Origin of the sequence: Nocardioides sp. NBC_00850, assembly GCF_045207335.1 — a bacterium.
Classification (GTDB): Bacteria; Actinomycetota; Actinomycetes; order Propionibacteriales; family Nocardioidaceae; genus Nocardioides.
Genome location: NZ_CP108845.1, coordinates 6046743 through 6104413 on the forward strand (window position 1 = coordinate 6046743; position 57671 = coordinate 6104413).

General features: G+C 69.2%; 45 protein-coding genes and 1 riboswitch (2 of these 46 cut by a window edge). Of the genes, 21 read left to right on the forward strand and 24 right to left on the reverse strand.

Features of this window, described 5'->3' with window-relative positions; translation table 11 throughout:
• Positions 1–2279, reverse strand: partial view of an ATP-binding cassette domain-containing protein gene (locus OH802_RS29285; RefSeq protein ID WP_406023862.1) — the 5' portion only. The gene continues 1282 nt to the left of window position 1, outside the view; only the first 2279 of its 3561 coding nucleotides appear in the window; it begins with the start codon at positions 2277–2279; its stop codon lies off the left edge, out of view.
• Between the two features lie 198 nt (positions 2280–2477).
• A complete protein-coding gene (locus OH802_RS29290; protein WP_406023863.1) occupies positions 2478–4670 on the reverse strand; it encodes an NADP-dependent isocitrate dehydrogenase in 2193 nt (730 codons plus the stop codon).
• 261 nt (positions 4671–4931) lie between these two features.
• Here OH802_RS29290 and OH802_RS29295 point away from each other — a divergent pair, with 261 nt between their 5' ends.
• On the forward strand, positions 4932–6011 hold the full coding sequence (locus OH802_RS29295; RefSeq protein ID WP_406023864.1) for an MIP/aquaporin family protein: 1080 nt from the start codon (positions 4932–4934) through the stop codon (positions 6009–6011).
• A 54-nt stretch (positions 6012–6065) separates the two neighbouring features.
• Here OH802_RS29295 and OH802_RS29300 read toward each other — a convergent pair whose 3' ends face one another.
• From OH802_RS29300 to OH802_RS29330, 7 genes are all read right to left on the reverse strand, one after another.
• A complete protein-coding gene (locus tag OH802_RS29300) occupies positions 6066–6428 on the reverse strand; it encodes a DUF3017 domain-containing protein (RefSeq protein WP_378831446.1) in 363 nt (120 codons plus the stop codon).
• A 4-nt stretch (positions 6429–6432) separates the two neighbouring features.
• On the reverse strand, positions 6433–7284 hold the full coding sequence (locus OH802_RS29305) for a bifunctional methylenetetrahydrofolate dehydrogenase/methenyltetrahydrofolate cyclohydrolase (RefSeq protein ID WP_406023865.1): 852 nt from the start codon (positions 7282–7284) through the stop codon (positions 6433–6435).
• Positions 7285–7438: 154 nt separating this feature from the next.
• Positions 7439–9016: a bifunctional phosphoribosylaminoimidazolecarboxamide formyltransferase/IMP cyclohydrolase gene (gene purH / locus OH802_RS29310; RefSeq protein WP_406023866.1), complete on the reverse strand. Its 1578-nt coding sequence runs from the start codon at positions 9014–9016 to the stop codon at positions 7439–7441.
• A gap of 30 nt (positions 9017–9046) precedes the next feature.
• Positions 9047–9124, reverse strand: a riboswitch (ZMP/ZTP riboswitch).
• 10 nt (positions 9125–9134) lie between these two features.
• Positions 9135–9746: a phosphoribosylglycinamide formyltransferase gene (gene purN / locus OH802_RS29315; RefSeq protein ID WP_406023867.1), complete on the reverse strand. Its 612-nt coding sequence runs from the start codon at positions 9744–9746 to the stop codon at positions 9135–9137.
• A gap of 86 nt (positions 9747–9832) precedes the next feature.
• A complete protein-coding gene (locus OH802_RS29320; RefSeq protein ID WP_406023868.1) occupies positions 9833–10294 on the reverse strand; it encodes a barstar family protein in 462 nt (153 codons plus the stop codon).
• Positions 10295–10357: 63 nt separating this feature from the next.
• The gene (locus tag OH802_RS29325; RefSeq protein ID WP_406023869.1) at positions 10358–10765 is read right to left on the reverse strand and encodes a hypothetical protein; all 408 of its coding nucleotides are present in this window, start codon (positions 10763–10765) and stop codon (positions 10358–10360) included.
• A 400-nt stretch (positions 10766–11165) separates the two neighbouring features.
• On the reverse strand, positions 11166–12422 hold the full coding sequence (locus OH802_RS29330; RefSeq protein ID WP_406023870.1) for a DUF6350 family protein: 1257 nt from the start codon (positions 12420–12422) through the stop codon (positions 11166–11168).
• A 156-nt stretch (positions 12423–12578) separates the two neighbouring features.
• Between OH802_RS29330 and OH802_RS29335 the strand changes: the two genes are divergently transcribed.
• The 6 genes from OH802_RS29335 (at position 12579) to OH802_RS29360 (ending at position 20188) form a co-directional block, all read left to right on the forward strand.
• Entirely contained in the window at positions 12579–14411 is a 1833-nt protein-coding gene (locus OH802_RS29335; RefSeq protein WP_406023871.1) for a hypothetical protein, read from the forward strand.
• A gap of 104 nt (positions 14412–14515) precedes the next feature.
• A complete protein-coding gene (locus OH802_RS29340; protein WP_406023872.1) occupies positions 14516–15019 on the forward strand; it encodes a SigE family RNA polymerase sigma factor in 504 nt (167 codons plus the stop codon).
• A 1-nt stretch (position 15020) separates the two neighbouring features.
• On the forward strand, positions 15021–16544 hold the full coding sequence (locus OH802_RS29345) for a hypothetical protein (RefSeq protein WP_406023873.1): 1524 nt from the start codon (positions 15021–15023) through the stop codon (positions 16542–16544).
• 97 nt (positions 16545–16641) lie between these two features.
• Positions 16642–17145 (forward strand): SigE family RNA polymerase sigma factor, encoded by a 504-nt coding sequence (locus tag OH802_RS29350; protein ID WP_406023874.1) that lies wholly within the window; start codon positions 16642–16644, stop codon positions 17143–17145.
• A 1-nt stretch (position 17146) separates the two neighbouring features.
• Positions 17147–18649 carry a hypothetical protein gene (locus OH802_RS29355; protein WP_406023875.1) on the forward strand — a complete coding sequence of 501 codons (1503 nt, stop codon included), beginning with the start codon at positions 17147–17149 and terminating at the stop codon, positions 18647–18649.
• 156 nt (positions 18650–18805) lie between these two features.
• Positions 18806–20188 carry a dicarboxylate/amino acid:cation symporter gene (locus tag OH802_RS29360; protein WP_406023876.1) on the forward strand — a complete coding sequence of 461 codons (1383 nt, stop codon included), beginning with the start codon at positions 18806–18808 and terminating at the stop codon, positions 20186–20188.
• Positions 20189–20251: 63 nt separating this feature from the next.
• Here the strand turns inward: OH802_RS29360 and OH802_RS29365 are convergent, their stop codons facing one another.
• Positions 20252–20848: an NADPH-dependent FMN reductase gene (locus OH802_RS29365; protein ID WP_406023877.1), complete on the reverse strand. Its 597-nt coding sequence runs from the start codon at positions 20846–20848 to the stop codon at positions 20252–20254.
• Between the two features lie 102 nt (positions 20849–20950).
• Between OH802_RS29365 and OH802_RS29370 the strand changes: the two genes are divergently transcribed.
• On the forward strand, positions 20951–21787 hold the full coding sequence (locus OH802_RS29370) for a helix-turn-helix domain-containing protein (protein ID WP_406023878.1): 837 nt from the start codon (positions 20951–20953) through the stop codon (positions 21785–21787).
• 1 nt (position 21788) lies between these two features.
• Here the strand turns inward: OH802_RS29370 and OH802_RS29375 are convergent, their stop codons facing one another.
• The 3 genes from OH802_RS29375 to sucC all read right to left on the reverse strand — a co-directional run bounded on the left by OH802_RS29375 (position 21789) and on the right by sucC (position 24759).
• Positions 21789–22565 carry a LysM peptidoglycan-binding domain-containing protein gene (locus OH802_RS29375; protein WP_406023879.1) on the reverse strand — a complete coding sequence of 259 codons (777 nt, stop codon included), beginning with the start codon at positions 22563–22565 and terminating at the stop codon, positions 21789–21791.
• A gap of 116 nt (positions 22566–22681) precedes the next feature.
• Entirely contained in the window at positions 22682–23578 is an 897-nt protein-coding gene (gene sucD, locus OH802_RS29380) for a succinate--CoA ligase subunit alpha (protein WP_008364062.1), read from the reverse strand.
• 17 nt (positions 23579–23595) lie between these two features.
• Entirely contained in the window at positions 23596–24759 is a 1164-nt protein-coding gene (gene sucC, locus OH802_RS29385; protein WP_091052902.1) for an ADP-forming succinate--CoA ligase subunit beta, read from the reverse strand.
• Between the two features lie 783 nt (positions 24760–25542).
• Between sucC and OH802_RS29390 the strand changes: the two genes are divergently transcribed.
• Positions 25543–27294 (forward strand): M23 family metallopeptidase, encoded by a 1752-nt coding sequence (locus OH802_RS29390; protein ID WP_406023880.1) that lies wholly within the window; start codon positions 25543–25545, stop codon positions 27292–27294.
• A gap of 139 nt (positions 27295–27433) precedes the next feature.
• Here OH802_RS29390 and pcrA read toward each other — a convergent pair whose 3' ends face one another.
• Together pcrA and OH802_RS29400 are read right to left on the reverse strand one after the other, a co-directional pair.
• Positions 27434–29893, reverse strand: coding sequence for a DNA helicase PcrA (pcrA, locus tag OH802_RS29395; protein ID WP_406023881.1), 2460 nt, complete (start codon positions 29891–29893; stop codon positions 27434–27436).
• Positions 29894–29955: 62 nt separating this feature from the next.
• Positions 29956–30318, reverse strand: coding sequence for a hypothetical protein (locus OH802_RS29400; protein ID WP_350719670.1), 363 nt, complete (start codon positions 30316–30318; stop codon positions 29956–29958).
• 171 nt (positions 30319–30489) lie between these two features.
• Here OH802_RS29400 and OH802_RS29405 point away from each other — a divergent pair, with 171 nt between their 5' ends.
• Positions 30490–32760: a SulP family inorganic anion transporter gene (locus OH802_RS29405; protein WP_406023882.1), complete on the forward strand. Its 2271-nt coding sequence runs from the start codon at positions 30490–30492 to the stop codon at positions 32758–32760.
• Between the two features lie 5 nt (positions 32761–32765).
• Here OH802_RS29405 and OH802_RS29410 read toward each other — a convergent pair whose 3' ends face one another.
• Positions 32766–33413, reverse strand: coding sequence for a response regulator transcription factor (locus OH802_RS29410; protein WP_091052906.1), 648 nt, complete (start codon positions 33411–33413; stop codon positions 32766–32768).
• Positions 33410–34750: a PspC domain-containing protein gene (locus OH802_RS29415; protein WP_406023883.1), complete on the reverse strand. Its 1341-nt coding sequence runs from the start codon at positions 34748–34750 to the stop codon at positions 33410–33412. Before OH802_RS29415 ends, OH802_RS29410 begins: the two co-directional genes overlap by 4 nt.
• A gap of 124 nt (positions 34751–34874) precedes the next feature.
• On the opposite strand from OH802_RS29415, the gene OH802_RS29420 reads away from it, so the two are divergent.
• The 3 genes from OH802_RS29420 (at position 34875) to OH802_RS29430 (ending at position 38103) form a co-directional block, all read left to right on the forward strand.
• Positions 34875–36173, forward strand: a complete 1299-nt coding sequence (locus OH802_RS29420; RefSeq protein WP_406023884.1) for a PspC domain-containing protein — start codon at positions 34875–34877, stop codon at positions 36171–36173.
• Positions 36170–36424 carry a hypothetical protein gene (locus OH802_RS29425; RefSeq protein ID WP_378840554.1) on the forward strand — a complete coding sequence of 85 codons (255 nt, stop codon included), beginning with the start codon at positions 36170–36172 and terminating at the stop codon, positions 36422–36424. Before OH802_RS29420 ends, OH802_RS29425 begins: the two co-directional genes overlap by 4 nt.
• Positions 36425–36831: 407 nt before the next feature.
• On the forward strand, positions 36832–38103 hold the full coding sequence (locus OH802_RS29430; protein WP_406023885.1) for a DUF222 domain-containing protein: 1272 nt from the start codon (positions 36832–36834) through the stop codon (positions 38101–38103).
• A gap of 678 nt (positions 38104–38781) precedes the next feature.
• On the opposite strand, the gene OH802_RS29435 is transcribed toward OH802_RS29430, so the two are convergent.
• The 6 genes from OH802_RS29435 to fgd form a co-directional block, all read right to left on the reverse strand.
• Positions 38782–39402: a TetR/AcrR family transcriptional regulator gene (locus OH802_RS29435; protein WP_406023886.1), complete on the reverse strand. Its 621-nt coding sequence runs from the start codon at positions 39400–39402 to the stop codon at positions 38782–38784.
• Between the two features lie 29 nt (positions 39403–39431).
• Complete coding sequence (locus tag OH802_RS29440; protein WP_406023887.1) at positions 39432–40310, reverse strand: glycerophosphodiester phosphodiesterase family protein; 879 nt, start codon at positions 40308–40310, stop codon at positions 39432–39434.
• A gap of 101 nt (positions 40311–40411) precedes the next feature.
• On the reverse strand, positions 40412–41137 hold the full coding sequence (locus tag OH802_RS29445) for an acyltransferase (RefSeq protein ID WP_406023888.1): 726 nt from the start codon (positions 41135–41137) through the stop codon (positions 40412–40414).
• Between the two features lie 20 nt (positions 41138–41157).
• Positions 41158–41940, reverse strand: a complete 783-nt coding sequence (locus OH802_RS29450; protein ID WP_406023889.1) for an SDR family NAD(P)-dependent oxidoreductase — start codon at positions 41938–41940, stop codon at positions 41158–41160.
• Positions 41941–42048: 108 nt separating this feature from the next.
• Positions 42049–43011, reverse strand: a complete 963-nt coding sequence (locus OH802_RS29455) for an RNA polymerase subunit sigma-70 (protein ID WP_406023890.1) — start codon at positions 43009–43011, stop codon at positions 42049–42051.
• A gap of 159 nt (positions 43012–43170) precedes the next feature.
• Entirely contained in the window at positions 43171–44175 is a 1005-nt protein-coding gene (gene fgd / locus OH802_RS29460) for a glucose-6-phosphate dehydrogenase (coenzyme-F420) (protein WP_406023891.1), read from the reverse strand.
• A 23-nt stretch (positions 44176–44198) separates the two neighbouring features.
• Here fgd and OH802_RS29465 point away from each other — a divergent pair, with 23 nt between their 5' ends.
• From OH802_RS29465 to OH802_RS29500, 8 genes are all read left to right on the forward strand, one after another.
• Positions 44199–45239: an LLM class F420-dependent oxidoreductase gene (locus tag OH802_RS29465; RefSeq protein ID WP_406023892.1), complete on the forward strand. Its 1041-nt coding sequence runs from the start codon at positions 44199–44201 to the stop codon at positions 45237–45239.
• Between the two features lie 93 nt (positions 45240–45332).
• On the forward strand, positions 45333–47645 hold the full coding sequence (locus tag OH802_RS29470; protein WP_406023893.1) for an MMPL family transporter: 2313 nt from the start codon (positions 45333–45335) through the stop codon (positions 47643–47645).
• A gap of 347 nt (positions 47646–47992) precedes the next feature.
• The gene (locus OH802_RS29475) at positions 47993–49177 is read left to right on the forward strand and encodes a hypothetical protein (protein ID WP_406023894.1); all 1185 of its coding nucleotides are present in this window, start codon (positions 47993–47995) and stop codon (positions 49175–49177) included.
• A gap of 127 nt (positions 49178–49304) precedes the next feature.
• Positions 49305–51581 carry a serine/threonine protein kinase gene (locus OH802_RS29480; protein WP_406023895.1) on the forward strand — a complete coding sequence of 759 codons (2277 nt, stop codon included), beginning with the start codon at positions 49305–49307 and terminating at the stop codon, positions 51579–51581.
• 37 nt (positions 51582–51618) lie between these two features.
• Positions 51619–54144, forward strand: a complete 2526-nt coding sequence (locus OH802_RS29485; RefSeq protein ID WP_406023896.1) for a bifunctional FO biosynthesis protein CofGH — start codon at positions 51619–51621, stop codon at positions 54142–54144.
• A gap of 4 nt (positions 54145–54148) precedes the next feature.
• Positions 54149–54685, forward strand: coding sequence for a DUF1697 domain-containing protein (locus OH802_RS29490; RefSeq protein WP_406023897.1), 537 nt, complete (start codon positions 54149–54151; stop codon positions 54683–54685).
• A 97-nt stretch (positions 54686–54782) separates the two neighbouring features.
• Complete coding sequence (locus tag OH802_RS29495; RefSeq protein ID WP_406023898.1) at positions 54783–55997, forward strand: hypothetical protein; 1215 nt, start codon at positions 54783–54785, stop codon at positions 55995–55997.
• Positions 55998–56040: 43 nt separating this feature from the next.
• Entirely contained in the window at positions 56041–57006 is a 966-nt protein-coding gene (locus OH802_RS29500) for a formylglycine-generating enzyme family protein (RefSeq protein WP_406023899.1), read from the forward strand.
• On the opposite strand, the gene OH802_RS29505 is transcribed toward OH802_RS29500, so the two are convergent.
• Positions 56991–57671: the end of a sulfatase-like hydrolase/transferase gene (locus tag OH802_RS29505; protein WP_406023900.1), read on the reverse strand. The gene runs 861 nt beyond the window's last position; 681 of the gene's 1542 nt are visible here — the last part of the coding sequence; the start codon falls outside the window, past its right edge; the stop codon is at positions 56991–56993. The genes OH802_RS29500 and OH802_RS29505 overlap by 16 nt on opposite strands.

The window sequence follows — 57671 nt, forward strand, 5'->3', positions numbered from 1 at the left end:
TCGACCCAGCGGTCGGCGTAGCGGGCGTAACGGTCCGCGTCCATCGAGCGGGCGACGACCTCGCCCGGCGGCGTACGCGTCAGGCGGTGCTGGCGGGTCTGACCGTAGAGAACGGCCATCCGGGCCCGCAGCATGACCTCGATCCACCAGCGCGGGTAGCGGTAGAAGGCGTCGGCGAGCATCAGCGGCGCGGCCAGCAGGCTGACCACCAGCAGCCCCGACATCACCGTCGGCCTGCCGCCGTCCTGCAGCGACTCGACGATCCGGCCCCACAGGAGCCCGGTGAAGGCACCCTGCGCACCGGTCATCGAGGCGAACAGGAAGAGCAGCGCACCCGCGACACCCCACTCGGGGCGCAGGAACAGGACGTGCAGCATCCCGCGGGCGAGCGACGGTCCGGTGCCGACCTCGGGGACGTCCGGCGGAGCGCCCGAGCGGCGCTTACCGCCCACGTTGCCCTCCGCGACATGGTCGAGGGTGGAGTGGTCGACAGGCTTGACGGCCGGTGAGGGTGAGTCGTGGTGATCGGTGCGGCTGGCCTCGAGCAGGTCATGGAACGGCCCCGGCGTGGTCGCCAGCGAGGCCCGCAGGCCGTGCTGGATCACCCGGCCGTGGTCGAGCACGGCCACGTGAGGCGCCCGCTCGATCGTGGAGAGCCGGTGGGCGATCAGGATCCCGGTACGCCCGGTCAGCAGCCGGTCGGCGGCCGCGACCACCCGGCGCTCGGTGAGCGGGTCCATCCGCGCGGTCGCCTCGTCGAGGACGACCACCCGTACGTCACGCACCAGCAGCCGCGCGAAGGCGACCAACTGCTCCTCCCCCGCCGACAGCGAGGTGCCGCCGGGACCGAGCAGCGTGTCGAGGCCGTCGGGCAGGCCGGCGACCCACTCCGAGAGCCCCAGGCGGGCGACCGCCCGCTCGATGTCCTCGCGCGGACGCAGGTCGTCGAAGAGCGCGATGTTCTCCGCGAGCGTGCCGGCCAGGATCTCGGTGCGCTGAGTCACCACGCCCACAGAGGCGCGCAGCTGCTGCAGGTCGAGGTCGCGTACGTCCACGCCGCCCAGGAACACCGACCCACGCGGCGGCTCGACGGCCCGGGAGAGCAGCGAGGCGAGCGTCGACTTGCCGGAGCCGGTGCGGCCGACGAGGGCGATGGTGTCGCCCGCCGGCACCGTGAGCGAGATGCCTTGGAGGGCGAAGGTGCCCTCGGCGTAGGAGAAGGTCAGGTCGCGCAGGTCGACCTCGAGTGCTCCCCCGTCGGGCACGGGCGCGCCGCCTTCGGGCTCCGGCTCGGAGCCCATCATCTGGCGCAGTCGGATGACCGCGCCCAGGCCCGCCTGGATGTCGGGCAGGTGGTTGGCGAGCATCGCGATCTGGCCCACGAACGTGCTCGTGACCAGGAACAACGTCACCAGCGCGCTGATCTCGAGGCGGTCGTTCGCGGCGAGCGCAACGCCGGCCAGACCGATGCCGGCCAGCAGGGAGTGCAGGAGCAGGCCGGCACGGCGGCCGACCTTCGCCTCGACCGTGACGACCGCACGGAACTTCTCGTGGACCGTCGCCGACAGCCGCGCCACCCGGGCGACCACGTGGTCCTGGCCCAGGCTCGTACGCAGGTCGTCACGCCCCGCGATGCCCTCCTCGAGCACGGCGGCGTGGTCGGTCCAGGAGGCCTCCTCGATGACCTTGAGCTCGGAGATCTTGCCCAGCAGGCGGCGGATGACGAACCAGGTCACCGCGGCGAGCAGCGGGAACAGGATCGCCGCCGGCCACCAGGTGAAGCTGGCCACGATCCACATCGGCAGCGCCGCGAAGACCGAGCGGAACAGCATCCACAGCTGCCAGCGCAGCAGGTTGCCGACCTCGTGGGAGTCGTCGTCGACCCGGTCGAGGATCTCGCCGACGGCCTGCTCGCTCAGCTCGGAGAGCGGCTGTCGCATGGCAGCCTGGAGCACGTCCTCGCGCAGCTTGCCCTCTGCCCGGTCGGAGACCCCGACCCAGGCGATCTTCGCCGTCGAGTCGATCAGTGAAGCGCCGATCACGCACAGCGCCAGCCAGCCGACCAGGCTCGCGGTCGGGTTCTCCGCCAGCCGTCCGGCCACGACTGTGCCGATCGACTGGGCCACCATGGCCACCGCCAGCGCGATCAGCGCGGCGCCCGTCACCGGCCCCTTCAGGCGTCGCCAATCGACCTGCCGGCTCGGGTCGGCAGGGTCGGCGGGGACTCCGAGAGCCTTGCCTGAGGTCGGCACGGGCGGAGTCGAGAGCGTCGCAGTCATCAGAAGATCACGGTATGCGCGACCACCGACACTCGCCTAAAGGTTTTCCGCCCTCACCCGACGACAAACACCATGCTGACCTGCATCTATAGGAATCAGAAGAAAGATCTGGAGAGCAAAGTCACGTACGCCGGGAAGGTGTCCCGAAATGGGACGACGGCCCGGCACGGAGTCCGTGCCGGGCCGTCGTGAGGTGGACTAGAGAGAGTCGATCGCCTCGTTGAGCGTCGCGGAGGGACGCATCACGGCGGTGACCTTCTCGGGGTCGGGCAGGTAGTACCCGCCGATGTCGGCGGGCTTGCCCTGGACCGCGAGGAGCTCCTCGACGATCTTGGCCTCGTTGGCGGCGAGGGTCTCGGCGAGGCCCTTGAAGGCCGCGGCGAGCTCGGCGTCCTCGGTCTGCGCGGCGAGCTCCTGGGCCCAGTAGAGACCCAGGTAGAAGTGCGAGCCGCGGTTGTCGGTGGTGCCGAGCTTGCGACCCGGGGAGCGGTCGTTCTCGAGGAAGGTCGCGGTCGCGCGGTCGAGCGCACCGGCGAGCACCTTCGCGGCCGGGGCGGACGCCTGCTCTGCGTACTTCTCGAAGGAGGGCACCAGCGCGAAGAACTCGCCCAGCGAGTCCCAGCGGAGGTAGTCCTGCTCGACCAGCTGCTGCACGTGCTTCGGCGCCGAGCCGCCCGCACCGGTCTCGAACAGACCGCCACCGGCGATCAGCGGGACGATGGAGAGCATCTTCGCCGACGTACCGACCTCGAGGATCGGGAACAGGTCGGTGTTGTAGTCACGCAGCACGTTGCCGGTGACGGAGATGGTGTCCTCCCCGTTGCGCAGGCGCTCGAGCGAGTAGGCGGTGGCCAGATCGGGCGAGAGGATCTTGATCTCGAGACCCTCTGTGTCGTGCTCGGTCAGGTAGGTGGTGACCTTCTTGATCAGCTCGGCGTCGTGGGCACGCGACTCGTCGAGCCAGAAGATGGCCGGGGTCTTGGAGTCGCGGGCGCGGTTGACGGCCAGCTTCACCCAGTCGCGGACCGGGATGTCCTTGGTCTGGCAGGCGCGCCAGATGTCACCGGCCTCGACGTCGTGCTCGATGAGCACCTCGCCGGCCTTGTTGAGGACGCGTACGGTGCCGGCTGCGGCGATCTCGAAGGTCTTGTCGTGGGAGCCGTACTCCTCGGCCTTCTGCGCCATCAGACCGACGTTGGGGACGGTACCGATCGTGGCCGGGTCGAGCGGGCCGTTCTTCTTCACGTCCTCGACGACGGTCTCGTAGACGCCCGCGTAGGAGGAGTCCGGGATGACCGCGAGGGTGTCGTCCTCGCCGCCGTCGGCGCCCCACAGCTTGCCACCGTTGCGGATCAGTGCCGGGATCGAGGCGTCGATGATCACGTCGGAGGGGACGTGCAGGTTGGTGATTCCCTTGTCGGAGTTGACGTAGGACAGCCTCGGGCCGTTCGCCAGCGCCGACTCGAACGCCGCCTTGATCTCGGCGCCGTTGGGCAGCGCGTCGAGGCCTGGCAGGATGGAGCCGAGGCCGTCGTTGGCGGAGAGACCGGCCTTGGCCAGGTCCTCGCCGTACTTGTCGAAGACGTCCTTGAAGAAGGCCTTCACGACGTGGCCGAAGATGATCGGGTCGGAGACCTTCATCATGGTCGCCTTGAGGTGCAGCGAGAACAGCACGTCCTCCGACTTCGCCTTCGCGATCGCGTTGGCGAGGAAGGCGTGCAGGTGAGCGGCCTCCATCTTGGTGGCGTCGACGATCTCACCAGCGAGCACGGGCAGCTCGGCGAGCAGCGTCTCGGTCGAGCCGTCGGCCTTCTCGAGGACGATCGAGAGGGTGTCGTCGGCAGCGAGCGTCACGGACTTCTCGTTGGACTTGAAGTCGTGCTCGCCCATGGTGGCGACAGCGGTCTTCGAGCCCTCACCGAACGGCTTGTTGGTGTGCGGGTGGGCCTTGGCGTACGCCTTGACCGAGCCCGGCGCACGACGGTCGGAGTTGCCCTCACGCAGGACCGGGTTCACCGCGGAGCCCTTGACCTTGTCGTACTTGGCCCGGATCTCCTCCTCCTCGGGCGTGCTGGGCGCCTCGGGGTAGTCGGGGATCTGGTAGCCCTGAGTCTGCAGCTCCTTGATCGCGGCCTTCAGCTGCGGGATGGAGGCGGAGATGTTGGGCAGCTTGACGATGTTGGCTTCCGGCGTCTTCGCCAGGTCACCGAGCTCGCCGAGCGCGTCGTCGGCCAGGCCGAACTGGGCCAGGATGCGCGAGGCCACGGAGATGTCACGCGTCTCGACCTCGACCCCCGCCTTGGCCGCGTAGGCCGAGACGATCGGAAGGAAGGAGTACGTCGCCAGCAGCGGCGCCTCGTCGGTGTGGGTATAGATGATTCGTGCGGCCATTGCTGTGGCTACTCCTGACAAGTTGCGATCTGCGTATGACTGAGGCCGGGGACCCGGACGAAGGAAAGTGTCTTGACATCAAGATAACAGAAAGGGTGATGAGACACCGCCCCGCCCCACCTAAGCACCACGATGTGCCGTCGCAAAAGAGTTACTGTGTGTCAACACCTCATGTTGTTCAGGTGACTGCTGATACCTGAGTGCTTCTCGGGTGTCGATGGGTCTGACCGACGTCAACAGACATTGAAGGGTTAAGGGGACATGACTGAGGAATCACTGTCGGCGGCTGAGCCGACCTTCATCCAGAAACTCGCAGCCGAGGTCATCGGGACGTTCGTCCTGGTGTTCATCGGGTGCGGCTCGGTCGTCGCAATCGTCGCCGGCGCCACCCACGCTGGACCCGAGAACGCGATCTGGGGCCTCGAGGTCGCCGCTGTCGGCCTGGCGTTCGGTATCGCCGTCGTGATCGGCGCCTACACCTTCGGCCGCATCTCCGGCGGCCACTTCAACCCGGCGGTGACGCTTGGTGTGGCCACCGCAGGCCGGATCAGCTGGAAGGACGCGGGCGCCTACATCGGCGCACAGTTCGTCGGCGCGACCCTCGGTGCGATCGTGCTGTTCCTCGTCGCGCTCTCCTCGGACTACAACTCGTGGAACGACGGCGGCCTCGCCGCCAACCGCTTCGGCGACGGAGCCGGCACCGGCCTCATCGGCGCAATCCTGGTCGAGCTGGTCCTCACCTTCATCTTCGTCTTCATCATTCTCGGCGTCACCGACGTCCGGGCCGGAACCAACGCCACCGCTGCGCCGCTCGCCATCGGCCTTTCGCTGGCCGCGATCCACTTCGTCGGCATCCCGCTGACCGGCACCTCGGTCAACCCCGCCCGTTCGTTCGGCCCCGCTCTCTTCTCGGGCACCGACGCACTGGCCAACCTCCCGGTCTTCCTGATCGTCCCCGCTCTCGGCGGTGCCGTCGCCGGTTTCGTCTACCCGCTGCTCTTCAACAAGGACGGCTCCGAGATCGCGGGGGCAGGCCTCGCCTTCGGCGGCGACAACATGGCCCCGGCCCAGAGCGTTCCGTCCTGGGACTCCCAGGCCGCCGCTCCCGCAGCCCCGGCCGCCGCGACTCCGGCCGCTGCTCCGGCGGCACCGGCCGCACCGGCGGCTCCTGCCGCGCCGGCCGCGCCCGAGACGAGCGACCGCACCATCGTCTCCGGCGGCGGCGGTCAGCCGGCCTGGCAGCAGCCGACCCCGGCCGCCGAGGGCGACCTGCCGGTCTACGAGCAGGACGGCTGGCGCTGGGACTACGCCAAGCAGGAATGGGTCCCGATCGAGCAGTAGTCTCGAGAAGCACGAAGGCCGCCCCTCGGGGCGGCCTTCGTCAATTTGTACGTCTCATTCGCCTGGAACGGTCACCGCGAGGATCCACAGCGCGCCCGCGGTCAGCGCCAGCAGGGCGACGTCGAACCAGCGGTTGCGCACCGCCAGCATGCCGGCGTCCTTCGTACGCAGCACCGCACGCCCCAGCGACGCGGCCCCCACCCCGGCGGCGAGGACGATGATCCCCACCCGCCAGTGGCCGAAGCCGACCAGCCCTAGACCGACGATCGCCGCCGTCAGCACCCCGAGGTAGACGAAGCCGCCGATGGTCGAGGGGAAGCCGCGTACGTCCTGGAGGTCCGTCTTCTCGTGCTCAGGCGCCGCCGCCACCGGTGCGGGAGCTGCCGGTGTGGGACTGAGCGGGGGGTGGACGGACACGGTGTCAGAGCCTTTCGAGAGCCTTCTCGGCGCTGAGGACGATATTGGAGAGCAGCATGGCGCGTGTCATCGGACCCACCCCACCCGGGTTCGGCGACACCCAGCCAGCCACGTCCCATACGTCCTCAGCCAGGTCTCCTGCGATCTTACCGTCGACCCGGGAGACGCCGACGTCGAGCAGGGCCGCGCCGGGCTTGATCATGTCCTTGGTGATGATCCCGGGCACGCCCGCGGCAGCGACCACGATGTCGGCGTTGCGGGTGTGGGCGGCGAGGTCGCGGGTGCCGGTGTGGCACAGGGTGACCGTGGCGTTCTCGCTACGACGGGTGAGCAGCAGGCCCAGCGGACGCCCGACAGTCAGGCCACGACCGACCACGACCACCTCGGCGCCCTTGATCTCGACCCCGTGGCGACGCAGCAGCTCGATGCAGCCCACCGGGGTGCACGGCAGCGGCCCGTCCTCACCGAGGACCAGCTTGCCGAGGTTGTAGGGGTGCAGCCCGTCGACGTCCTTATCCGGAGCGACCCGGGAGAGCAGCGCGAACTCGTCCAGACCGGTCGGCTGCTGCACCAGGAAGCCGGTGCACGCCGGGTCGGCGTTGAGGCGGTCGATCTCCGCCTCGACCTCTTCCTGGGTCGACGTCCCCGGCAGGTCCACCCGGATCGACTCGATGCCGATCTCGGCGCAGTCCTTGTGCTTGGCGTTGACGTACCACCGGGAGCCGGGGTCGTCGCCGACCAGCACGGTGCCCAGGCCCGGGGTGATGCCCTGGGCCTTCAGCTTCTCGACCCGCTCGGCGAGCTCTGCCTTGATCGCCTTCAGCGTCGCGGTGCCATCCAGCTTCTGTGCTGTCACGATGTCAATCCTGTCACTCGAGTCTCTGTATTCCTTGTACGCGACGCCGACCCGGCGCATCTTGACCAGATCAAGACCCGAGTCGGCGCGTTCTGACACGATCTCCCGCCGAGTCGGCTCGTCTTGACGAGCCGACTCGGCGGGGTTTTCTGGATCAGTGCGCGAAGTGGCGCGTGCCGGTGAAGTACATCGTCACGCCCGCAGCCTCGCAGGCCTTGATGGTGAGCTCGTCGCGGATCGAGCCGCCGGGCTGGACGATCGCCTTGACGCCGGCGTCGATGAGGATCTGCGGGCCGTCCTCGAAGGGGAAGAAGGCGTCGGAGGCGGCGACGGCGCCGCGGGCGCGCTCGGAGCCCTCGGCGAGGGTGTTGGCGCGCTCGACGGCGAGCTTGCAGGAGTCGACGCGGTTGACCTGGCCCATGCCGATGCCGACCGAGGCACCGTCGGAGGCCAGCAGGATCGCGTTGGACTTGGCCGAGCGGCAGGCCTTCCAGGCGAAGGCCAGGTCGGCGAGGGTGGCCTCGTCGGCGGCCTCACCTGTGGCCAACGTCCACGAAGCCGGGTCGTCGCCCTCGGCGTCGACGTGGTCGACCTGCTGCATCAGCAGACCACCGGAGATCGGGCGGGTCTCGACCGCGGCGCGCTCATCGGCGGCGGCGATCAGGATGCGGATGTTCTTCTTGCCCTGCAGGATCTCGACGGCGCCGTCCTCGTAGCCCGGAGCCACGATGACCTCGGTGAACACCTCGGCGACCTGCTTGGCCATCTCGACGCTTACCGGGCGGTTGGAGGCGATCACGCCGCCGAAGGCGGAGACCGGGTCGCAGGCGTGCGCCCGGCGGTGCGCCTCGGCGATGTCGGCGCCGACGGCCAAGCCGCACGGGTTGGCGTGCTTGATGATCGCTACCGCCGGCTCGGCGAAGTCGTTGGCGGCACGACGCGCGGCGTCGGTGTCGGTGTAGTTGTTGTAGGACATCTCCTTGCCGTGCAGCTGCTCGGCACGGGCGAGCCCGGCGGGTCCGAACCCGTTGAGGTAGAGCGCCGCCTTCTGGTGCGGGTTCTCGCCGTAGCGCAGGACGTTCGCCTTCTCGTACGTCCCACCGACCCACGCCGGGAACCCGGTGCCCTCGGAGGTGTCGGTGAGCACGGAGCCCATCCAGGAGGCGACGGCCACGTCGTACGTCGCGGTGTGGACGAACGCGGCCGCGGCGAGGGCCTTGCGCTGGTCGTAGGTGAACCCACCGGCAGCGACGGCAGCGAGGGTGTCGGCGTACTGCTCCGGCGAGGTCACGATCGCGACGGAGGGGTGGTTCTTGGCGGCGGCGCGGACCATCGAGGGGCCGCCGATGTCGATCTGCTCGACGACCTCGTCAGGCCCGGCGCCGGAGGCGACGGTCTGCACGAACGGGTAGAGGTTGGAGACGACGAGGTCGAACGGCTCCACCTCCAGCTCCTTGAGCTGCTCGACGTGGGACTCGAGGCGGCGGTCGGCGAGGATGCCGGCGTGCACGCGCGGGTGCAGGGTCTTCACGCGGCCGTCGAGGCACTCGGGGAAGCCGGTCAGGTCCTCGACCTTGGTCACCGGGAGGCCCAGCTTCTCGATCAGCGCCGCAGAGCCGCCGGTCGAGACGAGCTCGACGCCGGCGTCGTGGAGCCCGCGGACCAGGTCCTCGAGACCGGTCTTGTCGTAGACGGACACCAGGGCCCTCTTGATGGTGATCTGATCGAGCACAGCAATCTCCTCATCGGTCAACGATTTCGATGAGGGCACCCAGGCGGTCGATGCCGTCTCTTTACACTCCCCGGTGGTCCCCCACCTGCGCCAGTCGTGTGCTCGTCACTCTAACCGCTCAGGCAGGCCCGAATCGAACTCGCCTGCCGTCGACGGTGTAGCCCTCGCGGGCGATCCGCCCGACCGTCTCGACGAGCATCGAACGCTCGACGACCTTGATCCGCTCATGGAGCGTCGCCTCGGTGTCGTCATCCTCCACCGGCACCGTCACCTGGGCCATGATCATCCCGGTGTCGACCCCGGCGTCGACGATGAACAGCGTCGCCCCGGTGACCTTCACGCCGTACTCCAGCGCGTCCCGCGCCCCGTGCATCCCCGGGAAGGACGGCAGCAGCGCCGGATGGGTGTTGAGCGTCTTCCCCCCGAACCGGGCGAGGAAGGCCTCCCCCACCAGCTTCATGAAGCCCGCGGAGACCACGAGATCAGGCTCGTACGCAGCCACCGACTCGGCCAGGGCCGCGTCCCACTCCTCGCGCGAGCCGAAGTCCTTGACCCGGTGCACGAAGGTCGGGATCCCGGCGTCGGTCGCCCGGGTCAGCCCCTGGATCCCGTCGCGGTCTGCCCCGACCGCGACGACCTCCGCCCCGAACTCCGGGGACGCGCAGGCGTCCAGCAGGGCCTGGAGATTGGTGCCCGAGCCGGACACGAGGACGACGAGACGAAGAGCCACGCCGTCACTCTAGAACAGGGCAGGCCCCGTGCCCGCGCCACCCAGATCACGCCAGCCGCCACCGCGGCCGAGAAGAGCCCTGTTGGTCACGCCTCCGCGACTTCGATGCCGAGTTCCCCAAGAGCTTGCTCGACGCGCGCCAAGGGCTCACTCCCCCAATCGAGGATCACAGCGAACTCGGCACGGCGACGACCGGGGGCAAACCTCGACGGATCCCATGCCTTCACGACCTCTCTGAGCACCGCAAAGAACTTGCTGTGATCTGGCGAGCCTTGAATATCAAGGCGATCAGAGTTCTCAATAAGCAGCAGATATCGGTCAGCCATAACCCAGTCAAGGTCACTGAGACAGTCGTAGAGAGCATCCCAGTTCCAGCCAAAGTACGCCGGCAACCTGAACGCCGAGTTCAACGCTTCGAGGATCTCGTACTCCGTCTCGAAACTCGCAGCATCAACCACAGCAAAGAATGACAGCCCCGGCGATCCAAGGAACTGACTGATAGCCGCATCGCGGTTGCCGCGTATGACTGAAATCTGTTCCAGCGTCATCGCAACCTACCGTAGTCCGGACACCAAGACACGCCACCCGTTGGCTTTGGTCTTCAAGAGCTCTCACCCAGCCCAGACGAACTTGTACTTGCGTTCCTCAGCATCAAACGTCACGTCGACTTCATGGATCTCTAATCCGAAGGCCTGCTCGGCCCACCTACACATCGCGACAGCCAAGCCTTCAGCCTGGAAATCCGTATCTGCAAACTTGATGTCCTCAACGATGACGCAGATGTCATCCCCACCTTCACGGGCAACCTCAGACGATACCGCGACCCATCCTGCGTTCAACTGGTCCTGATACTCAAGCGGCATTTCAGCGGCGCGCCCGGAAAACTTCAACCCCGGTGCCGACCCGCTACCTGAAGATCTTCCCGCATCTCCATGCGACACAGCGGCAGTCAATGAAATCCAGATACCCCAAGATGATTTGAGAACCTTGTAGACGTATGTGCTCCTCGTGACGTCCATTATTCCCACCTCAGACCATCGAAAACACTCGCTCTAGAGTAGAACTCAACGCCACGCGCTGCGGGCCTCGAGATGTTATGCAGATTGTGATCTTCTCCGTCTCCGTAGATAGAACTGTGCTTGTCCACGAACGCCTGCGCCTCACCATCGAGCATGCGACCAACGTGGGACTGGCGCATCGAGGCAAGGTCTTCGCTCGCAATCGAAAACCTCATAATCTCGGTTCCTGACACTCCCAGCGCAGGATGCGACGGATCATCCACACCGTCAACGGCTACGGATACCGACTCGATCCGCGCTAGTCACTGGACTGCAACAGAATCAGGTGGCAGATCCCTATCCTTCGGCTGTCGACCTCCCGAAAGGCAGACAGACCTCTTCATAACCGCTCCCGCAAGAATCATTCGTCGGCCGCGAGCGTACGCCGGTGCCACCAGGTCATGGTGAGCCCGGCGAGCAGACCGGCGAGGCCGAAGAAGGCGATGGCGTTGACGAGCACCTGCCCGGCGTACGGCCCTACGTCGAGCATCCGGCCGGGACCGACGGCGCCTCCGGCGATGCCGGAGGCGATGGCGACGAGGAGGCCGGCGACGACGCCGGCGCTGACGCCGCGGAGCGCGCCCTCCGACCAGCGCAGGGTCGGCCGGACGCGGCTAACTCGGCAGACGGCCCAGAAGGCGGTCAGCGGACCGAGCGCCATCACCGCGGCGACCCAGGCGGGCGGGGCACCGTTGTCGGGCAGCGCGGCGAGCATCGGGAACATCGGCAGCGGCCCGAGGGTCACCGCCGTCGGGGTGACAGTCGTCCCGACACCGACGGAGAACCCCGGGCCCAGGGCGTACGCGCTGGAGAAGAGCACGGCGTTGGGCAGCACCAGGACGGCGAGCAGGGAATAGAGGATGATCCCGCCGAGGTCGAGGTGGAGCTGGGAGACGACGTTGATCGATGTCGTGAAGTCGGCGAAGAGGGCCGCGAAGAACACCAGCGTGCTGACCGCGAACCACCAGAGCAGGATCGACCTCACCATGACCAGTACGTCCACGGCGGCGCGTGGCAGCAGGGTGATCCACAGCGCCGCGCGGCCGGAGCCGACAGCGATCGCGGGCAGGGCCACGACCACGCAGAGCCCGACCGACCAGGCGAAGACGCCGACGATGCTCGGCGCGGTGGCCGGGGTGCCGGCGATGATCGCGGTGGTCAGCGCGGTGCCGGTATAGCCGAGCGTGAAGAGGCCGGCGACGACCGGGACGGTCAGGTCACGCTCGCCGTCGGCGAGGGCGTTGACGTCCGGGCCGTGCAGCGAGACCGAGTCACCGACCCGGACGGCGACCTGCCACATCGCCCAGGCCAGGACCAGGGTCAGGCCGAGCGGGACGACGGTGACCGCGATGCCGGAGACGAGGACGCCCGAACCGTGGCCGAGCAGCCACCCCAGCGCGGCAACACGCAGGGCGTCCGACGGCTCGCCGTGGGCTCCCATGTCGCTGAGGAACCAGCCGAGGATGCCGATCGCCAGGCACACGACCAGCGTGGCGGCGGCCGTGCCGATGCCGCCCAGCAGGGCGACCGCGACCAGCGGGCGGCGGTGGCGGAGATCGTGGAGATCATCCGCGACTCGCCCGCGGTCAGGGGTGCGTGGAGGCAGCAGCGAGGACATCGCGTCTCATCCTCGCAACCCGCGTCGTCTCGATCTCGGCGACGCGCCGCCTGAGGCGTTCACCGGGTTGGTCACAGCGGTTGATACCCGCCTGTGCATCTGCGGCTATTGCCGTTCATTCGACCGAATCACCTACAGTTGACCGCTGACATGGGCATGACCACGGCAGACCACGAGACCTTCGAGGCGTTCTATCAGGACGTCCGTGGACGCCTCCTTCTCCAAACCTGGTCGCTGACCGGGGATCTGGAGGCCGCCAAGGCCGCCGTGCGCGGGGCGCTGGTCATCACCTGGCACCACTGGCGCAAGGTGAAGCCGATGGACGACTTCGAGCGCGAGGACTGGGTCCGCCCGATCGCCTGGTCCAAGGCGATCCGCAATCACTCGGTGCCGCTGCTCCACCGCGACCAGACGATCGCGCCGGAGGCCCGCCACACTCTCTCCGCGCTGCGCGGCCTGCCGCTCCACGACCGCAAGGTCTTCCTGCTCGGCCACCTCACCAGCGTCGACCTGGCCCAGCTGGCCCGCGAGGTCGGCACCCCGATCAGCCGCACCGAGACCGACCTGCAGGGCGCCAACGCCGCCATCTGCGACGAGCTCGGGATCGCCCCGGAGCAGCTGCAGTCCATCTTCGACCCGCTCGTCGACGTGCTCACCGAGCAGCCCTGGCCGAAGACCTCGACGATCACCACCGCCGGCGCCGTGCGCCGCCGGGTGCACACCGCCATCGGCGCGGCCGCGGCCATCGCCGCCCTGGTCGGCACCGGCTTCTTCGTCACCCAGGACGCCGAGAGCGAGCCGCGGCTCAACACCCTCTCGATGCAGTCGGCGGCCGAGGAGTTCGAGGTCGAGCCGAGCCAGATCCCCGGCAAGAAACTGACCGCCAAGGACCTGATGACCGAGGAGGAGGTCGCGAAGATCTACGGCGGCTCCTGGGCCGTCGACATCTCCTCCGACAACCTCGAGGGCACCGGCCTCACCATCCCCTGTCAGACCGACACCTCGGCCGACAAGCGGCCGGTGGCGAGTCTGGCGCGCACCTTCATAGCCAAGGCGAAGGCGACCACCGCCGGCACCACGATCGAGTCCTCGGTCGACGCGAAGGCGGCGGCTGCGGCGTACAAGAAGATGCAGGGGTGGTACGCAGCGTGTGCCGAGCCCCGTTACCAGCTGATCTTCACCGAGTCGGTCGACGGCATCGGCGACCAGGCGACCCTCTTCACCTACCGCGACTGGGAGAACAACCGGGCCGTCACCTACGGCGTCGCGCGCACCGGCAGGCACACCGCCGCGGTCACCGTGAAGACCGAGGGCAAGTCCAGCACGACCGCGGCCAAGACCTCGACCATGCTCGGCACCGCCGTCCACAATCTCTGCTCGATGCCTGGCGCGGGCGCGTGCGTGGAGACCAAGCGACCGCGTACGACGGTGGTCCCGATCGCCACCGGCAAGGCGCCCGGGCTGATCAACGAGACCGATCTGCCTCCGGTCAGCACGATCGGTGACCCGTGGGAGGGCACCGAGGCGAAGCCGGCCAAGTCCAACCCCGCCCAGACCCGCTGCGACGAGACCCAGTTCAACGCCAAGGGCATGACCGGCGCCCAGACGCGCTCCTTCGTGATCCCCGAGACGAAGAAGAAGCTCGCGCCGATCTTCGGGCTCACCGAGACGGTCGGCAAGTTCGGCTCCGCCAAGGAGGCGCAGGCCTTCAACGTCGCCATCAAGGGCCGCCTGGACAAGTGCAGCGACAAGCAGCTCGGCAGCCACGTCACCCAGGTCGCGACCGAGTCCATCAAGGACGGCGCGATCACGGTGTGGTACATCCGGGTGGAGCTCGAGAACACCTCGATCTACTACCGGATGGCTGCGATCCGACGCGGCGCCAATGTCGCCCAGATGAGCTTCGTACCCGACGGCGACGCTGACATCAGCAACTCCGACTTCGTCACCCTCGCCAAGCGCGCCGCCTACCGGCTCGACTATCTCTGAGCCAGTTTCCTCCCGGATGCAACCGGACCTGCCTCCCATGCATCTGACCCTCTGAGGCTGGCGCAGGGCCAGATCAGGGTCCGGCCAGTCTGGGGAGGCGAGCGATGGACGAGGACGAGTTCGACGCGTTCTACAACGCGTCCTTTCGTCGCGTGTGCGCCCAGGTGTACGCCATGATCGGCGACTCAGACGAGGCCGCCGAATGCGTCCAGGAGGCCTTCGCCCGAGCCTGGGCCCACCGGCGCAAGATGTCCGCGGTCGACTACCCCGAAGCCTGGGTCCGCACCACCGCCTACCGCCTCGCGGTCGGACGCTGGCGGCGGAAGAAGTACGCAGGCCGCGTCACCGACAGAGCCGTCGGCATCCGCACGGAGATGCCGGCCGTCGACGAGACCCATGTCGCCCTCGTCGCCGCTCTCAAGAAGCTCCCCGAGGCCCAGCGCCAAGCCATCGTCCTGCACCACATCGCCGACCTGCCCGTCCACCAGGTGGCCGCAGAGGTCGGTGCACCCACCGGCACCATCAAAGCCCGCCTGGCCCGAGGACGAGCCACCCTGGCCGAGCTGCTCGCCGACGAACAACCCGGCGCCGTCTGGAAGGAGGCCTGAGATGAGTGACCCGATCTCGCGTCTGGACCAGTTCCGCGCCGACACCCCTGGAGCACCGATGAAGTCCGCAGCCGAGGTACGCCAACGGGGTGACCAGATCCGCCGGCGCCAGCGTGCGCTCGTCACCGCCGGAGCCGTGGCCCTGGCCGCGGTCGTGGCCGGACCGATCATCTTCCTCTCCGCCGGGTTCGGCGAACGCGCCATCGAACCGCAGCCCGCACCGGCGCCGAGCCAGACGCCGAGCACGGTGGCACCGAGCCCGTCAGCCTCGGCCCCCGCCTCGGACCTCACCCGCGCCAACCTCCCGACGGAGGACGACCTGGTCGCCGAAGACCCGTATCCGCAGTGGGTCCTGGAGCAGACCTACGACGGCGAGGGCCGGGGCGACCACAACGAGTGCCTGCCGGCGTTGGCCGACTCGGGCGCGCTGGCGACCTTCCGCCGCGACTTCATCCCCGAGGCCGGACAGGAGTACGCAGACTCGGCCGGGACGCTGAAAACGGTCGTCGCCGAGTTCGGCTCGGCCGACGAGGCCGAGAAGGCGCGCGCGAAGCTCTCCGACGCCGCTAGCTCCTGCACTGCCGTCGACGGCACTGAGGTCGCCGGCTCGCTCCCGGTCGAAGGCGGCGTCGTCACCAGTGGAGACATCAACGTGGTGACGTACCTGTCGGAGGATCCGAACACGAACGCGGGCTGGGAGGTGGCGACCGCTGTCGTCGCCGTCGAGGACCGGCTGGTGGTGTTGACGCGGCGGCGCGGCGCACAGGACTACGTCTCGCCGACGACCCTGCAGACCTCCGCCGTCAACGCCGCCTACCGGCTGGTCGGTTCATCGCCGCCACCCGCGACGGCGTCGAGCTCAGCGTCCTCGAGCTCGTCCTCATCCGCGTCAGCGCCTGCGGCGGTCCTCAGCGACGCACATCTCGTCGTGGCGGGGTCGCTGCCGGGACTGCCGATGGAGGGTGAGTCCTCCGCGGTGTGGCAGCAGGTCGCGCCGCAGCCGACCCCGACGCTCTACTGCCAGGGCGCCTGGCTCTCGTCGCTGAAGGCCGCCGAGTCGGTCAGCCGGGAGTTCCGCCTCGAGAACCCCGACGAGATCGGCAAGGTCAACGTGACGGTGCTGGAGTTCGCCTCGAAGAAGAGCGCCGACGCGGCGTACGAGACGGTCCACGGCTGGCTCGACACCTGTCCGGCCACGATGGACGATGCGAAGCTCTTCACCGCCAGGCCGGTCGAGGCGATCGAGATCGGCACCACCCCCGAGATCGACCGAGCCGCGCAGACGCTCGCCGAGTACGCCGCCGACTGCGGTGGCGAGGGCTGCGATGCCACCTGGTACGACCACCAGACCGTCGCCCAGCTCGGGGCCCGGCTGGTGCTGGTCACCCACGCCGAGGCCGGTGGCCCATGCCCGCCGACCAGAGCCTGCCCGCCGGAGGAGGCCTCGGACTACACCGAATGGGACAACCGGGTCGCCCAGACGGTCGAGGCCACGGTGGACCGCGCCTTCCAGGACCTGCCCTGATGGGGACCCAGTGCAATTGACCTTTACGCTCACACATGCCACCGCTGAAACTGGCGCTCGGGCAAGAGTCATGGAAAGCCAGCCGGGGAGGCGAACGATGGACGAGGACGAGTTCGACGCGCTCTACAACGCGTCGTACCGCCGCTTGTGTGCTCAGCTGTATGCCATGATCGGCGACTTCGACGAGGCTGCGGAGTGCGTCCAGGAGGCGTTCGCCCGTGCCTGGGCGCATCGTCGGAAGATGTCCTCGGTCGACTACCCCGAAGCCTGGGTCCGGACCACCGCCTACCGTCTCGCGGTGGGACGCTGGCGCCGGAAGAAGTACGCCGGGAGGGCCGCCGACAGAGCCGTCGGAGCCCGCACGGAGATGCCGGCGGTCGACGAGTCCCACGTGGCTCTCGTCGCGGCGCTGAGGCGGCTCCCCGAGGCGCAGCGCCAAGCCATCGTCCTGCACCACATCGCCGATCTGCCGGTCCATCAGGTGGCCGCCGAGGTCGGTGCGCCCACCGGGACCATCAAAGCCCGCCTGGCTCGAGGACGAGCCGCCCTCGCGGAGCTGCTCGCCGAGGACAATCCCGGCGCCGTCTGGAAGGAGGCCTGAGATGAGTGACCCGATCTCGCGTCTGGACCAGTTCCGCGCCGATGCCCCCGGAGCGCCGATGAGCTCCGCAGCCGAGGCTCGGCAGCGCGGTGACCAGATCCGGCGCCGCCGTCGCGCCGTCGTCACCGCGAGCGCGGCGGCCGTGGCCGCCGTCGTCGCCGGGCCGATCATCTTCCTCTCCACCGGACTCGGCGACAAAGGCATCGACCCCGCACCGGCACCGAGCGACAGCGCGGCCGCACCCAGCGCGTCCGCCTCTGCGCCGGCGTCCGATCTCAGCCGGGCCAACCTGCCGACCGAGGATGACCTCGTCGCCGACGACCCCTATCCGGCCTGGGCCCAGGAGCAGACCTACGACGGCGAGGGTGGGGGCGACTACAACGACTGCCTCACCGAGTCGCTGGGCGACTCCGGCGCGCTGACGACGTTCCGCCGCGACTTCGTCGCGGAGCCCGGGGAGGAGATGGCAGATGCGGCAGGCACGCTGAACGCCGTCGTCGCCGAGTTCGGCTCGGCCGACGAGGCCGAGAAGGTACGCACCGACCTCTCGGACGCCGCAGCCTCGTGCCCCGGCGTGGACGGAGCAGAGGTGGCCGGCTCGCTCCCGGTCGAGGGCGACGTCATCTCGGGCGGGGACATCGACGTGGTGACGTACCAGCCCGATGACCCCGAGATGAACGCGGTCTGGGAGACCGCGACGGCCGTCGTGTCCGCTGAGGACCGGGTGCTGGTGATGACCCGGAAGCGTGGCGTGCAGGACTACGTGTCACCGACCACCCTGCAGACCTCCGCCGTCAACGCCGCCTACCGGATGGTCGGCGCCACGCCCCCGGCTGGACCGGCCGAGGACCCGACCGAGACAGGACCGCCCACGGCGGAAGGTCTCAGCGCCGTCAACCTGATCGACGGCAGCACCCTCCCCGCGCTCGACCGCTTCGAGAGCCCGCTCGGCTGGAACCAGTACACGCCCACCCCCGACGTACCGACCCTGGCGTGCCAGAAGGAATGGCTCTCCTCGCTCGGCGCCTCGGCGAAGATCGCGTCCGACTACCGCTGGGACACCGACAGCGCCATGGTCGGCCAGGTCCACATGGCGGTGCTGGAGTTCTCCGACGAGAACGCCGCCGGCGCTGCGTACAACGAGGTCATGGAGTGGATGGAGGTCTGCCCGGCCAACAAGCTCGGGGTCGACCCGGACGTCACCGCGCTGCCCATGGACGTCAGCGACGAGCTCGATGCCGGGCCGAAGCGCGCGGCACGCTCACAGGCGACCTACCCCGGCCTGGAGGGTGGCGACAGCATGTGGTTCGAGACCGAGCTGGTCGCGGAGTACGAGACCCGGCTCGTCCTGGTCGGCTACGCCGAGCTCGCCGGCCCCTGCCCGCCGAGCACCGGCGACAAGGACGACCCGTGCTACCAGCCCGACCAGCCCGACTCCTGGCCCCGCCGGATCCTTGCGATCGAGAAGGCGGCGGTCACCGCCGGGATCAGCGACCTGCGCTGACGGACACCACTCAAACACGATATGGTTGATCGTCTTTCATGACTTAGCGCGTGGAGACTCCTGTCACAACGCGCTCATCCGAGGAAGACACGTACTGGTCATGGCGTTTGGGCCCATCAGAGCCCCGACCCGCATCAACCTTGGAGAAGCCCTCTCGTGTCCACCGCCCCCACTGCACCCGCCAGGCGGCGGTTGCCGCTTCCGTCCTTCTCGGTCCAGATCATTCTCGGCCTCGTCCTCGGCGTCGCCCTCGGTGCGGTCGCGCGAGCGATGGGTCCCGGCGCCGGCGACGAGGCCAACTGGCTGACGACGACCCTCTCAACGATCGGCGACTCGTTCGTCTCGCTGCTCAAGGCCGTCGTCGTACCGCTGATCTTCACCGCCATCATCGCCTCGATCGCCAACCTGCGTACGGTCAGCAACGCGGCTCGGCTCGCGGGCCAGACGCTCCTGTGGTTCGCCATCACCGCGGCGATCTCGGTCGCCATCGGCATCGGCCTGGGGCTGCTCTTCCGGCCCGGCAGCAACACCGCGGTCAGCACCGCCGACGCGGCCGAGGCCGGCGCATCCGCCTCGTGGCTCGACTTCCTCCAGGGCCTGATCCCCGGCAACTTCCTCGGCCTCCAGGCATCGACCAGCGTCGAGCAGGTCGGCGGGAGCCCGCTCGCGGAGACCGCGCTGAGCTTCAACGTCCTCCAGGTTCTGGTCGTCGCCCTCGCGATCGGCATCGCGGCGCTCAAGACCGGCGACAAGGCCGAGCCGTTCCTCGCCCTCAACCGCTCCTTCCTCGCCATCGTGCAGAAGGTGCTGTGGTGGATCATCCGGCTGGCGCCGATCGGCACCCTCGGCCTGATCGGCAACGCGGTCGCGTCCTACGGCTGGGACTCGCTGAGCTCCCTGGCCTGGTTCGCGGTGGCCGTCTACGTCGGCCTGGCACTGGTCCTGTTCGTCGTCTACCCGGTGCTGCTGCGGGTCAACGGCCTCAACCCGCTGGCGTACTTCCGCGGCGCCTGGCCGGCGATCCAGCTCGCCTTCGTCTCGCGCTCCTCGGTGGGCACCATGCCGGTGACCGAGCAGGTGACGGTCAAGAACCTCGGCGTCCCGCAGGAGTACGCCTCGTTCGCCGTCCCGCTGGGCTCGACCACGAAGATGGACGGGTGCGCGTCGATCTACCCGGCGATCTCGGCGATCTTCGTCGCCCAGATCTTCGGGATCGACCTGAGCATCACCGACTACCTCCTGATCGCCTTCGTCTCGGTCGTCGGCTCCGCCGCCACCGCAGGCCTCACCGGCGCCGTCGTGATGCTGACCCTGACGCTCTCGACCCTCGGCCTGCCGCTGGCCGGCGTCGGCCTGCTGCTCGCGATCGACCCGATCCTCGACATGGGACGTACCGCGGTCAACGTCGCCGGACAGGCGCTCGTGCCGACCATCGTGGCCAAGCGCGAGGGCATCCTCGACATCGACCGCTACCGCTCCGCCTCCGCGGCCGGGCTCCTGGCCGACGACGAGCCCGTCAAGGAGACGGTCGCCGCCTGACGTCTCCCCGACGTACGCGATCGAGCGCCCCGGCAGCCAGCTGGCTGCCGGGGCGCCTCCGTCTCACCCGGGGTAGGGCGCGTCCCCGCGCGCGGTCCGCAGGGCCTCGGCCCACCAGGTGAGCTGGGCGAGCATGCCCTTGGCGTAGACGGCCGAGTCCGGGTCGTTGGGGCGACCGTTCTCGTCGAGGCGCTCCCAGTAGCGGGGGAAGGCGAGGCGGGCCTGGAGCGGGTGGGCGTGCAGCTCGGTGAGCACGTTCTCCAGGTGGAGGGCGGCGTGGCGGCCGCCGCTGTCGCCACCGTAGGAGACCAGCGCGACCGGCTTGGCCTGCCACTGGGTGAAGTGCCAGTCCAGGGCCGATTTCAACGAGGCCGGATAGCTGTGGTTGTACTCGGGCGTGACGACGACGAAGCCGTCGGCGGCCTCGAGCGCGTCGGTCAGGTCGCGCTGACCATCGGGCCGCGGGTAGTCATCGCCGGCCGCCTTCGGTGACTCGGCGGGCAGGGACAACGGGATCTCATGGTCGGCCAGGTCGATCAGCTCGACGTCGAGACCGCCGTACGCCTCGGCCTGCTCGGCCACCCAGGAGCCGAAGATCGGGCCGCCGCGGCCTTCTCGGACGCTGGCGGTGATGACTGCGATACGTAGTGGTTGGGTCATGCCATCCAGGTTCACGCGGATCGGCGAGCGGCGGGAGACCGAGCCGAGGCTGGCCCCAGCAGGGCCACCATGACCGCCCGGCCGGGCCGTAGGCTTGATGACATGCCAGCCAACGCGGGAGCCCTCGGCTCGTTCATCCGGGACCGCCGCGACCAGACCACGCCGGAGAGCGTCGGTCTCCCGGAAGGCGTACGTCGCCGGGCCCCCGGCCTGCGGCGCTCCGAGCTGGCCACGCTGGCCGGGATCAGCGTCGAGTACCTGGTCCGGATCGAGCAGGGCCGCGACCGGCACCCCTCACCGCAGGTCCTACGGGCGATCGGTGACGCGCTCCGCTTCGACGCCGCCTCCCACGAGCACCTGCGCACCCTCGCGATGGCCTCCAGCGGCCAGTGCCTCGGTCCGTTCTCCTCCGGTCGTGACGTACGCCCCGGCGCACGCGCCCTGGTCGAGCAGTTCGAGCCCGGCATCGCCGTGCTCACCAACCGGCTCGGCGACCTGCTGGCCCACACGTCCACGTTCGATCTGCTGGCCCGGCCCCTGGGGATGCTCGACCATGCGGAGCCCAACCTGACCGCGTACGCCTTCCTCCACCCGCGCGCCCGGGAGGCGTTCCCCGACTGGGCGCGGGTGGCCGACGACCTGGTCGCCAACCTCTACCGCGGCCCCAACCCGGTCGCCGCGCGGATGATGATCGAGGCGATGTCGGACCGGGCGGGCCCGGAGTTCACCGACCGGCTGAGCCGCCACGACCCGCCCCACGGCGGCGTGTGGCGCTGGCTGCATCCCGACGCCGGCGAGCTGCGGTTCGACGTCGAGGAGCTCGAGCTTCCGGCCGCCGACAACCAGCAGATCCAGGTGCTGATGCCGGCCGACGAAGCCACCGCCGAGGCCCTCGACGCGATGCGGCGCCGCCGCTCGGGCGCCCTGCGCGCGGTCTGACCTACGGGATGTAGAGCTTGTACCCCGGAGACAGCTTGTCGGGTGCCCTGGAGCCGTTGTAGATCCGCAGCTCCTCCTCGGTGACGCGGAACTTCTTGGCGACGCTTGCGTAGGTGTCCCCGGCGACGGTCGTGTAGACCGTCTCCCCGGTCCCGGGCTGGGGTTTCGGCTTCGGCTTGGGCTTGTCGGCCTTCGCCGGGATCTCGATCGTGGTGCCGGCGAGCAGCTTGGTGGCGTCCTCGTAGCCGTTGTGCGCCATCAGCGCATCCGCGGTGACGCCGAACTTCTTGCCGATGCTGAAGAACGTGTCACCGGCGACGACCTTGTACTTCTTCAGCTTCGGCTTTGCCGCCGGGATCTTGATCTCGCTACCTGCCAGCAGCTTGGTGGGATCCTCGTAGCCGTTGTAGGCCATCAGCTCGCCGACATCGACGCCGAACTTCTTGGCGATGCCGGAGAAGGTGTCACCGGGCGCGACGGTGTACGTCTTCCCGGCCGGCTTCGCGGGTGGGCTCACCATGAGCTCGGCCCCTGCTCGGATCTTGGCAGGGTCGGCGATCTGGTTCCAGGCCGCGAGGTCACTGACCTTGACACCGTACTTCCCGGCGATCCCGGAGAGCGTCTCCCCCGGCTGGACGGTGTGGGTCTTCCGGGCGTGCTCCGCCTGAGCCGTCGACGCCGACGCCACCGGCGTCAAACCGGCACCCAACGACGCGATCGAGATAGAGATCCCGATACCAACCACACCCGAGATCAAACGTGCCATTCGCTGGGCCATGGTGGCCACATTAATCCGTGCGGACGCTCGCGGGCGCTCATTCGGAGCAACTCTCCCGGAGACGACGACCGCCCCGCGACCATGACGGTCGCGGGGCGGTCAGGAACTGACGTACGTCAGAGGGACTGCAGGATCTCGCGAGCGAGAGCAGCGGTCTCCGACGGGGTCTTGCCGACCTTGACGCCGGCGGCCTCGAGGGCCTCCTTCTTCGCCTGCGCGGTGCCGGCGGAGCCGGACACGATCGCACCCGCGTGACCCATGGTCTTACCCTCGGGCGCGGTGAAGCCGGCGACGTAGCCGACGACAGGCTTGGAGATGTTCTCCTTGATGTAGGCCGCGGCCCGCTCCTCGGCGTCGCCACCGATCTCACCGATCATGACGATGAGCTTGGTCTCGTCGTCCTTCTCGAACGCCTCGAGGGCGTCGATGTGGGTGGTGCCGATGATCGGGTCACCGCCGATGCCGATGGCGGTGGAGAAGCCGAAGTCCTTCAGCTCGTACATCATCTGGTAGGTCAACGTGCCCGACTTGGAGACGAGACCGACCGGACCCTTGCCGGTGATGGTGTGCGGGGTGATGCCGGCCAGCGACTCGCCCGGCGTGATGATGCCGGGGCAGTTCGGGCCGATCATCCGGGTGGCCTTGCCCTGCAGGTAGGACCACACCTCGGCGGTGTCCTGGACCGGAACGCCCTCGGTGATGACCACGATCAGCGGCATCTCGGCGTCGATGGCCTCGATCGCGGCGTCCTTGGTGAACGCCGGCGGCACGAAGAGCACCGACACGTTGGCGCCGGTCTCCTTCATCGCCTCCGCGACCGTGCCGAACACCGGGAGCTCCACGTCGGCGCCCTGGGCGTCCTTGTGGGTGACCGTGGTGCCGGCCTTACGGGCGTTGACGCCACCGACGATCTGGGCGCCCGAGTCGAGCATCAGGGCGGTGTGCTTCGCACCCATGCCGCCGGTGATGCCCTGGACGATGACCTTGCTGTCCTTGTTGAGGTAGATGCTCATGTTTCTCTCTCCTGACCTCAGGCGTTGGCCAGCTCGGCGGCCTTGTCGGCGCCGCCGTCCATGGTGTCGACGATGGTGACCAGCGGGTGGTTGGCCTCACTGAGGATCTGGCGACCCAGGTCCACGTTGTTGCCGTCCAGACGCACGACGAGCGGCTTGGTGGCCTCGTTGCCGAGGATGTCCAGCGCGCCGACGATGCCCTTGGCGACCTCGTCACACGCGGTGATGCCACCGAAGACGTTCACGAACACGGACTTGACCTGCTCGTCGTTCAGGATGACGTCGAGACCGTCGGCCATGACCTGCGCGTTGGCGCCGCCACCGATGTCGAGGAAGTTGGCGGGCTTGACGCCGCCGTGAGCCTCACCGGCGTACGCGACCACGTCGAGGGTCGACATGACCAGACCCGCGCCGTTGCCGATGATGCCGACCTGGCCGTCGAGCTTGACGTAGTTGAGGCCCTTGTCCTTGGCCTTGGCCTCGAGCGGGTCCTCCTCGTCACGGATGACGAACTGCTCGTGGTCCTCGTGGCGGATCTCGGAGGCGTTGTCGTCCAGCGACACCTTGCCGTCGAGAGCCTCCAGCTTGTCGCCCTCCAGGCGAGCCAGCGGGTTGACCTCGACGAGCGTCGCGTCCTCCTCGGTGAACACCGTGTAGAGGCTCTGGATCATCGCGACGGCCTGCTCGAAGACGGGCTCCGGGAAGCCGCACTCGGTCGCGATCTCGCGCGCCTTGGCCTCGTCGACGCCCTTGCCGGGGTCGATGCCGATCTGCTTCACGGCGTCAGGGTTGGTCTTGGCGACCTCCTCGATCTCCACACCACCCTCGACGGACGCGATGCAGAGGTACTGCCGGTTCGACCGGTCCAGCAGGAAGGAGAAGTAGTACTCCTCCACCGGCGGGGTCGCCGGCGTGATCAGCACCCGGTTGACACGCAGGCCCTTGATCTCCATGCCGAGGATGTTCGAGGCGTGCTCGAACGCCTCGTCCGCGGTCTTGGCCAGCTTCACGCCGCCGGCCTTGCCTCGGCCACCGGCCTTGACCTGCGCCTTGACGACGCAGAAGCCGATCTCCTCGGCGGCCTTCCTGGCTTCCTCAGCCGTCTCGACGACGACACCTTCGGTCACGGCGACGCCGTGCTTGGCGAAGAGCTTCTTCGCCTGGTACTCCATGAGATCCACTGATCCACCTGGTCTGTGTGTTGCGGTACGGGGGCCGTACCGCATGGATCAGCGGTCGACGCCCTCGTCTTCAGATGTGTCCGTCCAGCACCATAGACCCCGCCGAGCCGGACTTACGAGCCCAGGGCACACGACGTGATGTACGCCACTAGCGGGGCGTGGGGCCGGGCACACCGGACATATACCAACAAATCGGCAACCTTGGGTAACAGTCCGTAGCCCCACGTAGTGACCCCCGTTTGACCCCGTACGACGCAGCCCGCGGTCCGGGGACCGGCGGGTTTCGAAGGCGTATCGAGGCGCAAATGGGCCGAAGACACGCGTTTCGGGTGACATGAATAAGTCGCAATCGAGTTCCGAATCTGGCGGAAATACGCAGATCAGCGACTGATTCGGCCGTCGCCGAAGGTGAAATCAGCGAAACGGGCGTGCCACATTTCTTGACCCCGCCCTCCGGTCCGTTACAGTCATGGCTCGCCGTCTGACCCCGAACAGCGGAGATATGAACTGATGGGCAACCACCGAGCCGACGTCACAAGTGACAGTCCGCGTTCGGTCACCCCTTCCCCCGGAGCAACCACGAGCAGCAGCAGCTACGTTGGGAAGCGGCGCGCAGCGCCGACGACCGACAGCCCTGCCTCCAGGCCTGCCCCGCGAGCGACCGGATCGACCTCCTACGTCGGGAAGCGGCGCGCCGCGCCGTCCCCCGCCGTTGGGACCGCGAAGCCATCCCCCGCCCCTGAGATTCCTGAAGAGCCGGTCGCCAAGGCCCGGCCCAACCGCGTGGTCCTCGAGCAGACCGGCAAACTGCCGGTCGTCGGGTCCCCGCGCACCGACGAGGCCCACGACGGCCGCATCTCGACGGGTGAGCTGCGTGCTCTCGTCGAGGGCGACGGCCCGTCCTTCCCGGCCTCGTTCCCAACGCCGCCGCCTCCCGCGGCGACCCCGATCGTGCCCGTGCAGCGCCGGGCGGCCCAGATCGACCCGGTCCTGGCCGACCTGCTCTCCTCGATGGGCATCGACCCGGACAAGGTGACCCCCGAGGTGCTCGAAGACCTCGGCGTCGGAGGCATGACGACCTCCGAGCTCACCATGTTCCTCACTCAGCCGACCAAGCCCGCGCCGACCAAGGCGACGTCGAGCAGGTCGGTCTCGACCAAGACGCCGCCGCGCGGCGTACCGGCCGTTCCGGCAACTCCGGCAGTTCCCGCGCCGGTGCTTCCCGAGCCGGTGGCGCCCGCCCCGGTCGCTCCCGTCGCTCCTGAGCCGACCTTCCAGGCGCCCGAGCCGACGCACACCCCGAAGCCGCTGCGGATGGCCAACACGTTCGCGCCGCTGACCGGCAAGATCCGCGCCGTGCGCGAGGCCCGCCAGATCCCGGCTCCGCCGGTCGCCCCGGCTGCTCCGGCCTACGAGCCGGAGATCCAGGAGCCCCGCGGGTTCCAGGAGGCGTTCGACGCGCCGCCGACGTCGTTCAAGATCGACACGACCTCGTTCCCGGCCCCGCCGGTGTCGCTGCCGCAGCAGATCGACTTCGACTCGATGGCGATCGACCTCCCGGCCGAGACCTACACCGCGGATGCGCCCTACTACGAGGCGCCGCAGCCCCATGAGGCGTACTACCAGGACGACTACGCCGACGGCTACGACAGCGACCCGCAGCAGGCCGAGACCTACTTCCGCGCCGACACCGGCAGCATCGACCTGCCGAGCATCAGCGAGATCGCGACCTACCGGCCCGAGCTGCACGACCTCCCGGCGGTCGAGACCACCGGCACGATGGTCGGCATCGGCGGCCCCACCCGTCCCCGCACCCGGCGCGCCGCCGCTGCGGCAGCCGGTGGCCGCCCGACGGTCCCGCTGACCGCCGGCGCCGCCGCCCTCGCCGCCGCCATCGGTGGCATCGCGCTGACCGGTGGTCCGACGATGGTCGCCGCCGATGACGTACGCCTCGTCGGCGCCACCGCGCTCGGTGGCGACAGCGACATGGTCGTCGTCGGTGACCGCTCCGCGACCGTCACCCGTAACGACGAGCGCTCCGAGGCCGACACCGCGGCGAGCGACCGCGAGAAAGCGCTCCAGGGCGTCGACGTCCAGGCCGACAAGCAGGACAAGTTCCTCAAGTCCAACATGTGGGAGCTGCCGATCCCGGCGGGTGTCTACCGCATCACCGGCACCTTCGGCTCCTCGGGCTCCAACTGGTCCAGCACCCACACGGGTCTCGACTTCGCGGCCCCCTACGGCACGCCGATCCACGCGATCGCCCGCGGCACGGTCACCGAGACCGCCTGGGGCGGGGCGTACGGAAACCGGACGATCATCACCCTCGAGGACGGCACCGAGATCTGGTACTGCCACCAGAGCGACTACGGCGTCTCCGTCGGCCAGACGGTCTCCCCCGGTGAGGTCATCGGCTACGTCGGCTCGACCGGTAACTCCACCGGCAACCACCTCCACGTGGAGGTCCGCCCCGGTGGTGGTGACGCCGTCGACCCCGACGCCGCCCTCAACGAGCACGGCGTCGACCCCAGCTGACGTCGAGTCGGCGCATCCTGACCGAAAATGCCGCCGAGTCGGCTCGTCATGACGAGCCGACTCGGCGGCATTTCGGGTGAGAACGAGCCGACTCGACGCTGATCTCTGTCAGGACGAGCCGACTCGGCGCGTCATCCGGTCAGAGCTTCTCGACCGGGGCGTAGCGGAGCAGGAGGCGCTTGACGCCGGTGTCGCCGAAGTCGATGCTCGCTACCTGCTTGTCGCCCGAGCCCTCGATGGTGACGACGGTGCCGAGGCCGAAGGAGTCGTGGGTGACCCGGTCGCCCGGGTCGAGCGAGGGCACCTCACGGGCCGGCTTCGACTTGGCCGCGACGTCGGCGCGCAGCGCGGCCGAGGAGAAGTTGCGGCGGCCGGCGGCCGTGGGCTGGCCGAGACGCTGGCCACCGCCCCAGCTGTCGTTGGCGAAGTTCGGCCGGCCCCACGAGGACATCTCCTTCTCCGTACGTCGCCAGTCGACCAGGTCGACCGGGAGCTCGTCGAGGAAGCGGCTGCCGGGGTTGTGCGAGGGCGCGCCCCAGGCGGACCGGACGACGGCACGCGAGATGAAGAGCCGCTTCTCGGCGCGGGTGATGCCGACGTAGGCCAGGCGGCGCTCCTCCTCGAGCTCGGTGCCGTCACCGAGGGCCCGGGAGTGCGGGAAGACGCCGTCCTCCATGCCGGTGAGGAAGACCGCGGGGAACTCCAGGCCCTTGGCGGTGTGGAGCGTCATCAGGGTGACCACGCCGTCTTCGTCGTCGGGGATCTGGTCGGTGTCGGCGACCAGGGCGACCCGCTCCAGGAAGTCACGGAGCCCGGGCTCGACCGTGCCTGCGTCGACATCGGCCGGGTCAGCGCTCGGGGCCGCGACCGGGTCGTCGGAGAACTCACGGGCCACGGCCACGAGCTCGGCGAGGTTCTCCACGCGGGTCTCGTCCTGCGGGTCGTCGGACTCCTCGAGCGAGGCGAGGTAGCCCGACCGGTCGAGCACCGTTTCCAGGATGACGTCGGCCCGCTCGCCGGCGGCGACCATCTGCAGCAGCTCTTCGACCATCGCGACGAAGGCCTTGATGTTGGTCAGGCTGCGGGTGGCCAGACCGGGGGCGTCCTCGGCCTTCTGCAGCGCGTCCCAGAAGGTCAGGCCGTCGCGCTCGGCGAGCGCGTTGACGCAGGCCACGGCGCGGTCGCCGATGCCCCGCTTGGGGGTGTTCAGGATCCTTCGGAGCGAGACCTGGTCGTCGGGGTTGGCCAGGGTGCGCAGGTAGGCCAGCGCGTCGCGTACTTCCTTGCGCTCGTAGAAGCGCACACCGCCGACGACCTTGTAGGGCTGGCCGGTGCGGATGAACACCTCCTCGAAGACGCGCGACTGGGCGTTGGTGCGGTAGAAGACGGCGACGTCTGCGGCCTTGAGCCCACCGTCGACCAGCTTGTCGATCTCGTCGGAGACGAACCGGGCCTCGTCACGCTCGTCGTCGGCGACGTAGCCGACGATGCGCTCGCCGTTGCCGGCGTCGCTCCACAACGCCTTCTCCTTGCGACCCTTGTTGTGCTTGATGACCGCGTTGGCGGCGGTGAGGATCGTCTGCGTCGAGCGGTAGTTCTGCTCCAGCAGGATCGTGGTCGCGTTGGGGAAGTCCTGCTCGAAGTCGAGGATGTTGCGGATGTTGGCACCGCGGAAGGCGTAGATCGACTGGTCGGCGTCACCGACCACCATCAGCTCGGCCGGCTCGGCGCGAGGGGTGTCCTCGGCGTAGGTGTCGGTCAGCGCGGTGTCGTCCATCCGGTCGGCGCAGAGCTCGTGGACCAGGGCGTACTGAGCGTGGTTGGTGTCCTGGTATTCGTCCACCAGCACATGCCGGAAGCGGCGCCGGTAGACCTCTCGCACCTCCGGATAGGTCCGGAAGAGCTCGACCGTCGACATGATCAGGTCGTCGAAGTCGAGCGCGTTCGCCTGCCGCAGGCGCTTCTGATACTCCTTGTAGGCCGCCACGTAGGTCTGCTCGAGGTGGTTGCGCGCGTCCTTCTCGGCCGCCTCGACGTCGCGCAGCTCGTTCTTCTGATCGCTGACCCAGTTGAGCACCTGGCCGGGCTGGTAGTGACGCGGGTCGAGGTCGAGGTCGCTGAGCACCAGCTGCATGAGCCGCTTCTGGTCCTGGGCGTCGTAGATGGAGAAGTTGGACTTCAGCCCGACCTTGTCGATCTCCTTGCGGAGGATCCGCACGCAGGCGCTGTGGAACGTGGAGACCCACATGATCCGGGCGCGCTTGCCGACCAGGGCCTCGACGCGCTCCTTCATCTCGGCCGCGGCCTTGTTGGTGAAGGTGATCGCCAGGATGCTGCCGGGGTGGGCGCCGCGCTGCGAGATCAGCCACGCGATCCGCCGGGTCAGCACCCGGGTCTTGCCCGACCCCGCACCCGCGACGACCAGGAGGGGCGCCCCCTGGTGCTGCACGGCGGCCTTCTGAGGCTCGTTGAGCCCGTCGAGGAGCTCCTCGGTGCTCGGGCCACGCCGTTTCGTACGCGGCTCGTCGGCCGGCTGCGCCGAGGCGAAGGCCTCGAGGCCCGGAATGGTTGCGACAGGGGTCTGGTCAGGCGTACTCATGCTGCCTCCAGCCTAGGGGCTGGCACCGACAAGTCGCGGGTCGGCGGGCCCTGCGGGAATCGTCAGGCAGCGACGTGCGCGGAGGACCAGAAGACCGCCACGCAGACGTTGATGATCGTCAGCCCGAAGATCGTCCAGTAGAGCCCGTCGGAGATCTTGGGCTTGCGCAGCTGCGACATCACCAGGCCGAGGATCACCAGGCCGATCACGAGCTTCACGCCGACCTTGGCGTGGTCGACCGGGCCGTCGCCCATCTCGAGGACGCCGACGAGCAGCAGACCGGCGAGGAACGCGGTGCCGGAGCCGTCGCGCATGAGGCCGTTGGCGACCTTGTCAGGGGTCTTGATCTGCACCAGCAGGCCGCCGAAGAGCGCCGCGAAGCCGAGCAGGTGAATGACGAGCAGGATGTGCCGCACGATCTCCATGCGCTCAGAGTAGAGCCACCGCCTCGGCACGCACCAAGTGGCACCGGTTTCCGCACGTATTCGAACGATCTCGCGATTTCAGTCACATTCGCCTTGGGTAAATCACCGGCGTCTGCCTACTCTCACCCTGACCGCCACCATCGCTCTCGGCTCCGCAAGGAGGATTCTGACGTGTCATCACCCAACCCGACCCTGCCCACCGGCGGGTCCAGACCGCTCGATCAGCTCCGCCAGTCCATTCGCTTCGACGTACCGGCCTCGCTGGTCGTCTTCCTCGTCGCCGTGCCGCTCTCGCTCGGCATCGCCGTCGCCTCCGGTGCTCCTGTCGCCGCAGGCCTGATCGCCGCCGCAGCTGGCGGCATCGTCGCCGGCCTCTTCGGCGGCTCACCACTACAGGTCAGCGGCCCGGCCGCGGGTCTCACCGTCGTCGTCGCAGAGACGGTCGCCGAGTTCGGCTGGGAGGCGACCTGTGCGATCACGGTGATGGCCGGAATCCTCCAGGTCATCCTCGGCGCCACCCGGCTCGGGCGCTACGCGCTGGCGATCTCTCCGACCGTCGTCAGCGCGATGCTGGCCGCGATCGGGATCTCGATCGTCCTCGGCCAGCTCAACGTCGCCCTCGGCGGCCGCTCCCAGTCCAGCGCGTTCGAGAACCTCGAGCACATCGTCGGCAACGCGCAGGAACCCAACATCCACGCCATCCTGGCCGGGCTCGGGGTGATCGGCATCCTGCTCGTCTGGCCGCGGCTACCCCAGCGGGTCCGCGCGGTGCCTGGCCAGCTGGTGGCCATCGTCGCGCTCACCCTGCTCGCCGCGGCATGGCTGCCCGGCGCCGAGCGCGTCGAGCTCGGTGGTGATCTGCTCGACGAGATCGGCTCGGTCGCGCTCCCGGAGGGCACCCCGCTCGCGGTGGCCGGCGCGGTGCTCACCGTCGCCCTGATCGCCAGCGTCGAGAGCCTGCTCTCGGCGGTCGCCGTGGACAAGCTGCACGGCGGCCCGCGCAGCAACCTCAACCGCGAGCTCGTCGGCCAGGGCCTGGCCAACACCGCCTCCGGTGCCCTGGGCGGCCTCCCCGTCACCGGCGTCATCGTGCGCAGCTCGACCAACGTCGCCGCCGGTGCCCGCACCCGCGCGTCCGCGATCCTGCACGGCGTCTGGGTGCTCCTCTTCGCCCTCGTCCTGGTCGGACTCGTGGAGCAGATCCCGCTCGCCGCCCTGGCCGGGCTGCTGATCATGATGGGCACCGGCCTGGTCCGGCCCGCCGACATCTCCCAGGCGCACGCCCGCGGCGAGCTGTGGATCTACGGCCTCACCATCGCGGGCGTGCTCGCGCTCAACCTCATCGAAGGTGTACTGATCGGGTTGGTCGCCGCTCTGGTCCTGGTGCTGTGGCGCCTGGTCCATGTGCGGATCGACGTACGTATGGCCGGCCAGGCCGCCGACGGCCGCGAGAAGTGGCTGGTCGAGGTGCACGGAAGCCTCTCGTTCCTGGCGACACCGAAGCTGGTGAGCAGGCTCGACGCGATCCCGGAGGGCCAGGTCGTCGAGCTCGACCTCCTCGTCGACTACCTCGACCCGGCCGGGCGAGACCAGCTCGACCACTGGCGTGTCCGCTACGAGGCCGCCGGCGGCACCGTGCTCGTCGAGCACTCCGGACCGCACGGCGAGGAGGCACCCCGCCAGGAGCGCGCGCTCAAGGCGCCTCCGATCAGCCCCCGCGGCCTGCTGCCGTGGGGCGCCTGGCAGGACGTACGTGCCGACCGCACCGACGGGCACCACCCGCTGGCCCTCGGCGTCCGGGAGTACCACCGCCGCCACGCGGCACCGCTGCGCCCGGTCTACGAGGGGCTGGCCGACGGCCAGGAGCCGCACGCGGTCTTCCTGACCTGCGTCGACTCCCGGGTGGTGCCGAACCTGATCACGTCCAGCGGCCCGGGCGACCTGCTGACGGTCCGCACCATGGGCAACCTCGTGCCCGAGCCCGGTAGCCCGGACAGCTCGGTCGCGGCGCCGATGCTCTTCGGCGTGGACGACCTCGGCATCAACACCGTCGTCGTCTGCGGCCACTCCCGCTGCGGGGCGATCACCTCGGCGCTGGAGAGCACCCGTGCCGGCACCGTGCCCGCCGGTCCGGTCGGCGACTGGCTGCGTCACGCCACTCCGGCGATCCAGGAGTGGCAGGCCGGTCATCCGGTCGGCGCCGCTGCCGCCGCGGCCGGCCGGAGCGAGGTCGACCAGGTCTCCCAGGTCAACGTCGCGGTCATGATCGACCGTCTCGGGGAGCTCCTGGCAGGCCGGGACGTACGTCTCGTGGGGCTGTTCCTGGACATCTCCGACGGGACGCTGCAGATCCTGCGCGGAGACGGGTTCACGACGCTCACCGACGCGGAGACCGATGAGCTCGCCCACCTGATGGAGGCTCGCCCACCGGAGCCCGCGTAGACGATCTAGAGCAGGCGGCGGTCGTTGGCCCAGCGAGTGAGCTCGTGACGGCTCGACAGCTGCAGCTTGCGCAGCACGTTGGACATGTGGGTCTCGACCGTCTTGATCGAGATGAACAGCTCGCCGGCGACCTCCTTGTAGGAGTAGCCACGGGCGATGAGGCGCATCACCTCGCGCTCTCGTTCGGTCAGACGGTCGAGGTCCTCGTCGATGTCGGCGATGGCGATGGTGCCCGCGAAGGCATCGAGCACGAAGCCGGCCAGACGCGGGGAGAAGACCGCGTCTCCCCCGGACACCCGCTGGATCGCGGCGACCAGCTCGGCGCCGGTGATGGTCTTGGTGACGTAGCCCCGGGCACCGCCGCGGATGGTGCCGATGACGTCCTCGGCCGCGTCGGAGACCGACAGCGCGAGGTAGCGCGGCGAGCCGTCGACGGCGGGCGCCTTGCGCATCACCTCGACACCGCCGCCACCGGGAAGATGTACGTCGAGCAGCACCACGTCGGGCTTGCCCTCGGCGATCGCCTTGACCGCGGTGTCGACATCCTCGGCCTCCCCGACGATCCGGATCACCGGCGACCTGCTCAGCTCGGCGCGTACGCCGGTGCGGAACATCGCATGGTCGTCGACGATGACGACCTTGACCTCACTCATCGTCGTTCCTCTCCAGAATGTGTATTGCCGGTCCGCGGCTGCTTCAGCCGCACCTCGGTGCCCTCTCCCGGAGACGATCTCACCACAGCGCTGCCGCCGTGGCGCGACATCCGGTCGATGATGCTGTCGCGTACGCCGTGTCGGTCGGCGGAGACCTCGTCGACGACGAAGCCCGCTCCCCGGTCGCGGACGAAGACCTCGAAGGCCTCCTCGGTCGCCTCAGCGTAGACGTCGACCCGTCCGGTGCCGGCGTGCTTGGCGGCATTCGTGACCGCCTCGCGGGTGGCGGCGACGATCGGGCGCACCGTCTCGTCGAACGGGCCGTCGCCGACGACCACCACGTCGACGGTCACGCCATGGGCGTCCTCGACCTCGGCGGTGGCCGCCTTCAGCGCGGCCGCGAACGTCTCGTCGGCCTCGGCGGGAGTCGAGAAGAGCCACTCCCGCAGGTCGCGCTCCTGGGCGCGGGCCAGCTTCTGCACCATCGCGGGATCGCCGGAGTTGCGCTGGATCAGGGCAAGGGTCTGGAGGACGGAGTCGTGCAGGTGAGCGGCCATGTCGGCGCGCTCCTGGCTCCGGATCCGCTCCTCGCGCTCGCTGCCCAAGTCGCTGGCGAGCTGGTGCATCCACGGCCCGACGACGAGGAAGCCCGCGCCGAGCACGATCAGCCCGGCGATGATCAGCGCGGTGGCGTTGCCGAAGTCGAGCTGGCCGCCGGCGAGGATCACCGCGAAGAGCATCAGCCCGACGCCGACCCCGACCCGGACGTACGCCCGCCAGCCGCCCTTGCCGAAGACCATCCGCACCAGGTCGAGGCGTCCGGTGCCGTCGATCCAGCGCTCTCGCTGGGCGGCGTCGGCCTGGCGCCACAGCAGCGCGACCCCGGCGACGCCGAGCATCGCCGGCCAGATCAGCGCGCCGGCACCGAGCACGGTGTCGAAGAGCACCACGGCACCGAACCCGAGAGCGAGCAGTGCGATCGCCGGGCCCTTGTCGACGCCTCCCGAACGCGCCGCGGGGCGGCGGCCACCACGGGTCGCACTCTCCCCGCCCGGCGTGGACTGCTCCAGGAGGGGCGCGGCGGGGATGAAGATCCACAGGGCGGCGTAGAGCAGCACACCGAAGCCGCTGAACACGGCGGTCACCACGAAGAACGCGCGCACGGCGAGCACCGGCAGGCCGAGGTGCTCGGCCAGGCCCGCGGCCACGCCGCCGATCACCGACGCGTCGGTGTCGCGGTAGGCGCGGCGTACTGCTGAAGCGGAGCCCGAAGCCATAGGCCCTGCGCGCTCCGGGGGCGGTGCCGGCGGCTCCGCCGTGGCATGGGTTGTCGTCATGATGACATCCATCGTCACACCTCGCGCGGGCGCTGACCATGAGGATTCACCCTGATCCTTGCTCGTCGAGAACTCAGGGCCGTCCCTGATGGTCTGCGGGGTGCGGAGGAGTCAGAGTAGGGGTGTGACGATCCCGCCCGAGGCGCCGCTGCCTCCCAACCCGGAGCCGACATCGCCTGTCTCCGAGGAGCGCGCCCGCCCCAGTGTCGAGCAGCTGCGCAACCTCAGTGGCCTGCGGCGTACGACCCATGCCTCTCCGGAGGGACGGCACATCGCCGGCGTCGCGGGTGGGATCGCACGCCACTTCGACGTCGACCCGCTGCTGGTGCGGGTGCTGCTGGTCGTGGCGGTGTTCTTCGGGGGCGCCGGCGGGATCGTGTACGTCGCGGCCTGGGTGCTGGTGCCCGAGGAGGGTGCCGAGGACGGGATGATTCCCGTCGGGCCACCTGCCCGCAACCTCCTGCTCTGGATCGCCGGCGGGATCGCGGCGATCTCGCTGCTCGGTGACGCGTTCGGCGACACCAGCGTCCCGTGGTTCTGGCTCGCGGTGCTCGGGGTGGTCGCGCTCTGGTACGCCAACCGCGGCAAGTGGGGCCGCAAGCGTGGCGGACCACCCCCGGCCGCTGCCACGTCTCCTTCAACCACGAGCATGGACGTTCCCGCAGCTCAGACACGTACTCTTCCGGCGCCGTGGCCGCCCGGATCGTACGATCCCAACGCGCCCGTCACCCTGGCCGGCCGGCGGCGCCCGCCGCTGCTGTTCGGCCGCGCCATCGCGGTCGCCGCGCTGGTGGTCGGTGTCCTCGGGCTCGTCGACGTCGCCGACTGGGCGCCGGTGCCGACCAGCGCCTACCCGGCGGCGCTCCTGGCCGTCTTCGGTGGCTTCCTCGTGCTCGGCGCCTTCTGGGGCCGCGCCGGCGGACTGATCTTCCTCGGCTTGCTGGCGCTCGCCGCGCTGCCGCTCACCATGATCGACCCCTCGAACATCGACACCGGCAGCAGCATCGAGTCCCATCCGCGGAGCGTCGCGATGCTGGAGTCGTCGTACCAGGTCGACGCCGGGGAGATCATGCTGGACATGAGCGCCATCGACGCGAAGACGCTCGACGGCCGCGAGCTCGACATCAACAGCTCCTTCGGCGAGATCACCGTGATCGTCCCCGACGACGCCACCGTCTCCGTGGACGCCTCCGTCGGCGCACTCGGGGAGGCGCAGATCTTCGAGGAGACCCGCAGCGACGTCGGCGGGTTCAACCTGGCCCGCACCCATGTCGCCGGGAAGGAAGGCAGCGAGCCCGGTCTCGCCGATGACGCCGACCTCCGTCTGACCACCACTGCGGACGTCGGCGCGATCAAGGTCTTCGAGGAGAGCGACCCCCGAGCCGCCGCCTTCGTCGGAACGGCCGAGAGGAGCAACCCGTGAGCTACGACTACGCCCCGCCGCCACGCTTCGAGGACCAGGCTCAACCGCCGAAGCCCACCGGCCGGCACCCGGTCAACATCGGCCACCTGGTCATGGGTCTCGCCTTCCTCGTCTTCGTCGTCGTCTGGGCCCTGATCGTCAGCGGCACCGTCGTCATCCACAGCATCGAGGACCTCCGTTGGCTCCTCCCGCTTCCCTGGATCGTCGGCGGGTCCATCGGTCTCCTCGCGGCGCTGCTCAGGAAGAGCTGACTCTCTTTCGCGGGGTCGTTTGTCGTCTCTGCGGGATCGTTTTTTCGGGGTTGGGGTGGGCCGCCGACCCGTTCTTTGAGGGTCTCTCGATCTGGACCGGCGTCAAGGACGCCCTTCGGGCGCCGGCTTCGCCGGCCGCTTCGCGGTCCTGGACTCCGGACCAGATCGAGAAAGATTTGGCTGGCTATCGGGGCGGCGGCCCGGGTGTGGCGCAGCGGAATCGTTGCTCGAAAGGTCGGGGTCGAGGGGGCGTTAGGGTGGCCCTTCGGGCCACTTACCATCCACAGATGCTAGGTCGTTCGCTCACCGCGAAAGTGCGCTTTGAACTGGGAAAATAGATGGCATACAGGCAGTCGAAGGCGTAGAATCAGGTCCATCACAGCACACCTCTGAAGGGGAGGATGGCGATGAGTCTCGGCCGCTCGATCGACCACTGGGGCACCAACCCCGGCGACGCGATCGACGCCGCCTCGAAGGCCATCGAGACCGCCCTCCAAGACCTGCTGGCCACCGATCTCGCCTACTGGCGCACCGGACAGAAGAAAGACCTGCTCGAGCGGTTGGAGAAGCTCCAGGCCCAACAAGCCGCGTTGAGACTTCGGGTGCTCGCGTCTGCCGGAGATATCGCCGAGGAGACCGGCGCCAAGGACGCCTCCGGGTGGATGCGCGCTGAGTTGTTGGTCGACAAGGCCGTGGCCCGCTCGCAGATCAAGCTCGCGAGCAGTGTCGCGAAGTACGACCTCGTTGCTGCTGGTCTCGCCGAGGGTGTCGTCTCCCAGGACAAGGCCCAGGTGATCACGAAGGCGCTCGACAAGATCAAGACCAACCCCGTTGCGAGCAGCGAGGACCTGGTGTTGGCCGAGAAGCTGCTGGTCGACTACGCCACCCGGCTGACGGCCAACGAGCTCCACATCGTCGGGAAGCGAATCCTGCGTGAGATCGACCCGGTCTGGTTCGAAGACGCCGAAGCCAAAGCCCTCCTCGCCGAGGAAGAACGCGCCCAGCAGAAGACCGCGTTGCGGGTCTGGGACAACCACGACGGCACCATCGGCTTCGACGGTGTACTGCCGGTCTCGATCGGGATGAGGTTCAAGCGACTGGTCGAGGCCTGGGCCCAGCCCCGCAAACAGCAACTCGTCGGCAAGGGTGCCCCGCTGCCGCCGTGGGAGAGACTGATGGGCCAAAGCTTCGCCCGGCTCCTGGAGACCATCGACCCCGCCGCCCTGCCCCGCCACGGTGGCGACGCCACCACCATCAACGTGGTGATCTCCCTCGAGGAGCTCCGCAAAGACCTCGGCATCGCCACCCTGGGCTACGACGAGACCAACGGTGCGACGATCTCGGCTGCTGAGGCACGGCGGATGGCGTGCAACGCCACCATCATTCCCTGGGTGTTGGGTGACGGTGAGGTCCTCGACGCCGGTCGAGGCAGCCGGTTCTTCCAGCCGATCCAGCGCAAGGCGATGCGGTTGCAGCAGAAGTGCTGCCAGGCCGAGGGCTGTGACATGCCGCCGGAGTGGTGCGACGCGCATCATCTAGAGCCGTGGGCCGCAGGTGGGAAGACCAATCTGAAGGACGGGGCGTTGTTGTGTCCCCACCATCACCGCCTGGCGCACAACCCTGCCTACGTCCATGAGCGGCTACCGGACGGCACGATCCGGTTCACCCGCCGGCCTTAAGCGGCTGGGCGAGGAATCATGTCACCGGGTCCCGCCCGTCGGGCCTGACGACCCCGTCGCCGAACGGTCTCAGGTCTCGCCGAAGCCGTCCGTCGCGATGCCCCACGAGCGTTCGGGCCAGCTCTGTCGACTCCACACTGGCCGTTTCCCTGCTGATGGGGATATGTCCCCACTGCGGCGGAGGTTCCCCACGCTCCGGAGGATGGGAAAGTTCCGTGTACGTGGGGAACTCTTCGGATCAGTTGGGATCTGATGACGCTGCCAGCACCGAACCCGCCCTAGCCAGAGCGATGGCTGGCTTGTGAACGATTCACAAGATCCCGCCCACTGTAATAGGCGCCCACGAGGCACCGACCGTCCGCACACGGCCGGCCACAGCCCCAAGCCCGTCGCCAACTGAATCCGCTGCGCCACACCCTCGCCGCCGACCCGATACAGGCCAAATCTTTCTCGATCGGGTGTCGGGTCAAGGATCGCCGGAGGCGACCGGCGAAGCCGGCGGGCGAAGCCCGTCATCTCGACAAGCTCGATACATCGCCTTGACGCGGCGCGCGATCGAGAAACAATCGAACCAAGGGTCGGCGGCGAAACCCTGAACCGAAACCACGGTCACCTCCGCGCGCCGTCCCGAGACCAACCCAAGGACTCGACACGAGTCGGCCCCAGACGACCTGCAAGCTAGGAGACGCTGGAGATCTCCCCCGCCCATCGCCCGATCAGCTCCGCCTCATGCGGCGGCGGACCAGGGAGGCGGCGGCTGGCTGCCTCGGCGCGCAGGCCGTCGCAGACGAGGGCGAGGTAGCGGCGGCGCAGGGCGGCGCTGCGTACGTCGTCTCCTACGTCGATGCGACTGATCTGCTCGAGGAGAACGGTGATGTCGGCGCGGGTGACGTCGGGGCGGAGGATGCCGCTGCCACGAGCGCCACGCAAGAGGCGGTTGGTGGTGTGTACGGCGAGCTTGTCCAGGTCACGCAGGACCTGGTCGAAGCTGACCTCGTCGCGCAGAGCGAGGGTGAGCCGCGGGAGTCCGTCGTCGAGCACCTGGCGCAGGAAGCCCGTGAACGCGTGCCACGGGTCGTCGGTGTCGCTCAGAGCCGCCTCCGCGAAGGCGATGTAGCGGCGATAGCTGTCGGCGGCGACGGCCCGCAGCAGCGCCTGCTTGTTGGCGTAGCGGCGATAGAGCCCGGCCACTCCCATCCCGGCCTCCTCCGCGACCGCGGCCATGGTCGCGCGGGGGTCCCTGAGCAGGACCTCCCGAGCAGCGATCAGGACCGCGCGGTCCGCGTTGAGGGGCGGCATGCCCCACACCCTACGTGCGGGCGCCAGGCTCAGGCGGTTTGTACCTGTGTGATGTCGGCCAAGGCCGCGATCGGACGGTTCGGGTAGTCGGCGAACACCCCGTCCACACCGGCCTCGAAGAGGCGATTCGCCTGGTCGCGGCCCGCTTTCAGGGTCCACACGAAGACGAGCAGACCGTGGCGGTGGGCCTCGTCGGCCAGGCCGGTGGGCGGCTGCCCCTTCTTGCGGACCATCGACTTCTTGGGGCCGATGGCCTGGGCGTACGTCGCGATCTCCGCGCAGTCGACCGCACCCCACTTCTTGTCGACCAGCTGCACCAGCGGAAGGTCGGTGCGGGTGCTCATCTCCCGCACCCACGCCTCATCGAAGCTCTGCAGCCACAGCCGCTGCGTGGGCAGGCCCGGGAGACTGTTCCAGGCGTCGACGCCGTGGTCGGCGAGGGTCTGCAGCAGGGTCTCGGTGACGGGCAGGCCGATGGAGGCGAAGTACGTCGGGTGCTTGACCTCCACGTGCAGCCCGACCCGCCGCCCGCGGCGCTGCGACTCGTCGGCGACGAGCAGCAGCAGCGTGTCGAGGGTGATGATCGGCTGGCTGGTCGTCGGCGCCCCGAGGCTGAGCAGCTCGGGGAACGTGAAGTCCTCGGTGAACCAGCCGGTCCACTTCTTGCCGCTGATCACCTTGGTCGTACGCCGCCCCGCGAACTCCGGGCGCGAGGCCACGTCAGTGGTGCGAGAGAGCTCGTTCTCGTGTCGGAGCACCATCACCCCGTCGCTCGTCATCACCACGTCGGTCTCGAGCGCGTCCACGCCCTGACGCAACGCCAGACGGTAGGACTCCAGGGAGTGCTCCGGCAGATAGCCGGGTGCTCCGCGATGGCCGATCACAAGGGGGCGGTGGGCCGATGCCATGGCGCCAAGCGTGCGTGCCGGCAGCGACGCCGCGGCGGGCACAATGTGAATGGGACGTTACGAGCGGCGGGCCGTTCGGTTCGGCACCCTGAGGGTTGTCCTCAGGGGGTGTCCTCGCCGGACCAGACGACGTTCTCGCGGATCAGTCGGGCGGGGACGCCGGCCACGGCCGTACGCGGCTCGACCTTCTGGTTGCGGACCATCGCGCGCATGCCGACGACGGCACCGTCACCGATCTCGGCGTGGCCGGTGACGATCACGTCGCGGCCGAGCCAGACGTGCTCGCCGAAGCGGATGTTGGCGCCGTACGGATTGATCCGCTGCCCCGTCTCAGCGTCCTCGAGCCGGTGCATGTCGTCGGTGGCGACGTAGACGTTGGCCGCCCAGAGCTGGTCGCGGGCAGCCACGATCGAGCCGCCGTTGCGGGCGTCGATCTGGGCGCGCGAGGTCGCGACGAGACCACCGGAGAGGATCACCGCGGAGCCGCCGCCGCAGTAGATCTCGCCCCAGACCATGCTCGTGTCCGGGCCGATGAAGATGGTCGGCGAGTCGCCGCCGACCAGCAGCGCCTGCATCGAGGTGATGTCGGTCGCGACCACGATCAGCGCGTCGGAGAACGGGTAGAACCCGAGCAGCTCGATCAGCCGCTCGTCGAGAGGGAACCCGTCGCGCAGGTAGAGCGCGTTGCCGCCCCCGTGCCACCACTCCGGCAACGGCCCGGTGATCTCGCTCAGCTCGAGCCCGGCAAGCACCTCCGGCTCGAGCCCCGCGGCGATGAGCCGCTCCCGATGTACGTCGGTGAGCGGCTCACCCCTGGTCCAGGACATGCCGGGAACCATAACCCGGTTCAGCTCGGGTACATCCCACTGGTCACGTTGAGCCAGGTGCCGGTGATCGCGCCGGCGCCGTCGGAGGCGAGGAAGGTCGCGGTGTCGGCGACCTCCTTCAGCCGCGGCGACCGCTTGGTCATCCGCATGCCATCGAGGTTCGCCCGGATCCCGTCGAGGGCCTCATCCGGGAGCCGCGTCCCGAGGACCCGCTCGAACTTCTCCGCGGTGAACGTCTCGGTGATCCCGGCGGTCCAGATGCCCACGACGCGTACGCCGGAGGGCCCGACCTCCGCGGCGAGATCACGGACCAGCGCGTCGAGGGCACCATCAGCGGCGCTGGTGCCGCCCATGCCGGGCGCCGAGCCACGTGCGGAGCCGGAGTCGAGCGCGAGCACGACGCCGCGGCCCTGCGCCACCATCTGCCGCGCGGCCGCGCGGGCGGTGTGGAAGGAGCCGGCGATGCCGCGTACGACCGGCTGGGTGTAGTCGGCGGCCGAGATCTCCAGCAGCGCCTGCCCCTGGATGTCACCGCGGTCGGCGACGTTGAACGAGATGTCGAGCGAGCCGGTCTCGGCGACGACCCGCTCAATGAAGGCGACCACGGCGTCCTCGTCGAGGATGTCGACCACCCCGTAGCCGGCCGCGCCGACCTCCTCGGCCCTGGCCGCCAGGCTGGCCTCGGTGCGGCCGGCGAGATAGACCTTGGCGCCCGCCTCGGCGAAGGCCTTCGCGGTGGTCGAGCCGATGTCGCCCGCGCCGCCCCAGACGATGGCGGTGCGGTCCTGAAGCTGTGCGTTCATGGTCTCTCCTGAGCTCCTGTCGCCCACCCGTCGTGCGCGATCTGCCCGTTAGGACGTACGCAGCACCAGCAACTCATCGGGTGACGCGAAACTTTCTTCGGGCCGGCGTCAGATCAGCGCCTGCGGGAGCCCGAAGGCGGGGAAGAGATGTGGCTCGAAGGTGGTGATCTGGGCGAGCCGGCCGTCGACGATCCGGAGCACGTCGAGCGTCTGCGGGCGATAGATCGTGGTGCCCGGGCGGCGTACGTAGCCCGCGACCGCGGGCATCCGGTTGGCGTTGGCCGGGATGAACCGCCACTCGCCCAGGTAGGTCGGCGAGGACGGGTCGAGGTTCGGCAGCACGAACGACAGCAGCGCGTCGCGGGTGGTGAACCAGAACGGGTTCGGCGGCATGGTGAGCACGGCGTCGCTGGTCAGCAGGTCGGCGATGCCCTCGCGCCAGTTGCTCGCCCCGGCGGCGATGTAGGCATCGATGACCTTCCGCTCCTCCTCGGTCGGCCCCTCGGTGCGCCAGGTCGACCGGTCCTCGGGCAGATGGCGGCGCAGCGCCGGCTTGGCTCGCTGCAGCAGCGAGTTCACGGTGGCGACGGTGACGTCGAGCGCGGCCGCAGTGTCGGCGGCCGACCAGCCGAGCACCTCGCGGAAGACGAAGACCGCCCGCTGCTGCGGGGTCAGGTGCTGGATCGCGGTCAGGAAGACCAGCTCGATCGTCTCCCGAGCGACCGCCTCCTCCTCCGGCCGCTCCGGCTCCAGCAGGGCGTCCGGGAACGGCTGGAGCCACTCCAACAGCTCCGGGGGCTCTCCGGTCCCGTGGTCGAACCCCGGCAGGGCGGCGTACGTCCTGGGCCGCCGTTCGTTCCGGCGCAGGAAGTCGAGGCAGGTGTTGGTCGCGATCCGGTAGAGCCACGCCCGCAGCGCCTCGGGGTCGGTCAGCTGGTCGCGCCGCTCCCAGGCCTTGACCAGGGTCTCCTGCACCAGGTCCTCGGCCTCGTCGAAGCTCGCCACCATCCGGTAGCAGTGCACTCGCAGCTCGCGCCGGTGCTGTTCTGCGGCATCCACGAACGGTTCCATGGCTGGCGAGCGTAAACCCGGGTCGGCCGTCGCGAGACCGATTTTGCAAGCAATGTCAAACTGCTGCAACGCAACTCATCCGCACAACGTACGAAGTATGTGGGGCGGTCCTCCCAGGGTCCCGGCCGAAGTGCTCCCGGCCGGGGCCCTGGTGCGTTCTCAGACGAGGCCGCGGAGCTTGGGGAGGATCTCCTCACCGTAGAGCTTGAGGAACTTCGCCTGGTCCGGGCCCGGGGCGTGGAAGACCAGGTGGGTGAAGCCCATGTCGAGGTATTCCTTGATCCGCGCGACGTGCTCGTCGGGGTCGGTCGACACGATGAACCGCTTGGCGGTCGCCTCGGTCGGGAGCGCGTCGGCGAGACGCTGCATCTCCACCGGGTCCTCGACGGAGTGCTTCTGCTCGGGGGTGAGACCGAGAGCGCCCCAGAAGCGGGTCGCCTCCATCGCCTGCTCCAGGTCGTGGTCGAAGGAGACCTTGACCTCGATCATCATGTCCACGTCCTCCGGCTTGCGCTCGGAGAGCTCGATGCCGGTCCGTACGGCCGGGAGCAGCGTCTCGGTGTAGAGCTCGGCGCCCTTGCCGGAGGTGGTGATGTAGCCGTCACCGGCACGGCCGGCGTACTTGGTCGCGGCCGGGCCGCTGCCGGCCAGGTAGATCGGGACCGGCGTGGACGGCTTGTCGTAGATGGTCGCCCGGTCGAGCTGGTAGTAGTCGCCCTCGAAGGTGACCCGGTCCTCGGACCAGAGCTTCTTGATCACCCGCACGGCCTCGCGGAACCGCGCGAAGCGGACCTTGCCCTCGGGCCACTCGATGCCCAGCGGAGCCTCGTTCATCGCCTCACCGGTGCCCATCCCGAGCACGACGCGCTCAGGGAAGAGCGAGCCCAGGGTCGCGAAGGACTGCGCCACGATCGCCGGGTGGTAGCGGAACGTCGGGGTGAGCACCGAGGTGCCCATCACGATCCGCTCGGTGCGCGCTCCGAGCGCGCCCAGCCAGGTCATCGCGAACGGCGCGTGACCGCCGTCGTGTCTCCAGGGCTGGAGATGGTCGGAGATGAAGACCGAGTCGAAACCCTGCTCCTCCGCCATCACGCCGTAGTTCAACAGCTCCGTGGGTGCGAACTGCTCGTTGGACGCCTTGTATCCGAACCTGATCTCCGTCACACGGTCACGGTAGCCTCCTCGGCATGAAGCTTGCGATGCCCTTGACCTACTTCGGCAACCCGCGGGAGACCGCTGACCAGGTCGTCGGCCTGGAGAAGGCCGGGCTCGACCAGCTCTGGGTCGCCGAGCCGTACGGCTTCGACGCGGTCTCGCTGCTCGGCTACCTGGCCGCCAAGACCGAGACCGTCGAGCTCGGCGCGGGCATCCTCAACATCTACAGCCGTACGCCGGGAGCGCTGCTCCAGACCGCGGCCGGTCTCGACAACGTCTCCGGCGGCCGCGCGATCCTGGGCCTCGGCGCGAGCGGGCCCCAGGTCATCGAGGGCTTCCACGGGGTGGCGTACGACAAGCCGTTGACCCGCACCCGCGAGATCATCGGCCTGCTGCGCGCCGGTCTGCGGGGCGAGCGGCTGAAGAGCGACGGGCTCTACAAGATCCCGCTGCCGGCCGACCAGGGCACCGGCCTCGGCAAGCCGCTCAAGCTGCTCAACCGGCCCGAGCGTGCCGACACCCCGCTGTGGGTGGCCGCGCTCGGTGACAACAACGTCGCCATGACCGCCGAGATCGCCGACGGCTGGCTGCCGTTCCAGTTCCTGCCCGACAAGGCCCGCGATGTCTGGGGCGACGCCATCGACAAGGGCCTGGCCAAGCGCTCGGCCGACCTGAAGCCGCTGGAGATCTCCGCCGGCGGCCTCCTCGCGATCACCGACGACCCCGACGAGGCCAAGCGCCACCGCGACACGATGCGCGGACTGCTGGCGCTGTACGTCGGCGGCATGGGCGCCCGCGGCAAGAACTTCTACAACGACATGGCCGTGAAGTACGGCTTCGGGGACGCGGCCAAGAAGATCCAGGACCTCTACCTCGACGGCCACAAGCGCGACGCCGAGGCCGAGGTCCCCGACGCCTGGCTCGAGGCCGGCAACCTGGTCGGACCGGAGTCGTTCGTGAAGGAGCGGATCGCGGCGTTCAAGGAGGCCGGTGTGACCAGCCTCCAAGTGACCCCCGCCTTCGGCACCGACGGTCTCGCGTCGATCGCCCAGGTCAAGGAGTGGCTGGCCTGATTGGCTCGGCTGGCTGTGAACTCGCTTACACCCACGGCTGGCCCGGACGTGCCGATGTGACGCTGCCCCCACGGGCATTGGTTGCATGGACGCATGTCTGAGCGGATCGTCAGCGCCATCACCGGGCCCGTCACCAAGTGGGTCGTGCTCGGCTTCTGGCTGGTGATGCTGGTCCTGATGGGTCCGCTGACCGGCAAGCTGGGCGATGTCGAGTCCCACGACAACTCCGACTGGCTCCCGGCCAACGCGGAGTCGACCCAGGCGATCGACGAGCTCGCCAAGGTGCAGGACCCCGACGACCTGACCACGACGATCGTCTATCACCGCGAGGGTGGTCTGACGAAGTCCGACTACACCGCGATCGTGCTGCAGATCCCGGAGATCGCGTCGCTCGACGGCGTGGTCACCCAGGAGAGCAAACCCGATCAGCCGGTCATGCCGGCGATCGCCTACCCGACCGGGGAGAAGAAGGGCCAGAAGCACGGCCTGGTCTCCGCCGACGGCGAGGTCGCCACGGTCTCGCTCGTGGTCAACTACGCCGACGAGGACCCGACCGCGCTGCTCGAGCTGCGCGACGACCTGGTCGAGATGACGAAGATCGACGGCGTCGACGTCTACATCGGCGGCGCGGGCGGTTCCACGGCCGACCAGATGGAGGCGGGCGCCGGCATCGGGGGTGCGCTGCTCTACGCCGCCGCGGGCGTGGTCATCGTGATCCTGCTGATCACCTACCGCAGCCCGGTGCTGTGGTTCCTCCCGCTCGTCTCGGTGCTGGTCGCGCTGGTCGTGTCGATGGGCGTCGTCTATCTCTGCGCGATGTACGCCGGGCTGACCCTCAACCAGATGAACCGGGCGATCCTCGACGTGCTCGTCTTCGGCGCCGGCACCGACTACGCGCTGCTGCTCATCGCCCGCTATCGCGAGGAGCTGGGCCGTCACGAGGACCGGCACAAGGCGATGGCGGCGGCGCTGCGCGGTTCGGCGCCGGCGATCATCGCCTCGGCCGGCACGGTCACCGTCGGCATGCTGGGCTTGATGGTCGCCACCATGGGGTCGACCGCCAGCCTCGGCCCGGTCTGCGCGATCGGCATCGTCGCCGGCCTGGTCGTGATGCTGACCCTGCTCCCGGCCCTGCTGGTGATCACGGGTCGCTGGGTGTTCTGGCCGGTCAAGCCGGCGTACGGCACCTCCGGCGAGAAGACCGGCGGCATCTGGGCGCGGCTCGGCGGCTGGATCCGGAAGCGGCCCCGGGCGGTATGGATCGGCACAGCCGCGGTGCTGCTGGCCTGCTGCGGCGGTCTCTCGATGCTCAACATCACGACGCTGGACAGCTCGGAGACCTACACCAAGGACTTCCCGTCGCTGATCGGCGACCGGGTCCTCGAGGAGCACGACCTCGGCGACCCCTCCAACCCGATCCAGGTCGTCTCGGCGCCGGGCACCGAGAAGGACGTCGTCAAGGCGCTCACGAAGGCCGGCTACGAGGGCGCCACCCCGGTCACCGACGGCACCCACGAGGTCGCGCTGACCGCGGTCCCGCTGGCCACTGACCCGATGTCGAAGGCGTCGTTCGACACCGTCGAGGACGTACGCAGCGTCGTCCACTCCGTCGACGGCGCCGACGCGCTCGCCACCGGCACCGCCGCGATCCAGCTCGACATGGCCTCGGCGACCGACCGGGACACGAAGGTCGTGATGCCGCTGGTGCTCGGGCTGGTGCTGATCATCTTGATGATCCTGCTCCGCTCGGTCCTCTCCCCGCTGCTGCTGATGGCCACGGTCGTGCTCAGCTTCGGCGCCGCGCTCGGCCTCTCGGCGATCATCTTCGACGCGATGGGATTCGCCGGGCAGGGCCGCGAGTTCCCGCTGTTCGTCTTCGTGTTCCTGGTCGCACTGGGCATCGACTACAACATCTTCCTGATGCACCGGGTCCGGGAAGAGGCCATTGCAGGAAAGGCCAGTGAGCACGGCGACACCCGGCGTGCCTCCCTGGTCGCCCTCTCGGCGACCGGCGGCGTCATCACCAGCGCCGGCATCGTCCTGGCGGCGACGTTCGCGGTGCTCACCACGCTGCCGCACGTGAGCTTCATCGAGATCGGCCTGGCGATCGCCCTCGGCGTACTCCTCGACACCCTCGTGGTCCGCTCCATCCTGGTCACCGCCATCAACCTCGACCTGGGTGACGTCATCTGGTGGCCGAGCAGGCTCGCCCGGGGGCGAACGAAAATTCGTTCGCCGCACCCGGCGGTCGTTCGGAGGCCGATGACCCGGCCCCATCACCAGCCCCATCACCAGTTCGATCACCAGCTCCGCCAGCCCCCGCCCATGCGCGGCCCGCGGCCCCCGCGGGACCTCCGCGGTCATCCGCCGCAGCAGCACCGGCCCCGCAATCCTGGCCAGTACTGAGGCCTCGGCTGCGAATTCGGCGAAGTGTCTTTACGATGTGCCCTACGACTCGGGTCGCTCGGCCCGGTCGCTCCACTTCACTGACATGCGGGGCGTGCGACATGGGGCCAGACGACCAGGACACGACGAGACCGGGTACGCCGCGGCCCACGCCGCCTCCGGCGCCTGAGCCGGCGAACCCCATCGACCCGGACGCGACCCGGATCCCCAGCGCGAGCCCCACCCCGCCGCCGCCTCCGCCTCCCCCGTCGTCACCTCCCCCGTCGTCACCTCCCCCGTCGTCGCCCCCTCCCTCCTCGCCCCCGCCTGCTCAGCCGCCGACGGCACCGCCCCCGCCGCCACCCACGATGGCGATGCCGACGGCGCCACCCAGCGGCTACGGCCCACCTCCGGGGCAGCCGCCGGTTGCGTACGCCTCGGCTTATGGGCTGCCGCCGCACCACCAGCAGCCCAAGAAGAGCAACAAGGGGCTGCTGATCGGGCTGGGTGCCGCCGGCGCGGTGGTGCTCGTCGCGCTGCTCGGCACCGGAGCCTGGGCGTTCTTCAGCGGGCGTCTCGGGTTCGGCCCGCTGAGCGCCGAGGACAAGAAGGCGGTGACCGCGATCGCCGCGGACGCGCCGAAGCCGGCCTGGGCCTCGGCCGGGGACGCCAAGTGTGCCGCCGAGCAGCTGGTCAAGGACGAGCGCAGCGACGCCCTGCGCAAGGCCGGGCTGATCCAGATCTCCGGCGAGTCGGTGACCTACACCGGCGCGTGGCGGGGACAGCAGGCGACGACGTACGCCGAGGGTCTGCTCTCCTGCTCGGGTGACTGGAGCAAGGCGATCGGCAAGGAGTGGGCACTGACCGACACCGACTGCCTCGGCGACGTCGACGAGACCGCGATGGCCGGCCTGATCACCACCCAGGTCATGGAGGTCGAGGACGCCGGCGTCACGAAGCAGGCCGACAAGGCGGTCGCCGCGCTCGATGAGTGCTACGTCAGCGACGAGCTCACCGCGCCGGCCGCGACGGCCACCCCGGCCGTGCTCGGCGTCGACTTCGCGGTCACTTCGCCGACAGTCGAGGGCAGCGAGGTGGTCGTGCAGGCGAAGTCCGCCGACTCCTCGGAGTGGGCCCCGGTGACCGGCGGAAAGGTCAACATCCCCGTACGCGAAGGCGGCCAGGAGGGCTGCGCGACCTTCCAGGCCTCGATCAACTACCCCTGGGGCACCACCAAGACCAGCGAGAGCGAGGCCTGCGGGAAGGCGAAGGACCGCAGGCTGTGGTGGACGAAGGACAAGTCGTGCGCCCAGCCGAAGTACGCCCCGTGCAGCTCCTGGACGCTCCACTACGAGGGCTACGAGCTGCTCTCCAGCGTCACGATCAAGCTGAAGCTCAACGGCGGGGACTGCCGGTCGGCCTCCGGATCGTGCTCGGACACGGCCTTCGTCACCAAGCCGAGTGGCACCTGGACCAACTGGACCGCCCCCAAGGGCTGGAAGGACCGGTTCACCGCCGAGGTGGACGGGCTCAAGGCGGTCCTCCCGAACTAGCCCAACCGAACTAACGTCTAACAATTGGTCTCGCCCGTGGCGTTGCCGCGCGACGATCGTTAAGGGGACGCTAGGGTTTCGGCAGAGGTCTGGAATCGGGTAAAAAAATCAGGGCGAGGTTCTAAAGATGGTTGCGTTCCCCCAGGAAGGCGAGCAGTTCGGTCGCTACGTGATCGAGCGGGTCCTGGGTCAAGGTGGCATGGGTGTCGTCTACCAGGCGAAGGACCCGGCACTGCGACGCAAGGTGGCGCTGAAGCTGGTGCTGCCCTCGCTCACGGTCGACAAGGACTTCATCACCCGCTTCGAGCGGGAAGCCAACATCCTGGCCAAGCTGCGCTCGCGCAACATCGTTCAGATCATCGAATACGGCGAGGTCGAGGGCACCGTCTACCTCGTCACCGAGTACGTCCCCGATGGCGACCTGCACGGCTGGCTGAAGACCAAGGGGCAGCTGGAGACCGTCCAGGCGCTGCGCCTGGTCGGCGACGTCAGCGACGCCCTCTTCGACGCACACCGCGCCGGTGTGGTCCACCGCGACGTGAAGCCGTCCAACGTGCTCCTGTGGGAGCGCCAGGAGGGCGAGCTCGTCCCCTACCTCACCGACTTCGGCATCGCGACCGAGGGCGACTCCAACGTGACCCGGGCCGGCTCCGTGGTGGGCTCGCTGCCCTACATGTCGCCCGAGCGTCACATGGGTGAGCAGGCGACCGCGGCGGGCGACATCTACGCCGCCGGCTGTCTGCTGTGGGCCTGCCTGACCGGCAAGGCTCCCTACACCGGCACCGACTTCGAGCTGATGAGCGCCCACATCAACAACCCGGTGCCGCGGCTGCCCGCCTCGACGCCCGGTGCCGACCTGATCAACCCGATCATCCAGCGGGCGCTGGCGAAGAAGCCGGAGAACCGCTTCCGGACCGCGGCCGAGCTCTCCAAGGCCCTCGACAAGGCCGCCGACCGGCTCGAGGAGTCCGGTCTCGGTGGTGGTGTCATCGGCGGTGTCGCCGGAGCGGCCGCTGCCGATCTCGGTTCCCGACCCGGTGCCAGCTACGACACGACGGCCAGCGGAACCTCCGGGGGCGGCACCCCTGTGCCCGAGGCCGAAGCGCAGCCGACGATCGTCAAGCGCCCGGGCGAAGGCACCCCGACTCCCGCCCCGCTCGCCAACGAGACCGACTCCACGGTCGTGCACAGCGGCAAGGGTCTGCCCCAGGCCGCTGCCGCCGCGGCCGCGGCGGCCTCGACCGGCAACACCGGCGCCGGCGGCGGCCAGCCCGAGTGGCTGCCCTCGCACCACTCCAACGCCGGCCAGGGCAACGGCGGCGACAAGAAGAAGCTCTACACCATCGTCGGCGGCGGGGTTGCCGCGGTTCTGCTCCTCGGTGTCGGCATCTTCACCCAGGGCTTCGGCATCTTCGGTCTCCACGGCGACGACGCCAAGGCGGCTGAGGCGATCGCCAGTGGCGTACCCAAGCCGGGCTGGGCCACCGAGGACCAGATGACCTGCGCGGCCGAGACCCTGGTCGGGAAGGTTCCCGCCGCCGAGCTGCGCTCCCACGGCGTGGTGGACGCGGGCGACGACTGGACCTACACCGGCGAATGGCCCGCGGACGACGCGATGAACTTCAGCCGGGGCCTGCTCGACTGCACCGAGTCCTGGGCGACCGAGATCGGCGACAACTGGAAGGTCGGCGACACCCGCTGCATGGAGAAGGAGGTCGACAAGACCTCCATGGCGGGCCTGATCGCGGTCGACGATCTCCTCAAGGACGGCGACCCCGGTGCCGCCGGCCCGGCCAAGGAGAAGGCCGTCGCCGCCCTCGACGCTTGCTACGTCAAGGCCGACGCCCTCGGCGCCAAGGTGACCCCCAAGCCTGCCTACATGCAGGTCGACTTCGACGTACAGGAGCCCACCGCTCCCGGCGGCGAGTCGGTGATCGGGATCGCCAAGACGGGCAGCAGCAGCTACGAGGAGCTCAAGGGCTCCTCCTACGAGCTCCCCGTCACCGAGGGAGGCGTCGAAGGCTGCATCGCGGTCAAGACCACCGTCACCTTCGCCTGGGGCACCGCGAAGGCCACCGACGCCGACGCCTGCGGCAAGGCTCAGGCGAAGAAGCTCGAGTGGATCAAGCAGGACAAGTGCACCGACCCGACCTATACGAAGCAGAAGATCGAGTGCAACACCTGGCGGCTCACCTTCGAGGGCTTCCAGCCCGGCAAGAAGTTCAACGTGAAGCTCACCCTCAACGGCGGCAAGTGCTCGGACGCGAAGAACGCGAAGTGCGTCTGGCCAGGCACCCCCGACGGTGAGGGCAAGGGAGCCATCGTCGACTGGTCGGGCCCGAAGGACTGGACCGCCAAGTTCGTCGCCACGGCCCCCGGAGCGAGTGCCCAGATCGACAACTAGTTCGACAACTGGGCGGCCCATACTAGGCTGCTTGGTGATGAGCGAGCAGCCGACACCTCAGCAGATCCGCCGGGCGCTGGCCCGGGCCGAACGCGGCGCAGCCCTGGACGTGGCGGAGGCTTCAGCACTCCTCGCGGCCCGGAGCGACGACCTCGACCGGCTGACCGCCGCCGCGGCGAAGGTACGTGACGCCGGGCTGGTCGCGGCCGGGCGACCCGAGACGGTGACGTACTCCCCCAAGGTCTTCATCCCGGTCACCAAGCTGTGCCGGGACCGATGTCACTACTGCACGTTCGTGGAGACGCCGGGGCAGGCAGAGCGGGAGGGCCGCGAACCCTACCTGAGCCCTGATGAGATCCTCGAGATCGCCGCCGAAGGCGCGAAGCTGGGCTGTCTGGAGGCGCTGTTCACCCTCGGGGACCGGCCCGAGGACCGGTGGCCCGAAGCGCGCGAGTGGCTCGAGTCCCGTGGCTATGAGTCGACCCTCGACTACGTGCGCGCGATGGCGATCCGGGTGCTCGAGGAGACCGGCCTGCTCCCCCACCTCAACCCCGGGGTGATGTCGTGGGAGGAGATGAACCGGCTCAAGCCGGTCTCCCCCTCGATGGGGATGATGCTGGAGACCACCAGCCGACGGCTCTTCGAGACCAAGGGCGAGGCCCACTACGGCTCGCCCGACAAGGACCCCGCGGTGCGGCTGCGGGTCCTCGAGGACGCAGGTCGCCTCTCGATCCCGTTCACCTCCGGACTGCTGGTCGGCATCGGCGAGAACCTCACCGAGCGCGCCGAGACGATCTTCGCGCTGCGGAAGGTGCACAAGGCCTACGCCGGGCTGCAGGAGATCATCGTGCAGAACTTCCGGGCCAAGCCGTCGACCGCGATGCGCCATGTCGACGACCTGGGGCTGGATGAGTATCTGGCCGCGATCGCGGTCACCCGGATCGTCCTCGGACCCAAGGCCCGGGTCCAGGCGCCACCCAACCTGGTCGACCTCGACGAGTGCCGCGCGCTGCTCGGCGCCGGGATCGACGACTGGGGCGGCGTCTCACCGCTGACGCCCGACCACGTCAACCCCGAGCGCCCCTGGCCCTCACTGGACGCGCTGCGCCAGGTGTCCGCCGAGGCCGGCTTCGGGCTGCGGCCGCGGCTGACCGTCCACCCGGAGTACGTCAACGGCACCCTGCGCGAAGGGCAGGCCTGGATCGACCCGCGCGTCCTGACCCACGTCGAGGCCCTCGCTGATGAGGACGGGCTGGCCCGTGACGGCATCCGCCCCGAAGGGCACCCGTGGCAGGAGCCCGACGGTGGCTTCACCGCGGCCGGCCGGGTCGACCTGCACGCCTCGGTCGACACCGAGGGTCGCACCAACGACCGCAGGGACGACTTCGAGACGGTCTACGGCGACTGGGACGCCGTGCGGGAGGCAGCCACCGCGACCGGCGCACCGGCCGTACTCCACGCCGAGGGGCACGAGGCTCTCGCCGCCGCTGAGAAGGACCCCGGCAACCTCTCCGACGAGCACGCACTGACCCTGATGACCGCCGAGGGCGACCTGCTGCGCCAGGTCACCAGGCTCGCCGACAACCTGCGCCAACAGGTCAACGGCGACACCGTCACCTACGTCGTCAACCGCAACATCAACTTCACCAACGTCTGCTACGTCGGCTGCCGGTTCTGCGCCTTCGCCCAGCGCAAGACCGACGCAGATGCGTACTCCCTGGATCTGGACCAGGTCGCCGACCGCGCCGAGGAGGCCTGGAACCTCGGCGCCACCGAGGTCTGCATGCAGGGCGGGATCGACCCCGAGCTCCCGTCGACGGCGTACTTCGATCTCGTCCAGGCCGTCAAGCAGCGGGTGCCCGAGATGCACGTGCACGCCTTCTCCCCGATGGAGATCGTCAACGGCACCTCCCGCACCGGACTCTCCATCGAGGACTTCCTGATCAAGGTCCGCGAGGCCGGGCTGGGCTCGCTGCCCGGCACCGCCGCGGAGATCCTCGACGACGAGGTCCGCTGGGTGCTGACCAAGGGCAAGCTGCCTGCGAAGACCTGGATCGAGATCGTCTCCACCGCCCACCGCGTCGGCATCCCGACGACGTCGACGATGATGTACGGCCACGTCGACAACCCACGCCACTGGGTCGGCCACCTACGCGTCCTCGCCGGCATCCAGGACCAGGCCCGCGAGCACGGAAACGCCGAGCTGACCGAGTTCGTGCCGCTCCCGTTCGTGCACACTAGCGCCCCGATCTATCTCGCCGGCGCAGCTCGCCCGGGCCCGACCATGCGCGACAACCTCGCCGTCCACGCCCTGGCCCGGATCATGCTCCACGGCCGCATCGACAACATCCAGACGAGCTGGGTCAAGCTCGGCATCGACGGCACCAGAGCCATGCTCCAAGCCGGCGCCAACGACCTCGGCGGCACCCTCATGGAGGAGACCATCTCCCGGATGGCCGGCTCCGAACACGGTTCGGCAAAGACCGTCGCCGAGCTCGAGGAGATCGGCGCAGGCATCGGCCGGGACGTACGCGAACGGACGACCTTGTACGAAGGCCGATGACCTGATGCACGTCGTGTTCTACCGGAACCTCAACCTCGGTCATGCCGGGTCGCCGAACCGGGAGCAGCTGGAGGGTGCGCTCGAGCGGGGCGGCGCCTTGCGCGTGAGGTCGTTCCAGACGAACGGGACGGTGTTGCTCGAGGCCGAGGCCCCCGAGAGGGTCGTGGCTGCGGCAGCCAGCGAATTGGGCTCCCTGGCAGGGTACGAAGACGCAGCCATCGTGAGGTCGCTGGCAGATCTGGAGCGCGTACTTGCGCTGGGGGTGTTCGAGAAGCACCAGTCCCCCCGCACGTACCGCGAAACCGTGACGTTCTTCTGGGGCGGCAAGGAGCCGAGCTGGTCAACGCCGTGGACCAACTCCAAAGACGACGTCGACGTGCTGCACATCGGAGACGGGATCGCCCTGAGCCTGATCCGCAAACCCCGCAACTCCGCGGGGAGTCCCACCTTCGAACTGGAACGGGCCACCGGTGGCGTGGCCACGACGAGGACTCGCGGCTCCATCGACCGGCTGTTGGATGCCGCCGCAAAGTGGAAGTAGTCCGCGTCGTTGAGGCGGAAGCCACTGGGGAGTGGCAGGGGGTATCGGAAACGACTACCCTCTACGATCCTCGCTGAACCGTCTCGAGAAGAGTGAGATGTCCGACCCCACCGGCAGCACCGCTCAACAACAACCGAAACCCACCGAGCTCGCCAACGCGGCGGCTGAGGAGGCCCGTCGGCGACGGCTCGGGCTGCCCCCGCTGCCACGGCGGCGGCGCGATCGGGGCCGCCCCGTACGCCTGGCGCTGCGCTGGCTCGTGAGCGTCGGCGTACTCGTCGCGGTGGCCTTCCTCGGCACCTCGGCGTGGGCCTACTTCACCGGTGAGATCGGTCCGCTGCGCGGTGCCGAGAAGGACGTCGCGCGCACTCTCGCCCTCGCCGGCGACACCCCGGCCTGGGCCGATCCCGAGCAGATCCGCTGCGCTGCGGACGCCATGGTCAAGGACAAGGGCAGCGCCGGGCTCGCCGATGCCGGAGTGGTCACCAAGAGCGGCAGCGGGTTCAGCTACGCCGGGGAGTGGCCCTCGGCGCTGGGCTCGCAGTGGTACGCGGAGCTGCTCGACTGCGCCGACGGCGGCGCCAACAGCTGGAGCAGGCAGGTCGCGGACGCCTGGACGCTCGATGACCCCCGATGCCTGCGGGAGGTCGGCCGCCCCGAGATCGCCGGTGTCCTGGCCGTCACCAACCTGCGGCTCACCGACGAGGACCTCGCCGCCAAGAACGTCGCTGCGATCACCCAGCTCGACAGCTGCTACGCCCGCACACCCGAGGCGCCGACCGGCGCCGCCGCGGCGGGCTACCGTGAGGTCACGCTGAAGGTCACCGCCCCGGCGGTCACCTCCGGCATCGCCTCCATCGACGACGGCGCCACCCAGCCGACCGCCGGCGAGGACCCGGAGCTCACCTACACCCTGCCGGTCGCCAAGGGCGGCACCGAGGCGTGCGTGCAGGCGACCACCAAGGTGACGTACGCCTGGGGCACGGTCCGCGCCGGCGAGCCGGCCAAGCTCTGCGGCAAGGCGGCCGCGGCCCGGATGGAGTGGCACACGGTCGAGCGCTCGTGCCCGAAGGGGAAGCCGAAGTGCACCTACATGGCGGCCTACGTCGAGGGGCTGGCCGACAACCAGTCGATGACGGTCACCTACCGGCCGACGGGTGACTTCAAGTGCGCCGGCAAGAAGCCGACCTGCACGGTCAAGATCAAGGCCGACGCCAACGGCAAGGCCCGCACGCCCGGCCTCATGGTCACGGGCAAGAAGGGGAAGGTCGTCGCGAGCGCGGGCAGTCTGAAGGCGACTTATACCGGCTGAAGCGAAGCCCGAAGCAATAGGCACAGCTCGTAGGCTGGTGGGCGTGCCTTCCGACCTCACCTTCGGCGCGACCCGTGGGCCCAGCCCTGACCCGGCCCAGCGCCCGCCGGCGCTGCCCCGCAAGCGCCGCCGGACCCTTGTCGACCTCCCCGGTGGGACGTACGCCGCCGGGGACTCGTTCGGCGAGGGCTACCAGGCCGACGGCGAAGGTCCGGTGCACCCGGTCGACCTGCCCGGCTTCCGGCTGGACGCGACCGCGGTCACCAACGAGGAGTTCGCCAGGTTCGTGAAGGCGACCGGCCACGTCACCACGGCCGAGCAAGAGGGCTTCTCGGCCGTCTTCCACCTGGCCTTCGACGGATCGCCCCGCGATGTCCTGGGCCGCTCTCCCGAGGCACCTTGGTGGCTCGGCGTACGCGCCGCGTCCTGGCGGGCCCCGGAGGGCCCCGGCTCCAACGTCGGCCGCCGCGGCAACCACCCGGTCGTGCATGTCTCCCATGACGACGCGCTGGCCTACTGCGACTGGGCCGGGACGAGGCTGCCGACCGAGGCCGAGTGGGAGTACGCCGCCCGCGGCGGTCTCACCGGATCACGGTTCCCGTGGGGCGACGACTTGGAGCAGGACGGCACCCACCACGCCAACGTCTGGCAGGGAGTCTTCCCCGACACCAACACCGCCGACGACGGGTTCGTCACGACCGCGCCGGTGCGGACGTACGAACCCAACGGCTTCGGGCTGTTCCAGATGATTGGCAACGTCTGGGAGTGGTGTGCGGACTGGTTCTCGCCGACCTACTACGCCGACCTCGTCGAGTCCGGCTCCTCCTCGGACCCGCGGGGCCCGGCCGAGGGCCTGACCCGGGTCATGCGCGGCGGCTCCTACCTCTGCCACGACTCCTACTGCCACCGCTACCGGCTCTCGGCGCGCTCCAGCAGCCCGCCCGACTCGACCGCGGGCAACTTGGGGTTCCGCTGCGCGGCCGACCTGGGCGATCAGTCGGCGGGGTAGAACTCCTTCGGACACTCGTCACCGGCACAGTCGGCGTACTTCTCGCTCAGCCCACGCAGCTCGGCCAGCTCGTCGGCGTACTCGGGGAGCAGCGCGAGCGAGCGGATCTGGTAGGGGTCCTCGGCCAGGTCGTAGAGCTCTTCGCTGCCGTCGGAGAAGCGGGCGTAGGTCCAGTCACCGAAGCGGATCCCCGAGTAGATCTGCTTGTAGCCGTCGTTGACCCGCCAGGCGGAGAGCGGGATCACCCGGTCCTGCGCGGGGGCCTTCAGCCACGGCATGATGTTGACGCCGTCCTGGGTCCGCCCCGGCTCGGCGCCGGCGACCGCCATGATCGTGGTGGCGATGTCGGGGTTGCCGACCCCGGTGGCCAGGGTTCGTCCGGCCGGGATGCCCGGGCCGCGCAGGATCACCGGGATCCGCTGCGTCTCGCGGTAGTGCATCAGCTTGCCGTTGATGTTGTGGCCGCCGGTGGTGTAGCCGTTGTCCGAGGAGAAGATGATGATGGTGTTGTCGAGCTGGCCGGTCTCCTGGAGACGGAGTACGTGGCTGGCGACCGCGCGGTCGAGCGACTGGACGGCCTCGACCCGCTGCTCGTGCGCGATCCGCAGCTCGGCGCGGCCCTGCGCGTCGAAGTGCTTGCGGGAGGCCGAGATCCGCGGCGCATC

Coding starts and splice junctions, on each gene's coding strand:
- OH802_RS29290 (WP_406023863.1), bottom strand. CDS start 4,670: ATGGCCGCACGAATCATCTATACCCACACCGACGAGGCGCCGCTGCTG.
- OH802_RS29295 (WP_406023864.1), top strand. CDS start 4,932: ATGACTGAGGAATCACTGTCGGCGGCTGAGCCGACCTTCATCCAGAAA.
- OH802_RS29320 (WP_406023868.1), bottom strand. CDS start 10,294: ATGACGCTGGAACAGATTTCAGTCATACGCGGCAACCGCGATGCGGCT.
- OH802_RS29325 (WP_406023869.1), bottom strand. CDS start 10,765: ATGGACGTCACGAGGAGCACATACGTCTACAAGGTTCTCAAATCATCT.
- OH802_RS29330 (WP_406023870.1), bottom strand. CDS start 12,422: ATGTCCTCGCTGCTGCCTCCACGCACCCCTGACCGCGGGCGAGTCGCG.
- OH802_RS29335 (WP_406023871.1), top strand. CDS start 12,579: ATGACCACGGCAGACCACGAGACCTTCGAGGCGTTCTATCAGGACGTC.
- OH802_RS29340 (WP_406023872.1), top strand. CDS start 14,516: ATGGACGAGGACGAGTTCGACGCGTTCTACAACGCGTCCTTTCGTCGC.
- OH802_RS29345 (WP_406023873.1), top strand. CDS start 15,021: ATGAGTGACCCGATCTCGCGTCTGGACCAGTTCCGCGCCGACACCCCT.
- OH802_RS29350 (WP_406023874.1), top strand. CDS start 16,642: ATGGACGAGGACGAGTTCGACGCGCTCTACAACGCGTCGTACCGCCGC.
- OH802_RS29355 (WP_406023875.1), top strand. CDS start 17,147: ATGAGTGACCCGATCTCGCGTCTGGACCAGTTCCGCGCCGATGCCCCC.
- OH802_RS29365 (WP_406023877.1), bottom strand. CDS start 20,848: ATGACCCAACCACTACGTATCGCAGTCATCACCGCCAGCGTCCGAGAA.
- OH802_RS29370 (WP_406023878.1), top strand. CDS start 20,951: ATGCCAGCCAACGCGGGAGCCCTCGGCTCGTTCATCCGGGACCGCCGC.
- OH802_RS29375 (WP_406023879.1), bottom strand. CDS start 22,565: ATGGCCCAGCGAATGGCACGTTTGATCTCGGGTGTGGTTGGTATCGGG.
- sucD (WP_008364062.1), bottom strand. CDS start 23,578: ATGAGCATCTACCTCAACAAGGACAGCAAGGTCATCGTCCAGGGCATC.
- pcrA (WP_406023881.1), bottom strand. CDS start 29,893: ATGAGTACGCCTGACCAGACCCCTGTCGCAACCATTCCGGGCCTCGAG.
- OH802_RS29400 (WP_350719670.1), bottom strand. CDS start 30,318: ATGGAGATCGTGCGGCACATCCTGCTCGTCATTCACCTGCTCGGCTTC.
- OH802_RS29410 (WP_091052906.1), bottom strand. CDS start 33,413: ATGAGTGAGGTCAAGGTCGTCATCGTCGACGACCATGCGATGTTCCGC.
- OH802_RS29415 (WP_406023883.1), bottom strand. CDS start 34,750: ATGACGACAACCCATGCCACGGCGGAGCCGCCGGCACCGCCCCCGGAG.
- OH802_RS29430 (WP_406023885.1), top strand. CDS start 36,832: ATGAGTCTCGGCCGCTCGATCGACCACTGGGGCACCAACCCCGGCGAC.
- OH802_RS29435 (WP_406023886.1), bottom strand. CDS start 39,402: ATGCCGCCCCTCAACGCGGACCGCGCGGTCCTGATCGCTGCTCGGGAG.
- OH802_RS29440 (WP_406023887.1), bottom strand. CDS start 40,310: ATGGCATCGGCCCACCGCCCCCTTGTGATCGGCCATCGCGGAGCACCC.
- OH802_RS29445 (WP_406023888.1), bottom strand. CDS start 41,137: ATGTCCTGGACCAGGGGTGAGCCGCTCACCGACGTACATCGGGAGCGG.
- OH802_RS29450 (WP_406023889.1), bottom strand. CDS start 41,940: ATGAACGCACAGCTTCAGGACCGCACCGCCATCGTCTGGGGCGGCGCG.
- OH802_RS29455 (WP_406023890.1), bottom strand. CDS start 43,011: ATGGAACCGTTCGTGGATGCCGCAGAACAGCACCGGCGCGAGCTGCGA.
- OH802_RS29465 (WP_406023892.1), top strand. CDS start 44,199: ATGAAGCTTGCGATGCCCTTGACCTACTTCGGCAACCCGCGGGAGACC.
- OH802_RS29470 (WP_406023893.1), top strand. CDS start 45,333: ATGTCTGAGCGGATCGTCAGCGCCATCACCGGGCCCGTCACCAAGTGG.
- OH802_RS29475 (WP_406023894.1), top strand. CDS start 47,993: ATGGCGATGCCGACGGCGCCACCCAGCGGCTACGGCCCACCTCCGGGG.
- OH802_RS29480 (WP_406023895.1), top strand. CDS start 49,305: ATGGTTGCGTTCCCCCAGGAAGGCGAGCAGTTCGGTCGCTACGTGATC.
- OH802_RS29485 (WP_406023896.1), top strand. CDS start 51,619: ATGAGCGAGCAGCCGACACCTCAGCAGATCCGCCGGGCGCTGGCCCGG.
- OH802_RS29490 (WP_406023897.1), top strand. CDS start 54,149: ATGCACGTCGTGTTCTACCGGAACCTCAACCTCGGTCATGCCGGGTCG.
- OH802_RS29495 (WP_406023898.1), top strand. CDS start 54,783: ATGTCCGACCCCACCGGCAGCACCGCTCAACAACAACCGAAACCCACC.